Origin of the sequence: Pseudomonas sp. GV047 (assembly GCF_003058245.1) — a bacterium.
GTDB classification, from domain to species: Bacteria; Pseudomonadota; Gammaproteobacteria; order Pseudomonadales; family Pseudomonadaceae; genus Aquipseudomonas; species Aquipseudomonas marginalis.
Map to the genome: position 1 here is coordinate 167,620 of NZ_QCWA01000001.1, position 55,429 is coordinate 223,048.

The 55,429-nt window shown below is 62.8% G+C and carries 55 protein-coding genes (2 of these 55 running past the window's edge); 34 read left to right on the plus strand and 21 right to left on the minus strand.

Going from position 1 to position 55,429, the window contains the following annotated elements:
* From C8K58_RS00815 to C8K58_RS00895, 14 genes are all read left to right on the plus strand, one after another.
* Positions 1-407: the 3' portion of a carbohydrate ABC transporter permease gene (locus C8K58_RS00815; RefSeq protein WP_003174634.1), read on the plus strand. 394 nt of this gene lie to the left of the window's left edge; 407 of the gene's 801 nt are visible here — the last part of the coding sequence; its start codon lies off the left edge, out of view; its stop codon occupies positions 405-407.
* A 10-nt stretch (positions 408-417) separates the two neighbouring features.
* Positions 418-690 carry a DUF2160 domain-containing protein gene (locus C8K58_RS00820; RefSeq protein WP_027607297.1) on the plus strand — a complete coding sequence of 91 codons (273 nt, stop codon included), beginning with the start codon at positions 418-420 and terminating at the stop codon, positions 688-690.
* Positions 691-722: 32 nt separating this feature from the next.
* Complete coding sequence (locus C8K58_RS00825; RefSeq protein ID WP_108572715.1) at positions 723-2,465, plus strand: ABC transporter substrate-binding protein; 1,743 nt, start codon at positions 723-725, stop codon at positions 2,463-2,465.
* Between the two features lie 1,574 nt (positions 2,466-4,039).
* The gene (locus C8K58_RS00845) at positions 4,040-4,951 is read left to right on the plus strand and encodes a methyl-accepting chemotaxis protein (protein ID WP_371918180.1); all 912 of its coding nucleotides are present in this window, start codon (positions 4,040-4,042) and stop codon (positions 4,949-4,951) included.
* 9 nt (positions 4,952-4,960) lie between these two features.
* On the plus strand, positions 4,961-5,329 hold the full coding sequence (locus C8K58_RS00850) for a response regulator (protein ID WP_027607294.1): 369 nt from the start codon (positions 4,961-4,963) through the stop codon (positions 5,327-5,329).
* Between the two features lie 22 nt (positions 5,330-5,351).
* Positions 5,352-5,639 (plus strand): lipid asymmetry maintenance protein MlaB, encoded by a 288-nt coding sequence (locus C8K58_RS00855; RefSeq protein WP_027607293.1) that lies wholly within the window; start codon positions 5,352-5,354, stop codon positions 5,637-5,639.
* 40 nt (positions 5,640-5,679) lie between these two features.
* Positions 5,680-7,716 carry a chemotaxis protein CheA gene (locus C8K58_RS00860; RefSeq protein ID WP_098479188.1) on the plus strand — a complete coding sequence of 679 codons (2,037 nt, stop codon included), beginning with the start codon at positions 5,680-5,682 and terminating at the stop codon, positions 7,714-7,716.
* Positions 7,717-7,745: 29 nt separating this feature from the next.
* Positions 7,746-9,404, plus strand: a complete 1,659-nt coding sequence (locus tag C8K58_RS00865; RefSeq protein ID WP_065948070.1) for a methyl-accepting chemotaxis protein — start codon at positions 7,746-7,748, stop codon at positions 9,402-9,404.
* A gap of 36 nt (positions 9,405-9,440) precedes the next feature.
* Positions 9,441-9,980 (plus strand): chemotaxis protein CheW, encoded by a 540-nt coding sequence (locus C8K58_RS00870; protein ID WP_027607290.1) that lies wholly within the window; start codon positions 9,441-9,443, stop codon positions 9,978-9,980.
* A 9-nt stretch (positions 9,981-9,989) separates the two neighbouring features.
* Complete coding sequence (locus C8K58_RS00875; protein WP_092488757.1) at positions 9,990-10,799, plus strand: protein-glutamate O-methyltransferase CheR; 810 nt, start codon at positions 9,990-9,992, stop codon at positions 10,797-10,799.
* Positions 10,796-11,326, plus strand: coding sequence for a chemoreceptor glutamine deamidase CheD (gene cheD / locus C8K58_RS00880; protein WP_027607288.1), 531 nt, complete (start codon positions 10,796-10,798; stop codon positions 11,324-11,326). Before C8K58_RS00875 ends, cheD begins: the two co-directional genes overlap by 4 nt.
* A complete protein-coding gene (locus C8K58_RS00885) occupies positions 11,289-12,371 on the plus strand; it encodes a chemotaxis response regulator protein-glutamate methylesterase (RefSeq protein WP_027607287.1) in 1,083 nt (360 codons plus the stop codon). Before cheD ends, C8K58_RS00885 begins: the two co-directional genes overlap by 38 nt.
* A 200-nt stretch (positions 12,372-12,571) precedes the next feature.
* The gene (locus tag C8K58_RS00890) at positions 12,572-13,945 is read left to right on the plus strand and encodes an iron-containing redox enzyme family protein (RefSeq protein WP_108572719.1); all 1,374 of its coding nucleotides are present in this window, start codon (positions 12,572-12,574) and stop codon (positions 13,943-13,945) included.
* Between the two features lie 11 nt (positions 13,946-13,956).
* Positions 13,957-14,901: a class I SAM-dependent methyltransferase gene (locus C8K58_RS00895; protein WP_108572721.1), complete on the plus strand. Its 945-nt coding sequence runs from the start codon at positions 13,957-13,959 to the stop codon at positions 14,899-14,901.
* Positions 14,902-14,910: 9 nt separating this feature from the next.
* Here C8K58_RS00895 and C8K58_RS00900 read toward each other — a convergent pair whose 3' ends face one another.
* Entirely contained in the window at positions 14,911-15,342 is a 432-nt protein-coding gene (locus C8K58_RS00900; RefSeq protein WP_108572723.1) for a hypothetical protein, read from the minus strand.
* A 165-nt stretch (positions 15,343-15,507) separates the two neighbouring features.
* Here C8K58_RS00900 and C8K58_RS00905 point away from each other — a divergent pair, with 165 nt between their 5' ends.
* Positions 15,508-16,521, plus strand: a complete 1,014-nt coding sequence (locus C8K58_RS00905; protein ID WP_108572725.1) for an ABC transporter substrate-binding protein — start codon at positions 15,508-15,510, stop codon at positions 16,519-16,521.
* A gap of 40 nt (positions 16,522-16,561) precedes the next feature.
* On the opposite strand, the gene C8K58_RS00910 is transcribed toward C8K58_RS00905, so the two are convergent.
* Positions 16,562-17,458: a LysR substrate-binding domain-containing protein gene (locus tag C8K58_RS00910; protein ID WP_098479194.1), complete on the minus strand. Its 897-nt coding sequence runs from the start codon at positions 17,456-17,458 to the stop codon at positions 16,562-16,564.
* A 172-nt stretch (positions 17,459-17,630) separates the two neighbouring features.
* On the opposite strand from C8K58_RS00910, the gene C8K58_RS00915 reads away from it, so the two are divergent.
* The 7 genes from C8K58_RS00915 to C8K58_RS00945 all read left to right on the plus strand — a co-directional run bounded on the left by C8K58_RS00915 (position 17,631) and on the right by C8K58_RS00945 (position 24,130).
* On the plus strand, positions 17,631-18,578 hold the full coding sequence (locus tag C8K58_RS00915; RefSeq protein ID WP_027607281.1) for a branched-chain amino acid ABC transporter permease: 948 nt from the start codon (positions 17,631-17,633) through the stop codon (positions 18,576-18,578).
* Positions 18,575-19,660 carry a branched-chain amino acid ABC transporter permease gene (locus C8K58_RS00920; RefSeq protein ID WP_027607280.1) on the plus strand — a complete coding sequence of 362 codons (1,086 nt, stop codon included), beginning with the start codon at positions 18,575-18,577 and terminating at the stop codon, positions 19,658-19,660. The genes C8K58_RS00915 and C8K58_RS00920 overlap by 4 nt, the downstream gene beginning before the upstream one ends.
* Complete coding sequence (locus C8K58_RS00925; protein WP_027607279.1) at positions 19,657-20,430, plus strand: ABC transporter ATP-binding protein; 774 nt, start codon at positions 19,657-19,659, stop codon at positions 20,428-20,430. Before C8K58_RS00920 ends, C8K58_RS00925 begins: the two co-directional genes overlap by 4 nt.
* The gene (locus tag C8K58_RS00930) at positions 20,423-21,139 is read left to right on the plus strand and encodes an ABC transporter ATP-binding protein (RefSeq protein ID WP_027607278.1); all 717 of its coding nucleotides are present in this window, start codon (positions 20,423-20,425) and stop codon (positions 21,137-21,139) included. Before C8K58_RS00925 ends, C8K58_RS00930 begins: the two co-directional genes overlap by 8 nt.
* A gap of 80 nt (positions 21,140-21,219) precedes the next feature.
* Entirely contained in the window at positions 21,220-22,359 is a 1,140-nt protein-coding gene (locus tag C8K58_RS00935) for a branched-chain amino acid ABC transporter substrate-binding protein (RefSeq protein ID WP_108572727.1), read from the plus strand.
* A gap of 60 nt (positions 22,360-22,419) precedes the next feature.
* Entirely contained in the window at positions 22,420-22,902 is a 483-nt protein-coding gene (locus C8K58_RS00940; protein ID WP_098479196.1) for an L-2-amino-thiazoline-4-carboxylic acid hydrolase, read from the plus strand.
* On the plus strand, positions 22,895-24,130 hold the full coding sequence (locus C8K58_RS00945) for a Zn-dependent hydrolase (RefSeq protein ID WP_027607275.1): 1,236 nt from the start codon (positions 22,895-22,897) through the stop codon (positions 24,128-24,130). The genes C8K58_RS00940 and C8K58_RS00945 overlap by 8 nt, the downstream gene beginning before the upstream one ends.
* Before the next feature lie 102 nt (positions 24,131-24,232).
* On the opposite strand, the gene C8K58_RS00950 is transcribed toward C8K58_RS00945, so the two are convergent.
* Complete coding sequence (locus C8K58_RS00950) at positions 24,233-25,021, minus strand: helix-turn-helix domain-containing protein (RefSeq protein WP_098479197.1); 789 nt, start codon at positions 25,019-25,021, stop codon at positions 24,233-24,235.
* 85 nt (positions 25,022-25,106) lie between these two features.
* Here C8K58_RS00950 and C8K58_RS00955 point away from each other — a divergent pair, with 85 nt between their 5' ends.
* The 3 genes from C8K58_RS00955 to C8K58_RS00965 all read left to right on the plus strand — a co-directional run bounded on the left by C8K58_RS00955 (position 25,107) and on the right by C8K58_RS00965 (position 27,861).
* Complete coding sequence (locus C8K58_RS00955; protein WP_027607273.1) at positions 25,107-26,105, plus strand: bile acid:sodium symporter family protein; 999 nt, start codon at positions 25,107-25,109, stop codon at positions 26,103-26,105.
* Between the two features lie 85 nt (positions 26,106-26,190).
* On the plus strand, positions 26,191-26,553 hold the full coding sequence (locus tag C8K58_RS00960; protein ID WP_092357403.1) for a hypothetical protein: 363 nt from the start codon (positions 26,191-26,193) through the stop codon (positions 26,551-26,553).
* 123 nt (positions 26,554-26,676) lie between these two features.
* Positions 26,677-27,861, plus strand: a complete 1,185-nt coding sequence (locus C8K58_RS00965) for a sugar transporter (protein ID WP_108572729.1) — start codon at positions 26,677-26,679, stop codon at positions 27,859-27,861.
* A 78-nt stretch (positions 27,862-27,939) separates the two neighbouring features.
* Here C8K58_RS00965 and C8K58_RS00970 read toward each other — a convergent pair whose 3' ends face one another.
* The 9 genes from C8K58_RS00970 to C8K58_RS01010 form a co-directional block, all read right to left on the minus strand.
* Positions 27,940-29,139 (minus strand): NAD(P)/FAD-dependent oxidoreductase, encoded by a 1,200-nt coding sequence (locus C8K58_RS00970; protein ID WP_108572731.1) that lies wholly within the window; start codon positions 29,137-29,139, stop codon positions 27,940-27,942.
* A 126-nt stretch (positions 29,140-29,265) separates the two neighbouring features.
* Entirely contained in the window at positions 29,266-30,261 is a 996-nt protein-coding gene (locus C8K58_RS00975) for a GlxA family transcriptional regulator (RefSeq protein ID WP_074847094.1), read from the minus strand.
* A complete protein-coding gene (gene tal, locus C8K58_RS00980) occupies positions 30,258-31,181 on the minus strand; it encodes a transaldolase (RefSeq protein ID WP_108572733.1) in 924 nt (307 codons plus the stop codon). Before tal ends, C8K58_RS00975 begins: the two co-directional genes overlap by 4 nt.
* A gap of 22 nt (positions 31,182-31,203) precedes the next feature.
* A complete protein-coding gene (locus C8K58_RS00985; protein WP_027607267.1) occupies positions 31,204-32,157 on the minus strand; it encodes a sugar-binding transcriptional regulator in 954 nt (317 codons plus the stop codon).
* A 45-nt stretch (positions 32,158-32,202) separates the two neighbouring features.
* Positions 32,203-33,003 carry an SDR family oxidoreductase gene (locus tag C8K58_RS00990; RefSeq protein WP_027607266.1) on the minus strand — a complete coding sequence of 267 codons (801 nt, stop codon included), beginning with the start codon at positions 33,001-33,003 and terminating at the stop codon, positions 32,203-32,205.
* 11 nt (positions 33,004-33,014) lie between these two features.
* Positions 33,015-33,779 carry an SDR family oxidoreductase gene (locus C8K58_RS00995; RefSeq protein WP_092357399.1) on the minus strand — a complete coding sequence of 255 codons (765 nt, stop codon included), beginning with the start codon at positions 33,777-33,779 and terminating at the stop codon, positions 33,015-33,017.
* A gap of 635 nt (positions 33,780-34,414) precedes the next feature.
* The gene (locus C8K58_RS01000; protein WP_108572735.1) at positions 34,415-35,926 is read right to left on the minus strand and encodes a sugar ABC transporter ATP-binding protein; all 1,512 of its coding nucleotides are present in this window, start codon (positions 35,924-35,926) and stop codon (positions 34,415-34,417) included.
* A gap of 15 nt (positions 35,927-35,941) precedes the next feature.
* On the minus strand, positions 35,942-36,874 hold the full coding sequence (locus tag C8K58_RS01005) for a sugar ABC transporter substrate-binding protein (protein ID WP_027607263.1): 933 nt from the start codon (positions 36,872-36,874) through the stop codon (positions 35,942-35,944).
* A 50-nt stretch (positions 36,875-36,924) separates the two neighbouring features.
* Positions 36,925-37,932, minus strand: a complete 1,008-nt coding sequence (locus tag C8K58_RS01010; protein ID WP_092357397.1) for an ABC transporter permease — start codon at positions 37,930-37,932, stop codon at positions 36,925-36,927.
* 362 nt (positions 37,933-38,294) lie between these two features.
* Between C8K58_RS01010 and C8K58_RS01015 the strand changes: the two genes are divergently transcribed.
* Genes C8K58_RS01015 through C8K58_RS01025 form a run of 3 tightly spaced genes read left to right on the plus strand, consistent with a single transcriptional unit; the run spans position 38,295 to position 41,534 of the window.
* Positions 38,295-39,131 carry a transketolase gene (locus C8K58_RS01015; RefSeq protein WP_098479200.1) on the plus strand — a complete coding sequence of 279 codons (837 nt, stop codon included), beginning with the start codon at positions 38,295-38,297 and terminating at the stop codon, positions 39,129-39,131.
* Positions 39,121-40,053: a transketolase family protein gene (locus C8K58_RS01020; protein WP_027607260.1), complete on the plus strand. Its 933-nt coding sequence runs from the start codon at positions 39,121-39,123 to the stop codon at positions 40,051-40,053. Before C8K58_RS01015 ends, C8K58_RS01020 begins: the two co-directional genes overlap by 11 nt.
* Before the next feature lie 5 nt (positions 40,054-40,058).
* Positions 40,059-41,534 carry a glycerol kinase GlpK gene (locus C8K58_RS01025; RefSeq protein ID WP_108572737.1) on the plus strand — a complete coding sequence of 492 codons (1,476 nt, stop codon included), beginning with the start codon at positions 40,059-40,061 and terminating at the stop codon, positions 41,532-41,534.
* A 160-nt stretch (positions 41,535-41,694) separates the two neighbouring features.
* On the opposite strand, the gene C8K58_RS01030 is transcribed toward C8K58_RS01025, so the two are convergent.
* The gene (locus tag C8K58_RS01030) at positions 41,695-42,639 is read right to left on the minus strand and encodes an aliphatic sulfonate ABC transporter substrate-binding protein (RefSeq protein ID WP_108572739.1); all 945 of its coding nucleotides are present in this window, start codon (positions 42,637-42,639) and stop codon (positions 41,695-41,697) included.
* 235 nt (positions 42,640-42,874) lie between these two features.
* On the opposite strand from C8K58_RS01030, the gene C8K58_RS01035 reads away from it, so the two are divergent.
* Genes C8K58_RS01035 through C8K58_RS01045 form a run of 3 tightly spaced genes read left to right on the plus strand, consistent with a single transcriptional unit; the run spans position 42,875 to position 45,691 of the window.
* Positions 42,875-43,933: an ABC transporter substrate-binding protein gene (locus tag C8K58_RS01035; RefSeq protein ID WP_092357389.1), complete on the plus strand. Its 1,059-nt coding sequence runs from the start codon at positions 42,875-42,877 to the stop codon at positions 43,931-43,933.
* The gene (locus tag C8K58_RS01040; protein ID WP_108572741.1) at positions 43,920-44,909 is read left to right on the plus strand and encodes an ABC transporter permease; all 990 of its coding nucleotides are present in this window, start codon (positions 43,920-43,922) and stop codon (positions 44,907-44,909) included. Before C8K58_RS01035 ends, C8K58_RS01040 begins: the two co-directional genes overlap by 14 nt.
* Complete coding sequence (locus C8K58_RS01045) at positions 44,903-45,691, plus strand: ABC transporter ATP-binding protein (protein WP_092357384.1); 789 nt, start codon at positions 44,903-44,905, stop codon at positions 45,689-45,691. Before C8K58_RS01040 ends, C8K58_RS01045 begins: the two co-directional genes overlap by 7 nt.
* On the opposite strand, the gene C8K58_RS01050 is transcribed toward C8K58_RS01045, so the two are convergent.
* A complete protein-coding gene (locus C8K58_RS01050) occupies positions 45,692-46,540 on the minus strand; it encodes a helix-turn-helix domain-containing protein (RefSeq protein ID WP_108572743.1) in 849 nt (282 codons plus the stop codon).
* 110 nt (positions 46,541-46,650) lie between these two features.
* Here C8K58_RS01050 and C8K58_RS01055 point away from each other — a divergent pair, with 110 nt between their 5' ends.
* Both C8K58_RS01055 and glsB read left to right on the plus strand, forming a co-directional pair.
* On the plus strand, positions 46,651-47,061 hold the full coding sequence (locus tag C8K58_RS01055) for a hypothetical protein (RefSeq protein WP_108572745.1): 411 nt from the start codon (positions 46,651-46,653) through the stop codon (positions 47,059-47,061).
* A 346-nt stretch (positions 47,062-47,407) separates the two neighbouring features.
* Positions 47,408-48,316, plus strand: a complete 909-nt coding sequence (gene glsB, locus C8K58_RS01060) for a glutaminase B (protein ID WP_027607252.1) — start codon at positions 47,408-47,410, stop codon at positions 48,314-48,316.
* Positions 48,317-48,351: 35 nt separating this feature from the next.
* Here glsB and C8K58_RS01065 read toward each other — a convergent pair whose 3' ends face one another.
* The 6 genes from C8K58_RS01065 to C8K58_RS01090 form a co-directional block, all read right to left on the minus strand.
* Positions 48,352-48,591, minus strand: coding sequence for a DUF6124 family protein (locus tag C8K58_RS01065; protein WP_027607251.1), 240 nt, complete (start codon positions 48,589-48,591; stop codon positions 48,352-48,354).
* Between the two features lie 331 nt (positions 48,592-48,922).
* Positions 48,923-49,687 (minus strand): methanethiol S-methyltransferase, encoded by a 765-nt coding sequence (gene mddA, locus C8K58_RS01070; protein ID WP_371921644.1) that lies wholly within the window; start codon positions 49,685-49,687, stop codon positions 48,923-48,925.
* 132 nt (positions 49,688-49,819) lie between these two features.
* Positions 49,820-51,088: an FAD-binding oxidoreductase gene (locus C8K58_RS01075; RefSeq protein ID WP_108572747.1), complete on the minus strand. Its 1,269-nt coding sequence runs from the start codon at positions 51,086-51,088 to the stop codon at positions 49,820-49,822.
* Positions 51,085-51,837: an amino acid ABC transporter ATP-binding protein gene (locus tag C8K58_RS01080; protein WP_027607248.1), complete on the minus strand. Its 753-nt coding sequence runs from the start codon at positions 51,835-51,837 to the stop codon at positions 51,085-51,087. Before C8K58_RS01080 ends, C8K58_RS01075 begins: the two co-directional genes overlap by 4 nt.
* Entirely contained in the window at positions 51,834-52,502 is a 669-nt protein-coding gene (gene ehuD, locus C8K58_RS01085; RefSeq protein ID WP_027607247.1) for an ectoine/hydroxyectoine ABC transporter permease subunit EhuD, read from the minus strand. Before ehuD ends, C8K58_RS01080 begins: the two co-directional genes overlap by 4 nt.
* Positions 52,499-53,281 (minus strand): ABC transporter substrate-binding protein, encoded by a 783-nt coding sequence (locus C8K58_RS01090; protein ID WP_092488726.1) that lies wholly within the window; start codon positions 53,279-53,281, stop codon positions 52,499-52,501. Before C8K58_RS01090 ends, ehuD begins: the two co-directional genes overlap by 4 nt.
* Positions 53,282-53,496: 215 nt before the next feature.
* Between C8K58_RS01090 and C8K58_RS01095 the strand changes: the two genes are divergently transcribed.
* Positions 53,497-54,276 (plus strand): IclR family transcriptional regulator, encoded by a 780-nt coding sequence (locus C8K58_RS01095; protein WP_027607245.1) that lies wholly within the window; start codon positions 53,497-53,499, stop codon positions 54,274-54,276.
* Between the two features lie 149 nt (positions 54,277-54,425).
* Here the strand turns inward: C8K58_RS01095 and C8K58_RS01100 are convergent, their stop codons facing one another.
* Positions 54,426-55,429, minus strand: partial view of a saccharopine dehydrogenase family protein gene (locus C8K58_RS01100; protein ID WP_027607244.1) — the 3' portion only. 241 nt of this gene lie beyond the right edge of the window; 1,004 of the gene's 1,245 nt are visible here — the last part of the coding sequence; its start codon lies beyond the right edge, outside the window; its stop codon occupies positions 54,426-54,428.

The following is a 55,429-nucleotide window of genomic DNA, read 5'->3' on the forward strand; positions in this document are numbered from 1 at the left end:
TCGCCGTGGCCTTGGCCCACTGCCTGTTCAACGTACCGCTGGCGGTGTGGATCCTGGAGGGCTTCATGTCCGGGGTGCCCAAGGAAATCGACGAAACCGCCTACATCGACGGCTATAGTTTTCCCAAGTTCTTCGTGAAGATTTTTATCCCGTTGATCGGCTCCGGCATCGGTGTGACCGCGTTTTTCTGCTTCATGTTTTCCTGGGTCGAGCTGCTGCTGGCGCGCACCCTGACCTCGGTCAACGCCAAGCCCATCGCGGCGGTGATGACCCGCACGGTGTCGGCCTCGGGTATCGATTGGGGCGTGCTGGCAGCGGCGGGGGTGTTGACCATCCTGCCCGGCATGCTGGTGATCTGGTTTGTTCGCAACCACGTGGCCAAGGGCTTTGCCCTGGGCCGGGTCTGAGGAGTCGATGATGGAATGGATGGCCTGGACCACCCCTACTGCACTGTTCTTTGGCGGCATTGCCCTGATTCTGGCGGGCATGACCACCTGGGAGCTGCGCTCGCCGAGCATCCCGCGGCGCGGCGTCCTGCCGATCAGCACCACCCGTGGTGATCGCTTGTTTATCGGTCTTCTCGGCAGCGCCTACCTGCATTTGCTGGTGATCGGCGTTACCGACTGGAGCATCTGGGTAGCGTCCGCGCTCTCCCTGGTATGGCTGTTGAGTGTGATGCGTTGGGGCTAGTGCCCTTATGAATAAACAACCAGGAGGTCTCTATGTTGAATAAGAACAATAAGCTGCGACATAGCATTTCATTGGCCGCCGTACTGGCCCTCAGCGGTTTGAGCGCTTCGGCCTGGGCTGATGCGTATGAAGATGCGGCGAAGAAATGGATCGGCAGCGAGTTCAAGCCGTCGACCCTCACGGCCGACCAGCAGCTTGAGGAGTTGAAGTGGTTTATCAAGGCCGCCGAACCGTTCCGTGGGATGAAGATCAACGTGGTGTCGGAAACCCTCACCACCCACGAGTACGAATCCAAGGTGCTGGCCAAGGCCTTCAGCGAAATCACCGGCATCAAGCTGACCCACGACCTGCTGCAGGAAGGCGACGTGGTGGAGAAACTGCAAACCCAGATGCAGTCCGACAAGAATATCTATGACGGCTGGGTCAACGATTCCGACTTGATCGGTACGCACTTTCGCTATGGCAAGACCGAATCCATCACCGACCTGATGGCCAACGAAGGCAAGGCCTTCACCTCGCCCACCCTGGATATCAAGGACTTTATCGGCATCTCCTTCACCACCGCGCCGGACGGCAAGATCTACCAGTTGCCCGACCAGCAATTCGCCAACCTCTACTGGTTCCGCGCCGACTGGTTCGAGCGTCCGGAGCTGAAAGCCAAGTTCAAGGAAAAATACGGCTATGACCTCGGCGTGCCGGTGAACTGGTCGGCCTATGAAGACATCGCCAAATTCTTCAGCGAAGACGTCAAGGAAATCGACGGCAAGCGCATCTATGGGCACATGGACTACGGCAAGAAAGACCCGTCCCTGGGCTGGCGCTTCACCGATGCCTGGTTCTCCATGGCCGGCGGCGGCGACAAGGGCCTGCCCAACGGTTTGCCGGTGGACGAGTGGGGCATCCGCGTGGAGGACTGCCACCCGGTAGGCTCCAGCGTCACCCGTGGCGGCGACACCAACGGCCCGGCGGCGGTGTTCGCCACGCAGAAATACGTGGACTGGATGAAAGCCTATGCGCCACCGGAAGCGGCGGGCATGACCTTCTCCGAATCCGGCCCGGTGCCGTCCCAGGGCAACATCGCCCAGCAGATCTTCTGGTACACCGCGTTTACCGCCGACATGACCAAGCCGGGCCTGCCGGTGGTGAATGCCGACGGCACGCCGAAATGGCGCATGGCGCCGTCGCCGGTCGGGCCGTATTGGGAAAAAGGCATGAAGAAGGGGTACCAGGACGTGGGTTCCTGGACCTTCCTCAAGTCCACCCCGGAGAAACAGAAACTCGCGGCCTGGCTCTACGCGCAGTTCGTCACCTCGAAAACCGTGTCCCTGAAGAAAACCATCGTTGGCCTGACGCCGATTCGTGAGTCCGACATCAACTCCCAGGCCATGACCGACATGGCGCCGAAACTCGGTGGCCTGGTGGAGTTCTACCGCAGCCCGGCGCGGGTCGAGTGGACCCCGACCGGTACCAACGTGCCGGACTACCCACGTCTGGCGCAACTGTGGTGGAGCAATATCGCCGCCGCCGCCAGCGGCGAGAAAACCCCGCAACAGGCCCTCGACAACCTGGCCAAGGAGCAGGACGCGATCATGACGCGCCTGGAGCGCTCCAAGGTGCAACCGGTGTGCGGCCCGAAAATGAACCCCGAGCGTGACGCGGAATACTGGTTCGACCAGCCGGGCGCGCCGAAACCGAAACTGGCCAACGAGAAACCGAAAGGCGAGACCGTGGCCTATGGCGATCTGCTCAAGCAGTGGGAGGCAGCGCGTAAGTAAACGTGCCGGGGCGTGGAACACAAAACGGCACCCAGGTGCCGTTTTGTTTTGGTGCAAACATAAAGGCGCAGCTCTGTGACCGATGGCGCGCGGTGGTCAGGTAATCCTGAGTATGGGTGTCTACACAATTTTCATTGGTCTGTGGCGAGGAAGCTTGCTTCCGTGGCGGCCTTCGGGCCGACCATGTATTTGGAGTTGACCGAGTACATATCCGTTGCTGCGGTCACGGCTGCCTACGGTTCCGCTCTTACAGCGGGTCACTTTTGGAAAGACCCAAAAGTAACCAAAAGGTCTTCGCCCCAACACTCGGCACCTCGCCTAGGCTCGGTGTGCCCTCACTCCGGCTTTGGAGCGTGGGCCGCCGCGATGGGCCATCCCTGGCCCAGCGCGGCTAACCCGGCGTCCTGCCGGGTTACCCACGCTCCAAAGCCTGCGTTCGGCCAGCGTGTTTGACGGGGCGATTTGAGATCAAAAGCCGAAGCGCGGCGGCCTTAGAGCCGACCGGAGTTGGGTCTGGTGTACTCGGTTAAAAATGTGGGAGGGGCGGTGCGACGATTCGACTTGCCCCCGATAGCGCCGGGTCAGTTAAAAAATAAGTGACTGACACTCCCTCATCGGGGGCAAGTCGAATCGTCGCACCGCCCCTCCCACATTTGGATCTCCACATATCAGCTAGAACTCGGTCTGCTTTTGCTCTGCTTTTGCTCTGGCTTTTGATCTTGATCCTAGGCGCCCCGTTAACCACGCTGGCCGAACGCAGGCTTGAATCCGTGGGTAACCCGGCAGGACGCCGGGTTAGCCGTCCTGGGCCAGGGATGGCCCATGACGGCGGCCCACGGATTCAAGCCTGCGTTCGGGCATACCGAGCCTAGGCGAGGTACCGAGTGGTGGGGCAAGAGCCCTTTGGTTACTTTGGGGCTTTTCCAAAGTGACCCGCCGTAAGGGCGGAACCGTAGGCAGCCGTGACCGCAGCAACGGATATGTACTCGGTCAAACCCAACGACATGGTCGGCCCGAAGGCCGCCACGGAACCAACCGCCCTCACCACAAAGAGATTTTTCAGCCTGAAAGACAGACTCGCTAGCCAGCGCTTGCGACAACCCCCTGTTCGGTAAACCACCGCTGATCCTTCAGGAACAAGGACCCAGAATTGCCCGGCCTGTCACCCTGCGGTCATAAACCAGACGGAAGGCACTCAAGTCGCCTCAAGTTGCAAGTTACAGCGCAGATAACAACTATGTCACTTACATCCGCAACAACGTTCAAGGATCGAACTCATGCCCCAGCGCCAATCCAGCCGCCTGCCTCTTCCCGTTTATCCGCGTTTTCGCTGGTTCGCTTTGATCCCGGTCGTGCCCGCCGTGTTGTGGATACTTGTGCAATCAACCTCGCCGGCCAATCTGCTGGCTTGCACGGTACTGGTGCTGATCGGCCTCGGTGCCTGTGCCTGGAGTGCGAGTTCGCAGCGCAACGCAATGCAGCAAGCGCTTGCACAGGCGGATCAGTCAGATGCGCACGCGGCGCACGACGGCATGGCCTCCCGTGCCCAGCTCGATGAGGTATTGCTGGGCGCCATGCCCATCTGGGCCAAGCAGGTGGAAAGCTCGCGCCATCAGACCGAAGAAGCGATCGTGAGCCTGGCCAACCGTTTCACCGGGATCGCCGCACGCTTGCAGGAAACGGTACAAGCCTCGCAGCACGCGGCCGGCGAACTGGACGGGCAGGCCGCCGACGGTGCGCTTGAGGTGCTGGCACGCAGTGACAGCGAGCTGAGCCAGGTGATCAATTCGCTCAAGGCCACCCAAACCAGCCGTGACCAGACCCTGGCCCAGGTCCGCAGCCTGACCGCCTACACCGGCGAACTGCGGACCATGGCCGCCGATGTGGCGGCGATCGCCGCGCAAACCAACCTGCTGGCCCTCAACGCCGCCATCGAGGCGGCGCGTGCCGGTGAGGCCGGGCGCGGTTTTGCGGTGGTGGCCGACGCGGTGCGCAGCCTGTCGAGCAAATCCAGTGAAACCGGCCAGCAGATGTCGGCCAAGGTCGACATCATCAACAACGCCATTACGCAATTGGTCCAGGCCGCGTCCAGCAGTGCCGACCAGGACAGCCATTCGGTGGCCGAGTCCGAAAACAGTATTCAAGTGGTGCTCGAACGCTTCCAGAACATCACCGGGCGCCTGGCCGAGTCCGCCGACCTGCTCAAGCAGGAAAGCTACGGCATCCGGGATGAGATGACCGAAGTGCTGGTCAACCTGCAATTCCAGGACCGGGTCAGCCAGATCCTCAGCCACGTGCGCGACAACATGCAGGCCCTGCATGAGCACCTCCTGCAGGCCAGCCAGGCCCCGGACCAGCCGGTGGCCGTCGACGCCCGCCAATGGCTGGCGCGCATGGAAGCCACCTATGCCACCGACGAGCAACGGCGCCTCCATCATGGAGAGGCGGCCGTGCAGCAGAATTCTCAAGACATCACCTTCTTTTAGGAGTACATCATGGCGAAGAGTGTATTAGTGGTCGACGACTCCAGCAGCGTGCGGCAAGTGGTCGGCATAGCCTTGAAAAGCGCCGGTTACGACGTCATCGAGGCCAGCGACGGCAAGGATGCCCTGGGCAAGCTGACCGGGCAGAAAGTGCACCTGATCATCAGCGACGTGAACATGCCCAACATGGACGGCATCACCTTCGTCAAGGAGGTCAAGAAGCTGGCCAACTACAAGTTCACCCCGATCATCATGCTCACCACCGAGTCCCAGGAATCGAAGAAGGCCGAGGGCCAGGCCGCCGGCGCCAAGGCCTGGGTGGTCAAGCCGTTCCAGCCTGCGCAGATGTTGGCAGCTGTGTCTAAACTGATCCTGCCTTGACCCCGGCGCCAGGGAGGCTCCCATGCCGATTACCACTGAAACACTCGACGACACGGCCCACGTGCGCATTGACGGCGAGCTTACGATCTACACCGTAGCGGAACTGGCGGCGGCGCTGCTGCCGCAGATGGGCGCGGCACCCCGCCTGGAGCTGGACCTGTCTGAGGTCACGGAAATGGATGGCGCCGGCTTGCAGTTGCTCGCGGTCATCCGGCGTGAGGCCGGTAATGCCGGCATAGCCTTGAGCGTGACCGGCCAGAGCCAGGCGGTCACGCAGGCGCTCCAACTGTGTCGCAGCGCGGCCTCATAGCCGCGCTTCCCAGGTTTTTTGATCGACAAGGAAAGTCACGGTGAGCATCAATCTCGATCAGGCACAACAGACATTCATCGTTGAGGCGCGCGAGCTGTTGCAGGCCATGGAGCAATCCCTGCTGCAATTGGAAAGCGAGCCCGGCGACCAGGATGCCATCGGCGCGATTTTCCGCGCCGCGCACACCATCAAGGGTTCGGCGGGCCTTTTCGGCCTGGCGTCGATCGTCGGGTTCACCCATATCGTCGAAGACGTGCTTGACCGCCTGCGCGAAGGCAGTGTGGCGGTGGACGCCGCCTTGATCGCGCTGCTGCTCAAGTGCGGCGACCACATACTCGAACTGGTCGAAGTGGTCGCTGACCGCGGTGAAACGCCGACCCCTGCCGCTCTGGAGCGCGGCGAGGCATTGCGCGAGGCGCTGAGTGCCTACCAGCCGATGCGAACCGCCGTTGCCAGCGTCGAAACCGCCGAGGTGACCGACGACGTGGCGGTCGAAGTGCTTTGGCATATTTCCCTGCGCTTCGGCACGGATGTGTTCCGTAATGGCATGGACCCGCTGTCATTTCTGCGCTACCTCGAGACCTTGGGGCAGTTGATACAGGTCGCCACCCTGACCGACAGCATCCCGCCCATGGACAGCTGGGACCCGGAAAGCTGCTACCTGGGTTTCGAGATCGACCTGCGCTCGACCGCCAGCCATGCCAGCCTCAACGAGGTGTTCGATTTCGTGCGTGACGACTGTGACGTGCACATCAGTGCCGTCGATGAAGCGCCCGACAGCACCCAGGCCCCGGCGGGCGAACCGGGCACGCAGGCCGAGCCAGCCCTTGTGACGGCTGCACCGCAGCGCCTGGCGACCGGCGAAGCGAAAAGCCGCGACGGCAATTACGTGCGCGTCAACGCCGACAAACTCGACGAATTGATTAATCTGGTCGGCGAGCTGGTCATCGCCAGCGCCGGCGCGAACCTGCTGGCCCGGTCCTGTAACAACGACCCGTTGCACGAGGCCTCCTCGACAGTCTCGGGGCTGGTGGAAGAGATCCTCGATGGCGCCCTGCATTTGCGCATGATCCCCATCGGCGACACGTTCAACCGCTTTCGCCGCGTGGTGCGCGATATCAGCCAGGAGCTGGGCAAGGACATCGAACTGAGCATCAGCGGCGCGGAAACCGAACTGGACAAGACCGTGGTCGAGAAGATCGGCGACCCGCTGATGCACCTGTTGCGCAACGCCATGGACCACGGTATCGAAAGCGCCGATGCGCGGCGTGCGGCCGGCAAGTCGGCCAAGGGCCATCTGAGCCTCAATGCCTACCACGACTCGGGGAGCATCGTCATCGAGATCGCTGACGACGGCGCCGGCCTCAACCGCGATCGCATCCTGCAAAAGGCCCAGGAGCGCGGGCTGGTGGCCAGCGGTGCGGTGCTCACCGACCAGGAGATCTACAACCTGATCTTCGAAGCCGGGTTCTCCACCGCCGAGGCGGTGACCAACCTGTCCGGGCGCGGTGTCGGCATGGACGTGGTCAAGCGCAATATCACCTTGCTGCGCGGCACCGTCGACCTCGACAGCCGCCCCGGCCAGGGCACCGTGGTGCGTATTCGCTTGCCGCTGACCCTGGCGATCATCAATGGGTTCCTGGTCGGCATCGACCAATCCACCTACGTGATTCCCCTGGACATGGTCCAGGAGTGTATCGAGCTGGATGAACAGCAGCGCCAGTCCAGCCGCGACACGGGCTACCTGGACCTGCGTGGCCAGGTGTTGCCGTTGGTGCACCTGCGCGACCACTTCAGCCACGAAGGCCCCGCGACCCGACGCCAGAATGTGGTGGTGGTGCGTTACGCCGAGCATAAGGCCGGGCTGGTGGTGGATGACCTGCTCGGCGAGTTCCAGACCGTGATCAAACCCCTGGGCAAGTTGTTCGGTGCACTGCGTGGCATCAGCGGCTCGACCATATTGGGCAGCGGCGCGGTGGCCCTGATCCTGGATGTACCGGTACTGCTCAACCAAATCGTACAACTGGAAGCCCGCACGGCCCAGGCGCCTCAGTCGCCACCGGCCGTCGCTCGCTGACGCATTTGCAATTCCATGGAGGTTCCCCGATGAAATGGTTCTACGATCTTAAGATTTCCACCAAGTTGATCTGTTCATTCCTGGTGGTCCTGGCGCTCACTGGGGCCATGGGCGGCTTCGCCATCCTCCAGCTCGGTGCCGTCAACCAGGCCGCCCAGGACATCAAGGGCAACTGGATGCCCTCCATGCGTGCCGCGGCAGGCATGCGTTTTTTTGCCGCCAACTATCGCTTGAAAGAGAACCGCCACATCGGCACCGAGATTGCCGAGGAAAAGGCCCAGGCCGAACGCGAGGCCGCTGATGCGCGTCAACAGTTCGAAACCCGCATGGTCAACTACGAGCAGTTGCTGTCGAACGATGAAGATAGGCAACTCCTGGCCAGTGTGAAAAGCGCTTGGGACGCCTACCTGGCATCCAGCAAGCTGTTGCTTGAGTTTTCCCGCCAGAACCAGGAAGCCCAGGCGCGCGGTTTGCTCAGGGGAGAATCCAAGGGGCATTTCGATGAGGTGACGGCCCGTCTGCAGAAAATGGTCGAGCTCAATGATGCCGGCGCAACGGCCGCAGGTGACAAGGGCTCAGCGCTGTATGAAAGCGCGCGGGTGTCGATCATCGCGGTACTGGTCGCGGCCCTGTTGATCGGCCTGGGCCTGGCGATGTTCATCGCGCGGATCATTTCCCGCCCATTGCGCCAGGCCGCGAGCGCCGCCGAGCAATTGGCCGAAGGCAACCTCAACGCGCACATCGAGCCGGGCGGGAAGGATGAAACCGGCATGGTGCTCAACGCCATGCGCAACATGGTCGGCAAGCTCGCCCATATTATCGGCGAAGTGCGTAACGCCGCCGACAACCTGGCCAGCGCCTCCGAGGAAGTCAGCGCCACCGCGCAATCGATGAGCCAGGCCACCAGTGAACAGGCCGCCAGCGTCGAGGAAACCAGTGCGTCGGTCGAGCAGATGAGTGCCAGCATCAACCAGAACACCGAAAACGCCAAGGTCACCGATGGCATGGCCAGCAAGGCCGCCAAGGAAGCCACCGAGGGCGGCGAATCGGTGCAGCAGACCGTGGTGGCGATGAAGAAAATCGCCCAGCGCATCAGCATCATCGATGACATCGCCTACCAGACCAATCTGCTCGCGCTCAACGCCGCCATCGAGGCCGCTCGGGCCGGCGAGCACGGCAAGGGATTCGCCGTGGTGGCCGCCGAAGTGCGCAAGTTGGCCGAACGCAGCCAGGTTGCCGCCCAGGAAATCGGTGAACTGTCCTCCAGCAGCGTGGACATGGCCGAGAAAGCCGGCAAGTTGCTCGACGAAATGGTGCCCTCCATCAACAAAACGTCCGACCTTGTGCAGGAAATCAGCGCCGCGTCCGAGGAACAGGCCGCCGGTGTCGCGCAGATCAACACCGCGATGACCCAGCTCAACCAGGTGACCCAGCAAAATGCCTCGAGCAGCGAGGAACTGGCGGCCACGGCGGAAGAAATGAGCAGCCAGGCCGAGCAACTGCAACAGGCCATGAGCTTTTTCGTGCTGGATTCAGCGCCCAAGGCCGCAGTTCAAAGCAACAGCGTGGACAGCCCGGGCAGCAAGCCCAACCGTCAGGCGCCACAGCCAAAACCACCGGCGCAGCGCAAGGCGTTCGCCTACACCATGGCCAGTGCCCCGGACGAAGCGGATTTCACCCGCTTCTGATCCCACGATCAATACGGGCCTACTAGGGAGAGTGACATGGGTGCAGCAATGACGACTCGGCAGACCGCAGCAGCGGTCGACGAGGATGCGCAGTATCTGACCTTCATGCTCGGCGGCGAAATGTTCGCCATCGGCATTCTGGGGATCAAGGAAATTATCGAATACGGCAGCCTGACCGTGGTGCCGATGATGCCCGCGTTCGTACGCGGGGTGATCAACCTGCGCGGCGCGGTGGTGCCGGTGGTCGACCTGTCGGCGCGCTTTGGCCGGGCCAACTCGGCGATCACCCGGCGCTCCTGCGTGATTATCATCGAGGCGAGTACCGAAGATGGCCAGGCCCAGGACATCGGGCTGCTGGTCGATACGGTGTCTGCGGTGCGGGAGATCCCGGCGACGCAGATCGAGCCGCCACCCAACTTCGGCGCACGAATTCGCGCCGATTTCATCAGCGGCATGGCCAAGGTCGACGGCAAGTTCGTGATCGTGCTGGAGGTGGACAAGGTGCTGTCCATCGATGAGATGTCCAGCCTCGCCGAGGCCGGCCAGGCGCCGGCCCTCGACCTCGACCCGCGTTGAGACCCGACCATGCCAGACACCGTGTCCATCGATGACCATGAATTCGGTCAGTTCCAGACCTGGCTGTACCGCGCGGCCGGCATCAACCTGTCGCCGACCAAGAAAGCCCTGGTGGCCGGGCGCCTGTTCAAGCGCCTCAAACACTATGAGCTGCACAGCTATGGTGAGTATTTCAAGCTGATCATGAATGACCAGCGCAAGGGCGAACTGCAGGTTGCGCTGGATTTGCTGACCACCAACGAAACCTATTTTTTTCGCGAGCCCAAGCACTTCGACTTCCTGCGTCAGCACGTGCTGCCCCGGGCCGCGCCGGGCAAGGTGTTTCGCGTGTGGAGCGCGGCCAGCTCCTCCGGTGAAGAACCCTACAGCCTGGCGATGACCCTGGCCGAAAGCCTCGGCAGCACGCCCTGGGAAGTGGTCGGCTCGGACATCAGCTCCCAAGTGCTGGCCAAGGCGCGCACCGGCCATTACTCCCTGGAACGCACCGAGACATTGCCCCAACCGCTGCTGGCCAAGTACTGCCTCAAGGGCATTGGTCGCCAGGAGGGCACCTTGCTGATCGACAAGGCCTTGCGTAGCCGCGTCAATTTTGTCCAGGTCAACCTTAACGAAGCGCTGCCGGCCCTGGGTGAGTTCGAGGTGATCTTCCTGCGCAACGTGATGATTTATTTCGACCAGCAGACCAAGAGCCAGGTGGTCGCGCGTCTGTTGCCGCTGCTCAAGCCGGGCGGTTACCTGATCATCAGTCACTCGGAAAGCCTCCACGGTGTCAATGACACCTTGAAGCTGGTGGCGCCGTCGATTTACCGCAAGCCATGAAAAAGCCCGTCGGTACGGCCGAAGTGGTATTGGCGCCTGGCCAGGTCAGCTTTGCGACGCGGCCGACGCGCCTGCGCACCTTGCTCGGCTCCTGCGTGGCGATCACCTTTTGGCACCCGCAACGGCTGATCGGCGGCATGTGTCACTTCATGCTGCCGGGGCGCGTGCGCGACCATCAGCCCCTGGACGGCCGATATGCCGACGAAGCCCTGGAACTGCTGCTGCGCCACGCCGAGATCAATGGCACCCATGCACAGGATTACCAGGTCAAGTTGTTCGGCGGCGGCAAGATGTTTCCCCAGCTGCGCCGCCTGCCGACGCAGGACGTGGCCAGCCTGAATATTCGCGCGGCGCTGGCCCTGGCCGAGCGCTATCACCTGCACCTGACGGCCCAGGACATGGGCAGTACCGGTTACCGCACGATCATGTTCGACCTGTGGAACGGCAACGTCTGGGTCCGGCACCAACCAATGGGAACAATTCAACAAGATGCCTACCAAAAAAATCAGTGTGCTGCTCGTCGATGATTCGGCCGTGGTGCGCCAGGTACTGCTGGCGATTCTCAGCGATACGCCGGATATCCACGTCATGGGCGCCGCCTCCGACCCGATTTTCGCCATGGATAAACTCGCCCGGGAATGGCCGGATGTGATCGTGCTGGACGTGGAAATGCCGCGCATGGACGGCATCACCTTTCTCAAGAAAATCATGAGCGAACGGCCGACGCCGGTGGTGATCTGTTCCTCGTTGACCCAGAAAGGCGCGGAAACCTCCCTGCAGGCGCTGTCGGCGGGCGCGGTGGAAATCATCACCAAGCCCACTACCGGGTTGAAGAGTTTCCTGATCGAGTCGGCGGCCGAGCTGGTGGCCGCGATCCGCGCCGCAGCGAACTCCAACGTCAGGAACCTGGGCAAGCGCAGCGCCAGCCCGGCGCCGGCACTGGCCCCGGCCAGCAAGCTCACCGCGGATGCGATCCTGCCTGCCGCCAATGGCCATGCCATGGCACAGACCACCGAGCGTATCGTCGCCATCGGCACGTCCACCGGCGGTACCCAAGCGTTGGAGGCGGTTCTGACGGCACTGCCGAGGGTGTGTCCCGGCATGGTGATCGTGCAGCACATGCCGGAAAAGTTCACCGCCTCGTTTGCCGAGCGCCTCAACAGCGTATGCGAGATCGAGGTGCGCGAAGCGCGCAACAACGACCGCATCCTGCCGGGCCTGGCCCTGATCGCGCCGGGTGGCAAGCACCTGATGGTGACCCGCAGCGGCGCCTATTATCACGCCCAGGTCATTGATGGGCCCTTGGTCAACCGGCACCGGCCATCCGTGGATGTGCTGTTTCGCTCGGTGGCCAAGTTCGCCGGCAGGAACGCCACCGGCATCATCATGACCGGCATGGGCGACGACGGCGCGCGCGGGCTCAAGGAGATGCTCGAGGCCGGAGCCGCGACGGTGGCCCAGGACGAGGCCAGTTGCGTGGTGTTCGGCATGCCCAAGGAGGCCATCAAGCTGAATGCCGCCCAGCGCATCATGGCGCTGGAGGATATCCATCAGGCGATCTTGTATAAGTGACGTCGCGCGCCGGCTTTTGCGCTGCGCCAGAATCCGCGGCGTGGGCTACTGACGACCACTGATCCACAGCCGCACAACCCCGATTGAATTTTCCCCATGCCCGCAGGTTCTGCATTTTAGACGCGTGTGCTGTTGAGCGCGCTTGCGGGGCCTCCTTGTCGGGAGGCCTGGTTGGATCAGACTTTGCGGAAACTGCCATCATGACGCTTCTCACAGCGCTGTCGGGCCAGCCGGCCTCCATCACCCAACCGGGTCAGTACCAGTGGTTGTACCAACACCTGTATGGCGAAGCCCCTGGCGCTGAAGAGGTTGCGCGGGCGTTTCTACACACGCACTTGGCGCAGGTGCGCGACGCGCCCAGTGAGTTGCCGCAGATGCCTGAACAACTGCCGGCCTGGATCGAACAGCGCTGTGCCGACGTGGCCCAGGCCTATGCCGATTACCTGGAACAACGCCAGCAAGGCCGGCCACGTCGTTATTTCCAGAACAAGGCCCATGCGCTGTATTTCCTGCAGCGCGTGGCGCCGACCAAACAGGTCGACGGGGCCTGGCTCAATGGCCTGCTGCGCTATTGGCACGACCCGCGTTTCGACGGCCTGCTCACCACCTACCTGGAAGAGCTGGGTGACGGCGAAGCGGCGCAGAACCATGTGGTGATCTACCGCAAATTACTCAGCGAGCATGATGCCGACAGCGACGCCGGCCTTGAGGACAACCATTACCTGCAAGGCGCCCTGCAACTGGCGCTGGGCCTGTGCGCCGACGACTTCCTGCCGGAGATCATCGGTTTCAACCTCGGTTATGAGCAGTTGCCGTTGCACCTGCTGATCACCTCGTATGAGTTGAGCGAACTGGGCATCGACCCGTATTACTTCACCCTCCACGTCACCATCGACAATGCCAGCAGCGGCCACGCCTGCAAGGCCGCGCAGTCGGTGTTGAACCTGCTGCCGCTGGGGGAGGGCAGGGAGGACTTCTATCGCCGGGTGGCCGAGGGGTATCGCCTGAATGACCTCGGCCCGGGGACCAGCGCGGTTATCCACGACTTCAACCTGAATGACGAAGTGGTTGCCATGCTTGAACGCAAGCGCACGTTCGGCCAGCACATGCATTCGGATTACTGCCGCTTCGACGGCAAGACCGTCAACCAATGGCTGGCGCGGCCGGGGCAGATCGGCGCCTTTCTCCAGGCCCTGGAAGACAAGGGCTGGATCAAGCGCAACCAGGATCCGGCCGAGAGTCGCTTCTGGCAATTGATCGAAGGCGCGGGCGCGGCGATGTTCGGCGTGTTCAGCGGCTATGAGAAACAGCTGCTGCGCGACTGGATCGCGGGTGACTGGATCAGCGCTCAACGTGTGGCGCCCGTGCGGCCCGGACGCGGCAGCCGCTTCTCCCGCGAGCAGCATCGCCCGTCCGACCCGGACACCCAGGCGCTGGTGGATTCGCTGTGGAACCTGCCTGATGAGCAGCAGCTCAATGCGCTGATCCCGTGGCTGTCGGCGCAGCGTCACTGCACGCCCGCCGGGTTGTATGCCACTCGCCGCTTTATCCAACTGCGTGCGCGCCTGCGCTAAGGAAATCACCCATGTCTGCACAACAACTCGCCGACCGCGCCCTGCTGAACCTGGGCCGGGGGTTGAAGGAAAATGGCTACCGCTTCATCACGCCAACGCCCTTGACCCATGAGCGGTTTTTCCAGCGCCAGGGGAGGCCGCTGGCGAAGGACCTGCGGGACGTCTTCGGCTGGTCGCTGCCGTTTGACCGCGAGCTGTTGCCGGAGGCGTTTCGAGAGGAGCTGCAGCAGGCCGAGGTGGTCGAAAAACATGAGGCGCTGTGGCGCAGTGCGGTGCGTTGGTCGAGCCTGGACGACCTGCTGTTTGCCCACTCGGCGTACCCCACCACGCAAGCGGACGCGGTGTTTTTCGGGCCTGACAGCTATCGGTTTGCCCAACTGATCGAAGCCCATATGCAACAGCGCTTCGAGCCGATCAAGCGCGCCGTGGACATCGGCTGCGGCGCCGGTGTAGGCGCATTGGTGGTTGCCCGGGCGCGGCCTGACGCCGAGGTGCTGGCGGTGGACATCAACCCGCGCGCCCTGCGCCTGACGGCGGTGAATGCCGAGCTGGCCGGGCTGGCGAATGTCACGGCGTACCACAGCGATGTGCTGGGCGGCGTCGAAGGGACATTCGACCTGATCGTCGCCAACCCGCCCTACATGAATGACGACCGCCAGCGGGCCTACCGGCATGGCGGCGGGGCACTGGGCGAGCAACTGTCGGTGCGCATCGCCGGCGAGGCCGTTGGGCGCCTGGCCCTGGGCGGCAGCCTGGTGCTCTACACCGGCGTGGCGATTGTCGCCGGGGAGGATCCGTTCCTGGCCGCCGTCACGCCGTTGCTGGACAGCGATGCCTTTGGGTGGACCTACCGCGAACTTGACCCCGATGTGTTCGGCGAAGAGCTGGAAAAGCCCGGCTATGAGCGTGTGGAGCGGATCGCCGTGGTGGCGCTCACCGTCACCCGTTTGCGCTGACGATTAGGTTCAGGCCGCAGCTTGTGGCTGCAGGTGCAACTCGCCGTCCACCTCCTTGACCAGCCCACTGGCGAGGAACAGCGGCGCCAGGCGCTTGTGCAACTGCGGTTCGACAAATTCCTTCACCGTCTCAAGCGCCAGCGGGCCACTCGAAGGCAGCTCAGCCTTGGTGAAGGACAACCAGGCCTTTTTCAGCGCCATCAACACATCACTGCCCGCCGTGGAGGCAAAGCGGCGCTGGGTCGGTTTGCTGTCGAAGCTGAAGGTGTGCTGGAACGCGTAACCGGTTTCGTCACCGCCGCTGGCGGTGCAACGAATGCAGGTGCACGGACCGTCGCCGAAAGCGCTGCGCACGTAGCTGTTGAAGTCCACCACGGGTTTGAGTGACAGGCGCTTATCCACCTCGAACAGGTCCCCGGTCATTTTTTCGTCAGTGTTCAACGTGCAGTTCCTCGCAGTGTGCGGCAGTTTTTTCAAAGCGCGGCACGATACCAGCCGCGCGCCGTTTTAGGGGTATTTGCATAACAATAGACCCAGATATTCTTTTGCTGTCTAAAAAACCGCGGCTACGCTCCATCACCTTCTCGAAAACGCGGCAGATTCCCCATGACGTTCAAGCGTTCCTCCCTGACCCTCCTGGCCGCGTCCCTCGCCGCCGCCAGCGTCTTGCTCAGCCCCGGTGCCCAGGCCGAAGGCAAGATCAGCATCGCCCAGCAATTCGGCATCGGCTACCTGATCCTCGATGTGGTGCGCGACCAGCACCTGATCGAAAAACACGGCAAGGCCCAGGGCCTGGACATCCAGGTGGAATGGAACAGCATTTCCGGCGCCACCGCCATGAACGAATCGCTGCTGGCCGGCGCCCTGGATGTGGTGTCCGCCGGTGTGCCGCCGATGCTCACCCTGTGGGACCGTACCAGGGGCAAGCAGAACGTCAAGGCCATCGCCTCTTTGGGCTCGATGCCCAACTACCTGCTGACCAACAACCCCAAGGTCAAGACCCTCAAGGACTTCAGCGAGAAGGACCGCATCGCCGTGCCTGCCGCCGGGGTGGGTTTCCAGTCGCGGACCTTGCAGATCGAAACCGCCAGGCAGTTCGGCGATGCCCACTACAAGAAATTCGATGACATCTCCATCAGCCTGGCCCACCCCGACGCCACCGCCGCGTTGATTGCCGGTGGTTCGGAGATCAACGCGCACTTCTCCAGTCCGCCGTTCCAGTACCAGGAGCTGCTGAGCCCCAACGTGCACAAGGTGCTCAGTTCCTACGACATCCTCGGCGGTCCGGCGACGTTCAACGTGCTCTACACCACGCAGAAATTCCACGACGAAAACCCCAAGACCTACCAGGCGTTCTACGCCGCGCTGGCCGAAGCCGAGCAGATCATCAAGGCCGACAAACCGGCAGCGGCCAAGGCGTACATCCGCGTAGAACAGTCCAAGCTGCCGTTGGACCTGGTGGAAAAAATCGTCCAGGACCCGGAAATCGATTTCACTATCGTGCCGCAGCGTACCTATATCTACGCCGAGAAATTGCAGGAACTGGGCGTACTGAAAAACAAGGCGGCGAGCTGGAAGGACTACTTCTTCGAAGAGGCCCATGGCGGTAACGGCAGCTGACCTGTAAACCGCCCCTCCCACATTTGGATCTCCACAATGCCTATACCGCATTCAAGCTGCGCTTGATCCAGTCATACAAGTCATTCCCCTCGCTCGACAACTCACTGTTGGCTCGCCGGCACAGGTAGTACTGGCGGCCATCATTGACCTCCAGATCAAACAGCTTCACCAGCTCGCCATTGGCCACATGGGGCGCTACCAGCGGCGCGCGCAGCAACGCGCAGCCCAGGCCGGTGAGGGTGGCGGTGAGTGCCAGTTGGCCGTCTTCGAGCAGCAAGCCATTCAGCGCCGTGGTGTCGACCTCGGCTGCCTCGAACCATTGGCCCCAGGTGCCGCGTTCTTCATCGTGCAGCAACGGCAGTTCGCTCAAGGCCTGGGGCGTGTCGATGGGGCCGTGTTGGGCGAGAAAGCTGCGGCTGCAATAGGGGGTCACCGCGCCGGAGATCAGGGGTTCGCTGTGATAGCCCGGCCAGTGCCCGGTGCCGAAGCGAATCGACAGGTCGGCGGCATCGCTGGGGTAGCTGCGGTGGTTGGCGTAGGTCACGTTGATGTCCAGCGCCGGGTGGTCTTTGAGGAAGTTCTCCAGGCGCGGGATAAACAGGTTGATGCCAAACAGCGGGATCAGGCTGATGGTCACCTGGCGGGTGGCGCTTTTCTCGCGCACATGTTCGGTGGCGCTGCGCAGCACGGCAAAGGCCGAGCGGATGGCACGGTAATACTCGCGCCCTTCATCGGTCAGCACCAGGTTGCGGCCCTGGCGCAGGGTCAGCGGCTGCCGCAGGAAGTCTTCCAGCAGGTGCAGTTGATGGCTGATGGCAGAGGCGGACACGTCCAGCTCGCGTGCGGCAGCATTCACCCCGCCATGGCGCGCAAACGCTTCGAACGTCCGCACGGCACGCAGGGGAGGGTCATTGGCTAACTGTTCTGATTTATTCATGTATTGAATTAAACACCAAGTTTTAGCCCAAATAAAGAGCCATAAGTGCCGTATTTGCGGCACAAATACCCTGTCATTGCTTTGGCATAACCCTATAACTTTCTGATATTTGATAAAAACAGAATAGATGCTTAGTGTGCCGCCCTTGTACGCACTGAGGTCGACGGTCTTCATGGATGGGTTTATCCAACAACTGCTCAACGGCTTGATGACGGGCAGTCTCTACGCGCTGGTGGCCCTGGGGTACACCATGGTCTACGGCATCCTGCGCATCATCAACTTCGCCCACGGCGATGTGCTGATGATCGGTGCGCTCGTGGGCTTGTCGATGATTCGCCTGTTGCAGGCGACTTGGCCGGCGTTGCCACCGCTGCTGGTGTTGCTGACGGCCACCCTGGTCGCCATGGCATTTTGTGCGGCGCTGGCGGTGGTGATCGAGCGCGTCGCTTATCGCCGGTTGCGTCACGCGCCGCGCCTGGCGCCGTTGATCAGCGGCATCGGGGTGTCGCTGCTTTTGCAAACCATCGCGATGCTGGTCTGGACCCGTAACCCGCAAATGTTCCCGCAACTGCTGCCGCTGGAACCCATCGAAGTACTGCCCGGGGTCTCCGCGCACCCGGCTGTCACCAACGCCACGGCCCTCACCACCATCGCCATTGCGCTGTCAGTGATGGTCGCGCTGCTGGTGCTGGTCGAGCGCACGCGCTTTGGCCGGGCCATGCGTGCCGTGGCGGAAAACCCCCAGGTCGCGAGCCTGATGGGCATCAACCCGAATCGGGTCATCGTGCTCACCTTCGCCATCGGCGGCGCCCTGGCGGCATTGGCCGGGGTAATGATGGCCAGCAACTACGGCAGCGCGCATTTCTACATGGGCTTCCTGCCGGGGATCAAAGCCTTCACCGCCGCGGTGCTGGGCGGTATCGGCAACCTCAAGGGCGCCATGCTCGGCGGCCTGTTGCTGGGGCTGATCGAAGCCCTGGGCACCGGCTACCTGGGCGCCGCCACCAACGGGGTGTTCGGCAGCAATTATCAGGATGTGTTTGCCTTTATCGTGCTGATCGCGGTGCTGGTGTTCCGTCCTTCCGGGCTGTTGGGCGAACGTCTGGCGATCCGCGCATGATCAACCCACTCACTGCCAATCAACGCGCCAGCCTGGGCCTGCTGCTGTTTGCCGTGGCCCTGGTGCTGGCACCGTGGATCGTCGGCCACGCCGGTGGCAACACCTGGGTGCGGACCCTGGATTTTGCCCTGCTGTACATCATGCTCGCCCTTGGCCTGAACATCGTGGTCGGTTATGCGGGGCTGCTGGACATGGGTTTCATCGCGTTCTACGCGGTGGGCGCCTACCTGGCCGCGTTGCTGTCGTCGCCCCATCTGCTGCAACAGTTTCCAGCCCTGGCGGCGTTGCTGCCGGCGGGCATGCACACCTCGATCTGGTTGATCCTGCCCCTGGGCGCCTTGCTCGCGGCGGGATGCGGCGTGGTGTTGGGTGCGCCGACCTTGCGCCTGCGCGGCGACTACCTGGCCATCGTCACCCTGGGCTTTGGCGAGATCATCCGTATCCTGCTGCGCAACCTCGACCGCCCGGTGAATATCACCAATGGCCCCAAAGGCATCGCCCAGGTCGATCCGGTGAACCTGCTCGGCGTGAACCTGGGCCGTACCCAGGAACTGTTCGGCCTGCGCCTGCCGTCGGTGTACCTCTATTACTACCTGTTCGCCGCGCTGGTGGTGCTGATTCTGTTTGCCTGCATTCGCCTGGAGCACTCGCGCATCGGCCGTGCCTGGGTGGCGATCCGCGAGGACGAAGAAGCGGCCCAGGCCATGGGCGTGAACACCGTGCGCCTCAAGTTGCTGGCGTTTGCAATAGGCGCCGCGTTCGGCGGGGTGAGCGGCGCGCTGTTCGCCTCGTTCCAGGGCTTTGTCTCGCCGGAATCGTTCACCCTCAACGAGTCCATTGCGGTGCTGGCGATGGTGGTGCTCGGCGGCATGGGCCATATCCCGGGGGTGATCCTTGGCTGCGTACTGCTGGCGGCATTGCCTGAAGCGTTGCGCGCGAGCATGGGCCCGTTGCAGCAGGCGTTGTTCGGCCAAGTGCTGGTGGACCCGGAAATCATCCGCCAGCTGTTCTACGGCCTCGCGTTGATCCTGGCGATGCTCTATCGACCCGCCGGGCTGTGGCCCAAAGGAGTGGCACGATGAACGCACCTCTGCTGCAGATTGACCGGGTCAACAAACACTTCGGGGGCGTGGCGGCGTTGACCGATGTGAGCCTGAGTATCCAGGCCGGCGAAATCTACGGGCTGATCGGCCCCAACGGCGCGGGCAAGACCACCTTCTTCAATGTCATGACCGGCCTCTATACCCCGGATTCCGGGCGCTTCCAGCTCGATGGCCGGGAGTACCGGCCGACCAGCGTGCATCAGGTGGCCGAAGCCGGCATTGCCCGCACGTTTCAGAATATCCGCTTGTTCAATGCCATGAGCGCCCTGGAAAACGTCATGGTCGGGCGCCATGTGCGCACCCGCAATGGCCTGTGGGCCGCCTTGAGCCGGCATCGTCGTGCTCGCGATGAGGAAGCCCAAACCCGTGCCCACGCCCATCGCCTGCTGGCGTATGTCGGGCTGGCGGGGTTCGCCCATTATCGCGCCGACAGCTTGAGCTACGGCCATCAGCGCCGCCTGGAAATCGCCCGCGCATTGGCCACCGAACCGCGCCTGCTGGCCCTGGATGAGCCGGCGGCGGGTATGAATGCCAGTGAAAAAGTGCAGTTGCGCGGCCTGCTGGAAAAGATCCGCGACGACGGCCATACCCTGCTGTTGATCGAGCACGACGTGAAGCTGGTGATGGGCGTATGCGACCGCATCAGCGTGCTCGATTACGGCCAAGTCATCGCCGTAGGGCCACCCGTCGAAGTGCGCCAGCACCCGGCAGTGATCCAGGCCTACCTGGGAGCCAGTGCCCATGTCTGAAGCCTTGTTGAACGTCGAGGGTTTGCAGGTGCGCTACGGCGCCATCGAGGCGGTCAAATCCCTGGATTTGCACATTGCCGAGGGTGAGCGCGTCACGCTGATCGGTGCCAACGGTGCGGGCAAGACCTCCAGCCTCAAGGCGCTGACGGGTCTGCTGCCGGCCAGTCAGGGTGCAATCCGCTTTGCCGGGCGCTCGATCCTCGGCCAGGCGCCGGACCAGTTGCTGCGCCAGGGCATCGCCATGGTCCCGGAAGGGCGCGGGATTTTTGCGCGCATGAGCGTGCTGGAGAACCTTCAGTCCGGTGCGTTTTTGCGCCGTGACAACGAGCAGGTGCAGCGCGAAATGCGCCAGCTGTTCGAACACTTCCCGCGCCTGGAAGAGCGCCTGCAGCAGTCCGCCGGCCTGCTCTCGGGCGGTGAGCAACAGATGCTCGCCCTGGCCCGTGCGCTGCTGTCACGCCCGCGTTTGCTGATCCTCGATGAGCCGTCCATGGGCCTGGCGCCGATCATGGTGGAAAAAATCTTCCAGGTGATCGACGACGTGTGTCGCCAGGGCATGACCCTGCTGTTGGTGGAACAGAACGCACGGCTGGCCCTGCAAGTGACCGACCGCGCCTATGTGATGGACACCGGCCGCATCAGCCTCAGCGGGCCCTCCGCAGATTTGCTTGAACACCCCGAGGTGCGCAGCGCCTACCTCGGTGAATAACGGCTCGATGAAAAAACACCCATGACGCTACCGGACGCCCGGCGTGTTCCGACCCGCCCGAAAAGAAACAGGAACGACTGATGAAGACTTTCAACAAAACCGCACTGATTGGCCTGGCCCTGAGCAGCCTGGCGAGCGCCATGGCCCAGGCCGACCAGACCGTGCTGATCGGCCTGGCCGGTCCCTTGACCGGGCCCTCGGCCCGGATTGGTAAAGACCTGGAAAATGGCGCGCAACTGGCCATCGACCAGGCTAACGCCAAGCACCCGACAATCAATGGTGAGGCGGTGACCTTCAAGCTGGTGTCCGAAGACGACCAGTCCGACCCGCGCACCGCCGTGACCGTTGCCCAACGTCTGGTGGATGAGGGCGTGGTCGGCGTGGTCGGCCACTGGAACACCGGCACCAGCATCCCGGCGGCGCGGGTCTACCACGACGCCGGTATCGCCCAGGTGGCGCCAGTCGCTACCGGGCATGCCTACACCCAGCAGGGCTTCGACACCAGCTTTCGCATCATGGGCCACGACGACGATGGCGGCCAGGTGGCCGGCCGCTATGCGTTGAACACCTTGAAAGCCCAGCGTATTGCCGTGATCGACGACCGCACCGCATTCGGCCAGGGCCTTGCGGACCAGTTCGTCAAATCCATCGAGGCCGGGGGTGCCAAGGTGGTTGCCCGCGAATACGTGGACGACAAGACCATCGACTTCAGTGCCGTGCTGACCAATATCCGTAGCCAGAACCCTGACATGATCTTCTTCGGCGGCGTCGACGCCCAGGCTGCACCGCTGGCCCGGCGTATCAAGCAGTTGGGGATCAAGGCACCGCTGATGGGCGCCGGTGGGTTTGTCAGCCAGACTTTCCTGCAGCTGGCGCAGAACGAAGGCGAGGGCGTGATTGCCTTGGAGCCGGGCCTGGCGATTGCGCAGATGCCGGGTGGCAAGGCGTTCGAACAGGCCTATAAGGAACGCTACAAAACCGCGATCGAACTGCATGCACCGTTTGCCTATGACGGCGTTGGTGTGTTGGTGGCGGCCATCGAGAAGGCCGGATCCACCGACCCACAGAAGTACCTGCCGGTGCTGCGCGCCATCAGCTATCCGGGCGTGACTGGCACGATTGCGTTCGATGCCGAGGGCAACTTGAAGCAACCGTCGTTCACCGTTTACCAGGTCAAGGCCAATCAATGGCAGCCGGTGAGTGTGGCGGGCGGCCAATAAACCCACCCCCTCTGCAGGTGCGAGCTGGCTCGCTCCTGCAAGGGTCAATGGAGAGATGCAATGAGCAAACTGGAAGGTGAACTGGGCATCCTTGCCCGGCGCCGGATCGAGGCGGAAATCATCAAGCCCATCTACGAGATCCTCAAGCGCGAGCAGGGCAAGGACTTTGCCGCCGCCGTGATCGGCGAAGCCGTGGGCAATGCGGCGATCCAGGCCGGCAAGCATTTTGCCGCACTGGAAGAGCAGGGCGCCGACCTCAAGAGCTTTGTGGAGTTGCAAGTGCTGTGGGAGAAGGATGACGCGCTCAATGTCGAGATCATCGCCAGCGATGCCGAGCACTATGACTACGACGTCAAGCGCTGCCGCTACGCCGAGATGTACCACGAGATGGGCCTGGGCGAGATCGGCCACTTGCTGTCGTGCAACCGCGACGAGCTGTTTATCGTCGGCTACAACCCGAACATCGAACTGACCCGCACCCAGACCATCATGGGCGGCGCGCACCACTGCGACTTCCGTTATCGGGCCAAACCCCATGAGTAACCTGGCACGGGTCAACGGCGAACGCCTGTGGGCTTCGTTGATGGAGATGGCGCAGATCGGTGCCACCGAAAAGGGCGGTGTGTCGCGCCTGGCATTGACCGACGAGGACCGGCGTGGCCGCGATCTGTTCGTGCACTGGTGCACTGCGGCCGGTTGCACGGTACGGGTGGACGCCATGGGCAATATATTTGCGCGTCGCGCCGGGCGCCATGACCACCTGGCACCGGTGATGACCGGCTCCCACGGCGATTCCCAACCCTTCGGCGGCAAGTACGACGGCATCTATGGCGTACTCGCCGGAGTGGAAGTGCTGCGCACCCTGAACGACCTGGGGATTGAAACCGACCGGCCCATCGAAGTGGTCAACTGGACCAACGAAGAGGGCTCGCGCTTTGCCCCGGCGATGATTTCCTCCGGCGTCTACGCTGGCGTGTTTGACCTGGAATACGGGTTGTCCCGTGTGGACAAGGCCGGCGTGACCATCGGCCAGGCCTTGCAGCAGATCGGCTATGCCGGCCCCCACCCGGTGGGTGGCCAGGCGGTGCATGCCGCCTTTGAACTGCATATCGAACAAGGCCCGATCCTTGAAGCCCAGGGCATCACCATTGGCGTGGTCACCGGTGCCCAGGGCCAGCGTTGGTACGAAGTCGAATTGAGCGGGCGCAGCGCCCATGCCGGCACCACCCCGATGGACCATCGCCTGGATGCGCTGCTCGGTTTTGCCCGTGTGGTCGAGGCCGTGAATGGGCTGGGCCTGGAGCAGGGCGCGGAAGGACGGGCCACGGTGGGCATGGCGAATATCTTTCCCAACTCGCGCAACGTGGTGCCGGGACGGGTGTTTTTCAGCGTGGAATTCCGGCACCCGGACGAGGCCGTGCTGGCACGCCAGGACCAGCAATTGCGCGACGCCGTGGCGCACATCGCCGAAGGCATCGGCTTGCAGCACAGCGTTAAGCAGATCTTCCAGTACGCACCGATTGCCTTCGACAGCGATTGTGTAGAGGTGGTACGCGCGTCCGCCGAGGCGTTGGGCTACAGCCATCGGCCGATGATCTCCGGCGCCGGGCACGACGCCTGCTACCTGAACCAGGTGGCGCCGACCGCGATGATCTTCGTACCGTGCGTGGACGGGCTGAGCCATAACGAAGCGGAGGAGATCTCCCCCGAGTGGTCGACGGCAGGGGCGGATGTGTTGCTCCAGGCCATCCTGGCCAAGGCTGGGATCTGAAGGTACATACAAGTCTGATGTGGGGGGAGCAAACTCCCTCTAGACGCGCTACGTCGAAGAGGTAGGGGGCCCTCCCACAGTGATTCTTCATCGTCGGTGAGGTCAGCGGAAGAACTCACCGGGCGTGGCATCGAACTGCTGTCGAAACGCGTTGATAAACGCCGACGTGGACTCATAGCCACAGTTCAACGCCACATCCGTCACCCGCTCGCCTTGCTCCAGGGCGGGCAGGGCGCTCAATAACCTTAAACGCTGGCGCCAGGCTCGAAATGTCAGGCCGGTGTCCTTCAAAAACAGGCGGCTCAGCGTCTTTTCGCTGACCCCCAGTTTCTCGCTCCAGTGTCCCAGGGTAGTTTGCTGTTCCGGGCGCAGGCTCAAGCTGCGGTAGATCTGTCGCAACCTTGGGTCATGGGGCAATGGCAGCATCAAGTCGACCTTGGGCGCTGCGGCGAGTTGATCGAGCACTACCTGGACCAGGCGCCCATCCGGGCCATCCTCGGCATATTCCACCGGCAGCTCGCTGAAGCTGCGGATCAACTCGCGCAGCAGGCTGCTCACCTCCAGCACCTGGCAGCGTTCGGCGGCCCAGGCGGTGACGCTGCAATCGAGGTACAGGCTGCGCATCTCGGTGTGGGGCGAGCTGTACACCCGATGCGGCACGCCCGCGGGGATCCACACCGCCCGCTGGGGCGGCGCGACGAAGCGGCCGGCGCTGGTCTGGATCTCCAGCACCCCGGAAATGGCGTAGGACAATTGCACCCACGGGTGGCTGTGCCGGCGGGTCAGGGCGCGGTTGGGCAGCGATTCGGTGCGCCCATACACCGGCCGTGGCAGGCTGGAAAGCCCAGGCACACTGCGGCGTACGGTATTGGCATGTCCTTTAGGCGGCATTTAATGGCTCATTGGCGTTAGTCGGTAACAAGGCGTTACGTTAGAGTCGCCATGACGCTCTTGGCAACCCCCGGAAGATTCGCTTATGACTCGCCCCCGTTTTCTGCCCGACAACTTCACCCTGACCTTGATCGCCACGGTGATCCTCGCCTCCCTGCTGCCCGCCAGCGGCCAGACCGCCGTGGCCTTCGGCTGGGTCACCAACCTGGCCATCGCGCTGTTGTTCTTTTTGCACGGCGCCAAGCTGTCGCGCCAGGCCATCGTCGCCGGCGCGGGCCATTGGCGTCTGCACCTGCTGGTGTTCAGCCTGACTTTTGTACTGTTCCCGCTGCTGGGCCTTGCGCTCAAGCCGGTGTTGTCGCCGCTGATCGGCAAGGACCTGTACATGGGCATGCTCTACCTCTGCGCCTTGCCGGCCACGGTGCAGTCGGCGATTGCCTTTACTTCGCTGGCACGGGGCAATATCCCGGCGGCGATCTGCAGCGCGGCGGCCTCCAGCCTGTTCGGCATCTTCCTCACGCCGTTGCTGGTGACGCTGTTGCTCAATGTGCACGGCGAGGGCAGCTCCACCGTCGATGCGATCCTGAAAATCAGCGTGCAACTGCTGCTGCCGTTTATCGCCGGGCAGATCGCCCGCCGCTGGATCGGCGCATGGGTGGGGCGCAATAAAGCCTGGCTGAAGTTCGTCGACCAGGGTTCGATCCTGCTGGTGGTGTACGGCGCGTTCAGCGAAGCGGTCAACGAAGGCATCTGGCACCAGATCCCGCTGTGGGAGCTGGGCGGCCTGGTGGTGGCCTGCTGCGTGTTGCTGGCCTTGGTGCTGGTGGCGTCCACCCTGTTGGGCAAGGCTTTTGGCTTTAATCAGGAAGATCGCATCACCATCCTGTTCTGCGGCTCGAAGAAGAGCCTGGCCACGGGTGTGCCGATGGCCCAGGTGCTGTTCGCCGGGGCGAGCATGGGCGTGCTGATTTTGCCCTTGATGCTGTTTCACCAGATCCAGTTGATGGTCTGTGCGGCGTTGGCGCAGCGTTATGCCAAGCGGCCGGAGAGCATTCCGGAGTTGATGGCGCAGGTGGATCCTTAACCGTTTGTTGCGCTAAGGCGAATAACCTCAAGTTAGTGCCTTTGCTGACGACTTACTTCCTAATAGCCCAGGAAGGAGTATCAGCATGCGTATCAACGGTTTTTCGGCAGCTACCTGTCTCCTTTGCCTTTGGGCAAGCACCTGCGGCGCGGCCCAGCCGGCGGGTCAAGGCACCATCAGTTTCACGGGCAGCATTGTCGAACCCTTGTGTGCGACAAATGCGCACAGCGGTGCCCGGATGGACGTGACAGGTTGCCCGAGCGCCAGCCGTGGCAATCGGTTCGATGTCCGCAGTATGGCGCCGGTCGCCAGCGTCAACGGGGCCAGTCTGCGGCTGGTGGCGGACAGCGGCAGCGGGCGTTATTACGACCAGACGTACCTGTTGGTGGACAGCCTCGGCAAGCCGATCCAGTCAGGCAACTACGTGGTCACCATGACGGCACCGTGACAAAACTGAGGGTATTTTGAGGGGGATGAACGTCAACAGACGGCCGATAAACCTATAGAATGCCAGGCGGCGGCGCTTGTCCTGGGTGGCCGCTTGATCATCGCCAGAGTACCTCGCCCTTCAATGAGCATTTCAGCCGCAACCCCCCAAGCCAACTGGCAACCGGTCATCGCCCTGGCGCTGGCCGCGTTTGTGTTCAATACCACTGAATTCGTCCCCGTCGGGCTGCTCAGCGCTATTGGCGCCAGCTTCGATATGCCCGTGTCCAGCGTCGGCCTGATGCTCACCATCTATGCCTGGATCGTGTCCCTGACCTCGCTGCCGGTGATGCTGCTGACGCGTAACGTCGAGCGACGCAAGCTGCTGATCGTGCTGTTCTGCCTGTTTATCGCCAGCCATATCCTTTCCAGCGTGGCCACCAGTTTCGGCCTGTTGATGGTCAGTCGCGTCGGCATTGCCTTGTCCCATGCGCTGTTCTGGTCGATCACCGCGTCCCTGGCGGTACGCCTGGCGCCGGAAGGCAAGCAGGTGCAAGCCCTCGGCCTGCTCGCCACCGGTACGTCCCTGGCGATGGTGCTGGGTATTCCCCTGGGGCGTCTGCTCGGCGAAGCCATGGGTTGGCGCACCACGTTCCTGGTGATCGGCGCGTTCGCCGCCGCCCTGGTGTTCTGGCTGGCGCGCACCTTGCCGTTGCTGCCGAGCCAGAACTCCGGCTCCCTGCGCAGCCTGCCACTGCTGTTCAAGCGTCCGGCGCTGGTGGCGTTGTATGTGCTCACGGCGATGACCGTGACCGCGCAATTCACCGCCTACAGCTACATCGAACCTTTCGTCGAAGGCGTGGCCGGCATGAGCGGCAGCGCGGTGACCCTGATCCTGCTGGTGTTCGGCGGCGCGGGCATCATCGGCTCGCTGCTGTTCAGCCTGGTGCACCGCTTCAACCCCCACCTGTTCGTGGTCGGCGCGGTGTTTATCCTGGCCGCGTGCCTGGCGCTGATGCTGCCGTTGAGCGGCGCCGAGTCGTACCTGGTGATCCTCAGCGTGTTCTGGGGCATGGCGATCATGGGCTTCGGCCTCGCCATGCAGTCCAAGGTACTGGTGCTGGCCCCGGACGCCACCGACGTGGCCATGGCGATGTTCTCCGGTATCTACAACATCGGCATCGGCGGTGGCGCCCTGATGGGCAGTTGGGTCGGCAGCCACTTCGGCTTCGCCTGGGTCGGCGTGGCGGGCGGGTTGCTGGCGGCGCTGGCATTGATCGGGTATTGCCTGGCGATTCGCAAGTTTGGGACGGGTGTCGCGCAAAGCTGAGGCAGGAGCGAGCCTGATCGCTCCTGGCATTTATGCTCGCCAGCAAACAGTGGGCTGGCGGGCACCGGGTGTGGGGCGTCAGGCCACCGGAATCAGCGGGTCAGCCGCCGCCAGGGCGGTGGCCCGTTCGGCGGCTGGCGGGTAGATCCACACCGTGTTGATCTGCTGCTTGAGCTCCTTGGCTTCCTGGCCCACCAGCTTGAGTTGACGATCCCAGCCCTCGGTGTACACCGCGCCCCAGGCCCCGAGGTCGAGGCAGGTGACGTATTTGGGCTGGCTGTAGGTCATCGGGGCCACGCCGATCAGGTCGGCGGCGACGTTGTTGCCGGCGTAGCGGCCCAGGGCGATGGCGTGCTGGCAGGACATGCCGGCGAAGTGACCGAGGTCGTCGGTGGCGGCGTAGGCCACATCACCGGCGGCAAAGACATCGGCCTGGCCCTTCACCTTGAGGTTGCCGTCCACATGCAGGCGGCCCTGGGGGTCAAGGGTGCCGCTGACCTGTTCGGTCAGCGGGTTGGCGCGAAAGCCGATGGTCCAGATCACGGTGCTGGACTCGATGCGCTGCCCATCGGCCAGGGTCACGCCGCCGGCATCCACCGCGGCCACGGAGGTGTTCAATCGCCATTCGAGGCCCAGGTGTTGGCTGGCTTCGACGATGGACGGGCGAATGCCATCGCCCATGGATGCCCCGATCTGCGGGCCACGGTCCACCACGATCACACGGATAGTGGCGTCGTCACCCAGTGCTGCGCGCAGGCGTGCTGGCATTTCGGTGGCGGTCTCGATCCCGGTAAACCCTCCTCCGGCCACCACCACGGTGTTGCGTGCCGGGCTGTCGGGCAGGTTTTTCAAACCCTTGATATGGGCTTCGAGGCGCGTGGCGTCTTCGATCTGGTCCACATCGAACACGTGCTGGAGGCCTTCCATCTGCGGGCGACTGAGACGACTGCCGGCGGCCAGCACCAGGCGATCGTACTTGAGGGTAGTGGGGATGCCCGCCGTGTTGCGGTAGGTCACCTGCTTGCCGTGTTCATCGATGCGGTCGGCGGCGCCCTCGATGAAGTCCACGCCGACTGCCGCAAACAATGGGCCCAGCGGTGCCTGCATGGCATGCACTTCGGCCTCGTAGAAACGTGGGCGAATACGTAGCGCCGGCTGTGGGGCCAGGACGCTGATCTGCACGTCATGGCGATCATGTTTATCCAGCAGGCGCGCGGCGCTCAAGGCGCTCCAGACACCGCCGAACCCGGCGCCGATGATGAGGATGTGCTGCTTCATGGGGATGCTCCAGGGACCAGGTCGATACGATTGCTCAAGGCGCAATGCGTTACCGGCCTACTCTAAGAGCGCCGCGGTTTGGCGGGTAGGACAGAAAACCCTGAATAACTGCCAAGCGGCCTGCCGTCAGCGGGAAAAGCGCGCGCGGTAGTCGCGAGGGGAAATCGCAAGGTGGCGATGGAAGGTGTAGCGCATGCGTTCTTCATCGCCAAAGCCACACAGGTGCGCCACCTGGTCGATGTTGCGCTGGGAGTCTTCCAGCAGGCGCCGCGCCGCCTCCACGCGAAACAACTCGATGGCCTTGGCCGGGGTGCGCCCGGTTTTTTGCTTGTAGACCCGGGCGAAGTTGCGCGGGCTCATGCGGCTTTGTTCCGCCAGGCGCTCCACCGTAAGCTCGCGGTCGCTGAGGTTGTCGGCGATCCACAGGTGCAAGGCATCGAAACCGGCAGTGTCGTCGGTCTGGGCTTGCAGCAGTTGGCTGAACTGGGCCTGGCCGCCGGGCCTTTTGAGAAACACCACCAGTTCCCGCGCCACTTGCAGGGCGACGTGACGCCCGCAATCGGCCTCTACCAACGCCAGTGCAAGGTCGATGCCGGCACTCACGCCTGCCGACGTCCACACATTGCCTTGCTGGACAAAGATCGCGTCCATGTCCACATCGATGCTGGGGAACCCGCGCTTGAGCATGTCGCACATCGCCCAGTGCGTGGCAGCACGCCGGCCCTGGAGCAAGCCGGCCTGGGCCAGCAGGAAGGTGCCGCTGCACACCGAGGCCGTGCGCCGGGCCCGAGTGGAGGCGTGACGCAGCCAGTCCACCAGGTCGGTGTTGGCGGCCAGCGCCTGTTGAATGGCGGGGGCGCCGGGTACGATCAAGGTGTCCAGGGCGGCGGGGTCAAATTGCGCCAATGGCAGGGTGTCGACGCTCAATCCTTCGGCCGTTGGCATCAAGCCGCCCGCCAGGCTGGCGGTGTGCACCACATAGCCCGGCAGGCCACGCTCGACCATGGCCTTGGTGGCAGCCCAGAACACGGTCTGGGCACCGGTCAGGTCGAGCAGGCCCATTTGCGGGTAGGCCAGGAACACCAAGGTGCGCGACTGGCCGAGCGGCTGGACGGGGGTCATAGCGCCGACAACACCGCCTCGAGTTTTTCCTGATCCCGCGCAAACTGTCGAATCCCTTCCGCCAGCTTCTCCGTGGCCATCGCATCTTCATTCGACGCCCAGCGGAACTGCGCTTCGTTCATTGGCTGGCGCGCTTCGCCTTCGGTCACCGGTACCAATTTGCGTGCCAGCGTGCCCTGGTCTTCGTCGAGCTTCTGCAGCAGCTCCGGGCTGATGGTCAGGCGATCGCACCCCGCCAGCTGTTCGATCTGGCTGAGGGTGCGGAAGCTTGCGCCCATCACCACGGTGTTGATCTGGTTGGCCTTGTAGTAGTTGTAGATGCGCGTCACCGATTGCACGCCCGGGTCATCAGCGCCGGTGTAGTCCAGGCCGGTGTTCTTGCGGTACCAGTCGTAGATGCGGCCCACGAACGGTGAGATCAGGAACACCCCGGCGTCGGCGCAGGCCTGGGCCTGGGCGAACGAGAACAGGAGGGTGAGGTTGGTCTGGATGCCGGCTTTTTCCAGGCGTTCGGCCGTACGGATGCCTTCCCAGGTGGAGGCGAGTTTGATCAGCACGCGGTCGCGGCGGATACCGGCCTGGTCGTACAGGGCGATCAACTGGTTGGCCTTGGCCCACAGCGCGTCTTCATCGAAGGACAGGCGCGCGTCGACTTCGGTGGAAATACGCCCGGGAATGACCTTCAAAATGCCGGCACCCACTGACACCGCGAAGTGGTCGCAGGCCAGGTCGACGTCGCCCTTGGCCAGGTTGACGGCATTGCGCAGCAGCTCGGAGTATTCCGGGATCGCGGCGGCCTTGAGCAGCAGCGACGGGTTGGTGGTGGCGTCCACCGGGCGCAGGCGGCTGATGGCTTCCAGGTCGCCGGTGTCGCAGACCACGGTGGTGAATTGCTTGAGTTGTTCGAGTTTGGACGTCATGAGCGGCAATCTCCAAAAAAGGTTATTGGTTGAGGGCCTGTGCGGTGTCCAGGTCGGTGATCAGGATGTCCAGGTAGCCGCCCTTGAGCGCGCCACGAATGGCCTGGACCTTGTTCAGCCCGCCGGCCAGGCCGAGCACGCGGTGGATACTGCGCAGCTTGGGCAGCGCCACCGAGACCACGAATTCTTCATCCTCCTCCAGCACCGGCTTGCCCTGGGCATCGAAGTAACGCAGGCAGATATCGCCGACGGCACCGCGCTCGGCCAGCAGGCGCAGCATGTCCTCGGTGTAGTAGTTGCCACTGTTGCGCAGCAACTGCGAGGGTTCCAGGTCGCCGATGCCGACGATCGCCAGGGTGATGCTGTCAAAGCGTTGCAGCACTTCCTTGACCTCTTCCATCTGCACGATGCGCTGCTTACTCTCCACCGATTGCTCGATGCTTTGCGACGGCAGCAGGAACGCCGGGCAGTTGAGCAGGGTGGCCAGGCGTTGGGTGAGCAGGGTGGCTTCAAACGCGCCTTTGTTGCCGACGCCGCCCAACAGTTGTACCACTTCCTGGGCGCCTTGTTTGCCCGGCTGGGCATGCAGGTGGCCGACCATGGCGCGAATGGTGCTGCTCCACGACGAAATGCCGATATGGTCCTGGGGCGACAGGCTGGTCTCCAGGTAGTGGGCAGCCGCCGAGCCGATGGCTTGCTTGATGCTTTCATCGTTGCCGGGCTCGGTGGCTTCCACCACGATCACCTGGCGCACGTCGTAGCGGCGTTGCAATTGGTTTTCCAGCTCCAGGTGCAGGCCTTGCAGGCGCATCACGCTGATCTTCACCACGCCTTCCTGCAGCGCCCGGCGCAGGGCGCGGCTGATAAAGGATTGGGACAGGTCCAGCTGTGCGGAAATCTCGGACTGCTTGAGCCCGTCTTCGTAATAGAGGCTCGCGATCTTGGTGATCAGGCGCTGTTCTTCGATCTGGCTCATGAAGGCCTCAGTGATGACATCAATGCGGGTGAGGATACCAAACCCTTACGACATGATCAGGCCGCCGTCGATATTGATCGCCTGGCCGGTCAGGTAGGCCGCGTCATCCGAGGCCAGGAACGCCACCAGGCCGGCGACATCCGAGGGTTTTCCGGCCCGGCGCAGGGGGATGTTCCTGACCCATTCGGCCATCAGTTCCCCCTTGCCGTAGCGTTTTTCGTCGGTGCTGAGGATCTCGCCCCACACGCGGTCGTTGTAGTCCCACATCTCGCTTTCGATGATGCCGGGGCAGAACGCGTTGACCGTGATGTTATGCCGCGCCAGTTCCAGCGCCAGGCTCTGGGTAATGCCGATCACGCCCATTTTGCTCGCAGCATAGTGCGGGGTGTAGATAAACCCCTGGCGGCCCTGGCCGGACGAGGTGTTGATCAGGCGCCCGCTGCCTTGCTTGACCATGTATTTGGCCGCTTCCCGGCAACCCAGCCACACGCCGGTGGTGTTGACCTGCAGCACCTTGTCGAAGTCGGCGCGGGGCATCTTGTCGTAGTGGTCGATGGTGATGATGCCGGCGTTCTGTACCGACACGTCGATGCTGCCGAAGCGTGCGTGACCTTCGCGGTAGAGGGTTTCGATGTCTTCTTCGCGGGTCACGTCGATGCCCAGGGCCAGGGTGTCGACCTTGTATTCCCGGGCCAGTTGGTCGGCGGTGAACGTCACGCGCTCCAGGTCGTTGGAGGCCAGCACCAGGTTGGCACCTTCCTGGGCGAAGCGCTCGGCAATGCCGGCACCGATGCCACGGCAGGCGCCGGTGATCACGATGGTTTTACCGCTGAAACGTTGCGACATGACAAAACTCCTTACCAGCAGACAAAACCACCATCGACCAGCAGGTCGACACCGGTGCAGAAAGACGAGGCCTGGCTGACCAGGAAAATCGCCGGGCCGACCATTTCGTCCACGCTGGCCATGCGGCCCATGGGCGTGGTCTGTTCAAAGATCTTCACCTGGTCGGCGACTTCCGGGCGTGAGTTCATCGGCGTGGCGGTGTAGCCGGGGCTGATGCAGTTGACGCGCAGGCCTTTGTCGGCCCATTCCATCGCCAGGCTTTTGCTCAGGTGGATTACCCCGGCCTTGGAGGTGTTGTAGTGCGCCTGCAACAGGCCGCGGTTGACGATGCTGCCGGACATGGAGGCGATATTGACGATGGCGCCTTTGCCACGCGGCAACATCACCGCGGCCTGGGCCTGGCAGCTGAGGAAAATGCCGGTGAGGTTGATGTCCAGGGTGGTTTGCCAGCGTTGCAGCTCCAGGTCTTCGGCGGCCTGGGCATTGGCGATGCCGGCGCAGTTGACGGCGACGCTGAGTGGGCCGAGTTCTTGTTCGGTTTGCGCGACGGCTGCATCCAGGGCGGCTCGCTCGGTGACGGTGCCGCTCAACGCCAAGGCGCTCCGGCCCAGGGCCTGGATGCGTTCTACGGTGCTGGCGATGCCGGGGCTGCCCGGAAGATCAAAGCAGGCTACATCGGCACCGGCTTCGGCGAGCCCGACGGCGATAGCCTGGCCAATGCCGCTGCCGGCGCCGGTAACAAAGGCCACTTGGCCTTGAAGACTAAAAAGCTGCATGACTAACTCCAATTTTTGAAATCACAGTAGACCCCTCGTGGGAGGGGAGGTGCGACGATTCGACTTGTTCCCGATGGCGGTGATTCAGTGACAGATGCATCCACTGACACTCCCTCATCGGGGGCAAGCCCCCTCCCACAGTTGGATCTGTGTAGGTCTTTGGTTATGCGGTAGCCATTTCCATCACCGAAACCGGGACGGCCTCGCCGCGCTCCAGAATCCCCGTCTAACAAGTTGCCTGGATAACTCCAATCTTGAAATCACAGTAGATCCCCTGTGGGAGGGGGCTTGCCCTCGATAGCAGTGGTTCAGTTACAGATGCATCCACTGAAACTCCCTCATCGGGGGCAAGCCCCCTCCCACAGTTGGATCTGTGTAGGTATTTGGCTATGCGGTGACCATTTCCATCACCGAAACCGTGACGGCCTCGCCGCGCTCCAGAATCCCCGTCTAACAAGTTGCCTGGATAACTCCAATCTTGAAATCACAGTAGATCCCTTGTGGGAGGGGCGGTGCGACGATTCGACTTGCTCCCGATGGCGGTGATTCAGTGACAGATGCATCTGCTGACACTCCCTCATCGGGGGCAAGCCCCCTCCCACAGTTGATCGCCATTGTCTGTGAGGACCGGGTTCCTAGGCGGTGGCCATTTCCATCACCGCCACCGGCGTGGCCTCACCGCGCTGCAGAATCCCCATCTGCCGTCCCCGGCTCATCACCATCACCCGGTGGGACAAGCCCAGCACTTCATCCAGGTCGGAACTGACCACAATCACTGCCATGCCCTTGGCCGCCAGGTCCGCGATCACTTCATAAATCGCCGCCCGCGCGCCCACGTCGATGCCGCGTGTGGGCTCATCGAGGATGAACACCTTGGGGTTGCGCGCCAGCCACTTGGCGATGATCACTTTCTGCTGGTTACCGCCGGACAGGCTGGAAATCCGCGACTGCGGCGCACCTTTCACCCCCAGTCGCGCCACCGCCGTGAGCGCGAATTCGCGCAGCGGGGCAGGGAACACCCAACCGCGTTTATCCAGCAGGTCGGTGTTGCCATAAATCAGGTTGTCTTCGATGCGATGTTCCACCACCACGCCTTGCTGCTTGCGGTCTTCCGGCACCAGCACCACGCCGGCCTGGATCGCCTCGAAGGGCGAGCGCAACTGGCGGACCTCGCCATCCAACACCATATGGCCCCGAATATCCTGGGCCGCGCCGGCAATGGTACGCACCAGCTCGGTTCGCCCGGCGCCGACCACCCCGGCAATGCCGAATACCTCGCCGGCCCGCACGCTGAAGTCGATGCCGTGCAAGGCAAACTCACGGCAGCTCAACGCCTTGACCTGCAACATCACCTGCTCCTGGGGTGCCTGCAACGCAGGGAAGATCCGCTCCAGGCTGCGCCCGACCATCTGCTCCACCAACTCCCGCACCGGCACCTGGGCCGTGGCATGCAGGGCGATCTGGCGACCGTCGCGCAGCACCAGCACGCGGTCGGCGATGCGTGCGATTTCTTCCAGGCGGTGGCTGATATAGATAAACGACACACCCTCTGCCTTCAGCCGTTCCACCTGCTTGAACAGCAGCTCGGTTTCCTCGCCACCCAATGCGGCGGTGGGTTCATCGAGGATCAACAGGCTGGCCTTCAGCGTCAGCGCCTTGGCGATTTCCACCAGTTGCTGGGCCGCCACGCTCAGGCCTTCGACCTTGCGCGAGGCCGGCACCTTGAGGCCCAGGCGTTCGAGTTGGATCTGCGCCTGGGCCTCCATGTACTCGCGATCCACCCGCCCACGGCGCATGGGCAGGCGGCCGACGAAGATGTTCTCGGCGATCGACAGTTGCGGCAGCAGGCGGATTTCCTGGTGGATCAGGCCGATCCCGGCGCCCAGCGCAGCCCCCGGTGAAGCGGGGGCGTAGGGCGCGCCGAGCCAGGTCATGCTGCCCCCGGCTTCCGGTTGCACCAGCCCGGCGATGATCGACGACAAGGTCGACTTGCCCGCGCCGTTCTCACCGAGCAGGGCCAATACCTCGCCGGGGCGAATGTCCACGTTGACCTGCGACAACACCTGCACCGGCCCGTAGGCCTTGCTGATATTGCGCAGGCACAGCACCGCGTCGGATCGAGCGGTGTCAACGGCTGCTGCTTGCATGACGACCTCCAAGGCTTACGGGTGCTGTTGCAGGAACGGCGCGACGTTTTCTTTAGTGGTCAGCACGGTGGGCAACAACTGCTCCTTGGGCAAGGTCTTGCCGGCTTTGAGGTCGATGGCCGAGGCCACGGCCAGGCGCCCCATTTTCTGCGTCTGCTGGGTCATGGTCGCGTTCAGCACACCGCTTTGCACGGCCTTGAGCCCGGCCACGTCACCGTCGAAACCGACCACGACCACCTTGTGATCGAGGTTGCCGACTTTCACCGCCTGGGCAGCGCCCAAGGCCATGGCGTCCGCACGACCGAAGAACACGGTGATGTTCGGGTCACGCTGGAGCAGGTCCTGGGCCACGGCGAAGCCTTTGTCCTGGGCCCATTCGGCCGGTTGCTGGGCGACGACCTTGAGGTCCGGGAAGGCTTTCAGGCCCTCCTCAAAACCCTTGGCGCGATCATTCTCGGGGGTGGTACCGATCTGGCCTTGCAGGATCGCGATGCGGCCCTTGCCGTCGGTGATCTTGCCCACGTACTCGGCCAGGGTCTTGGCGCCGGCCACGCTGTCGCTGGCGATAAAGGTGTCGCCCGGTGCGTCGGGGGCGTTGCGGTCCACGGCGATCACCGGGATGCCCGCAGCCTTGGCGGCTTTCACTGGCACACCGGCAGCAGTGGCGCCGGCCGGGATGTAGATCAGCACGTCGATCTGGCGGGTGATCAGGTCTTCGATCTGGCTGACCTGGGTGGAGGAGTTGCCCTGGGCGTCCACGGTGATCACCTTGACCCCCTTGGCTTTGCCTTCGGCTTCCACCGATTGCTTGATCTGGTTGAAGAAGTCGGCCTGCAGGTTGGCCACGGCCAGGCCGATGGTCAAATCCTTGGCCCAGGTGGTGCCGGCAGCGGTGAGGGTGGCGGCGGCGAGAGCGGTGGCCAACAGCAATTTCTTGGGGCTGAACATGTCGGTGACTCCTGGTTTTATTGTTGGAGGGTGTCAACTGTCGAACAGGTTTAACGGGCAGTGCTGGAGCGGCGTCGCAGGGTGTCGATGGTGACGGCGAGGGCGATGACCACGCCGATCACCACTTGTTGAATAAAGGGCGAGACGCCGAGCAGGTTGAGGCCATTGCGCAATACGCCAATGATCAGTACGCCCACCAGGGTGCCGCCGATGCTGCCGACGCCGCCACTGAGGCTGGCGCCGCCAATCACCACGGCGGCGATGGCGTCCAGCTCCAGACTCAGCCCGGCACTCGGTTGCGAAGAGTCCAGGCGCGCGGCCAGGGTCACCGCGGCGATGCCGGCCAGCGCACCGCTGATGGCGTACACCCACAGGGTAATCGCCCGCACCTTGATGCCCGACAACCGCGCCACTTCCGGGCTGCCGCCCATGGCGTAGAGGTTGCGGCCACCGGCACGAAAGCGCAGGAACACCCAGGCCACCACCAGCATCACCAGGAACAGGCCCACGGTGGCCGAGAGGAAACCAAAGTGGCGCACCGTCGCGAGGCTGGTGAACCAGTCCGGGTAGCCGACGATCTGCCGGCCTTCGGTAAGGATATTCGCCAGGCCACGGGCCACCGACATCATGGTCAGCGTGGCAATAAAGGGTGGCAGCTTGGCGTAGGTGATCAACCCGCCGGAGACCAGCCCGGCGAGCATGCCGCTGGCAATCGAGATCGGAATCGCAAAGCCCAGGGGCACCGCCTGATCCTGATACAGCCAGCCGAGCATCATCATCGAGAAGGCCAGCACCGAGCCGACCGACAGGTCGATGCCGCCGATCACGATCACCGCTGTCATGCCGATCGCCAGGATGCCCAGCACCGTGACCTGATCGAGGATGTTCAGGCCATTGCGCAACGAAAAGAAGAATTCGGAACTGAAGGAGAAGACCAGCACCAGCAGCACCAGCCCGATCAACGGGCCGCCGATGTTACTGGGCAGCAGTTTGACAATACGTGGGCGGGGTGGCGGCTTGAGTTCGGCCGGGTGCTGGACAATAGCTTTGGCGTCCACAGTGTTCTCCTGAGTTATTTTTTTTGGAGTGCTTTCAGGCGTCTTGAATATTTATGCGTGCCTGACTGTTAATTCAGATTCCAGTGACACCGTGTCAAAGTCAAGCGCTTAATTTTTCTTGCATGCCTCTGATCCGGTGTTTTTGCCCGGCGCAAAGCCACGGGCTAGATGAGCCGGCGTGGGATTTTGGCCGTTTGTCCGAGGGATATTTCCGGGTTTTATTTGGTTTTTCAGCGGTTCGCTCACTTGACCTGCTGGAGGATCGGCGTCTAAATAGAAATATATTGTCACTGCTGAATAAATATTCAAAGACAGCCTTGGACACTTTCACCCCGCGTGGTCAGCCTCAAAGGAGCCGCTGCATGAATGCCTTCCAGTACGACGCCCACCAGATCAAGGAACAGGCCCGCCTGATCCGTCGCCATGTGATCCGCTTGAATGCCGACTCCCCGGCGGGCGGGCACACCGGGGCGGATCTTTCCGAGACCGACATCCTCGCCACCCTGTATTTCCGCATCCTCAACACCGGCCCGGAACGCACCGAAGACCCCGAGCGCGATATTTATATCCAGAGCAAGGGCCACGGCGTCGGCGGTTTGTACTGCTGCCTGGCGCAGGCGGGCTACATCCCCACCGAGTGGCTGCCCACCTACCAGCACTTCAACTCGCACCTGCCCGGCCACCCGGTACGCCAGAAAACCCCCGGCATCGAACTGAACACCGGCGCCCTCGGCCACGGTTTGCCGGTGGCGGTCGGGCTGGCCCTGGCGGCGAAGATGTCCGGCAGCAACAAGCGCATCTACGTGCTCACCGGCGACGGCGAACTGGCCGAAGGCTCCAACTGGGAAGCGGCGATGGCGGCGGCCAAGTACGGCCTGGATAACCTGTTTGTGATCGTCGACAAAAACAAGCTGCAGCTCGCCGGTTTGACCGCCGAGATCATGCCGCTGGACCCCCTGGACGTGAAATGGGCGGCCTTCGGCTTCCGCGTCAGCGAGTGCGACGGTAACGACGTCGGCCAATTGATCGAAGCCCTGGAAAGCATGCAGACCAAGACCGGCGTGCCCCAGGTGCTGATCGCCCACACCATCAAAGGCAAGGGCGTGTCGTTTATCGAAGCCCGCCCCGAATGGCACCACCGCGTGCCCAAGGGTGATGAAATCAACGCAGCACTGGAGGAGTTGAACCATGGCGAGTGAACATTTGGCGAGCGTCATGGTGGAAGCGTTTATCGCTGCTGTCGAGGCCGGGCTGGACGTAGTGCCGGTGGTCAGCGACTCCACCTCCACGGCCAAGATCGGCCCGTTTGCCCAGCGCTTTCCCGAGCGGCTGATCAATGTGGGCATTGCCGAGCAATCCCTGGTCAGCGTCGCGGCGGGCCTGGCCCTGGGCGGCAAGATCGCCGCCACCTGCAATGCGGCGCCGTTCCTGATCTCGCGGGCCAATGAGCAGATCAAGGTGGACGTCTGCTACAACCAGGCCAATGTGAAGATGTTCGGCCTGAATGCCGGCACCAGTTATGGCCCGCTCGCCAGCACCCACCACAGCCTCGACGATATTTCGGTGATGCGCGGGTTTGGCAATGTGCAGATCTTCGCCCCGGCCGATGCCGTCGAGTGCCGGCAGATCATCGATTACGCGCTGCGCTACCACGGCCCGGTGTATATCCGTCTCGACGGCAAAGCCTTGCCCGACGTGCATGGCGCCGACTATCAGTTTGCACCCGGTCAGGTGGATATCCTGCGCCAGGGCGCCGATGTGAGCATCGTGGCCCTGGGCTCGGTGGTGCATGAAGCGGTGGAGGCGGCGGCATTGCTGGCGGAGCAGGGCATCCAGGCCCAGGTGATCAACCTGTCGTCGATCCGGCCCTTGCAGCGTGATGTATTGCTCAGCGCCTTGAGCGGCACGCGCGCCGTCATCAGTGTGGAAGAACACAATATCAATGGCGGCGTCGGCAGCCTGGTCGCCGAAGTGCTGGCCGAAGCCGGGTTGGGCATTGCCCTGGTCCGCCTGGGTATCGGCGATGGCGAGTACGCCGCCGCCGGTGCCCGCGAACCGACCCGCGCCTTGCATAACATCGACGCGGCTGGGATCGTGGCGGCTGCCACTCGGTTGCGGTGAACCCAATGAATAACAACACCCCGCTGATCCTGGCGATAGATGAAGGCACCAGCAACGCCAAGGCGGTGCTGGTCAACGAACTTGGCCAGGTGATTGCGCGCGGTTCGCGGCCCTTGAGCATCCGCCATCCCCAGGCCGGGTTTTCCGAGCAGGACCCGCTGCTGATCTGGCAAAACACGTTGGCTGCGATTGAAGAATGCCTGGCCCAGGTGGATCGTCCGATCACTGCGCTCGCGATCAGCAACCAGCGTGAATCGGTGGTGGCTTGGGATAGGCATACCGGTGAACCATTGTCGCCGTGCATCAGTTGGCAGTGCCGACGCTCTACGGCGTTGTGCACTCAACTGCATGAGCAGGGCCATGAAGCGCTGATCCTGGAAAAGACCGGGCTGGCGTTGGACCCGATGTTCTCGGCGGGCAAATTCCGCTGGATTCTCGATCACCTTGAGGATGGCCATGCCCGCGCTGCTGCCGGGGAAATCTGCCTGGGCACGGTCGATAGCTGGCTGTTGTGGCAACTCAGCGGCGGCCAGGTGTTCGCCACCGACTATTCCAATGCCGCGCGCACCCAACTGTTCAACCTGCACACCTGCGCCTGGGATCCTGAGTTGTTGGCGTTGTTCGGCATTCCGGCTGCGGCCTTGGCGCCGATCCAGCCGAGCGCCGGGTTCTTCGCCGAAACCGTCGCGTTGGGCGGCTTGCCTGCCGGCATCCCGGTGATGTCGATGATCGGCGACTCCCATGCGGCGCTGTACGGGCAGGGCGGTTTTGCGCCGGGGCTGGTCAAGGCCACCCTCGGCACCGGTTCGTCCTTGATGACGCCCATGGGCGGGCCGATTGCCTCCACCCATGGCCTGTCGACCACCCTGGCCTGGCATGACGGTAGCCAACCCACTTTCGGCATGGAAGGCAATATCGTCCATACCGGCGCTGCCGTGCAGTGGGCGTCGAAGCTGGTGGCGGGAGAATCCCTGGATGCGCTGACCGAACAGGCCGCGCAATTGCCGGATAACGGCGGCGTGTATTTTGTCCCGGCGCTGTCCGGCCTCGGCGCACCGCACTGGAAGGCCGACGCCCGTGGACTCATCTGCGGGCTTAGCGAAGCCACGTCCGGCGCGCATATCCTGCGTGCGGCGCTGGAATCCATCGGCTATCAGATTCGCGATGTGTTCGAGGCCATGCAGCAGGACATCGGCAGCCCGCTCAAGGAACTGTGGGTGGATGGCGGTGCCACGCGCAACCGCTGGCTGATGCAGTTCCTCGCCAACCTGCTGCAACGCCCGGTGGTGCGCAGCCTGTCACCGGAAGTCTCGGCATTGGGCGCAGCGCACCTGGCGGGTCGGGCGTTGGGGGTGTGGGCGAGTGATGCGGCGCTGGGGCAGTTGGAACGCCAGCGCGAGCGCTTTGAGCCGCAGGAGGATCCGGCGATGGCGGAGCGTTACTCAGAGTGGAAAAAGGCTCTAGCCCGCACACTCCTCTAACCGCATATGCAAACCAAATGTGGGAGGGCTTGCCGCCGATGAGCATAGGGATCTACATAACGTTGACTCAACACTGAACGTCCGGCAGATAGGGCTGTTGTGGTGAGCGGGCAAGTCGAATCGTCGCACCGCCTCTCCCACATTGAGATCACACCCGCCTTCAAGGCCGCCAGGTCTGCACGTCCTTGGCATCCACCGCCTTGGGCAACAACCCCGCCTTGAAGAACGCATCGGCAATCTTCTGCTGCTCACCCAACTGCTCAATCGTCACCGGCTGCACCTGATAACTGCGGTGCGCATTCGCCGCTTCCACCGTGGCTGCATCCAGGTTGCCCCACAGCGGGCCGAGCACTTTGGCCGCGTCCTGCGGGTTGGTTTTTACCCAGTGGCCGGCGTTTTCAAGCTGCGCATACACCACCTTCAATACCTCCGGGTGCGCCTTGGCGTAGGGCGTGCCGGTCAGGTAGTAACGCTTGTAGCTGGCCAGCCCGGCACCGTCCGCCAGGGTGCGTGTCGGCAGTTGGCGCTGCACGCTGGTGAGGAAGGGCTCCCAGGTGACCCAGGCGTCCACCTTGTTGTTCTCGAACGCCGCGCGGCCATCGGCCGGCGACAGGTAAGCCGGCTCGATATCCGAGAACGCCAGGCCGGCCTTGGCCAGCGCGGCAATCAACAGATAGTGGGTGCCGGCGGCCTTGGTTACCGCGATCTTCTTGCCCTTCAAATCCGCTAACTGTTGGATCGGCGAGTCCTTGCGTACCACGATGGCCTGGGCCGAAGGCGAGGGCGCTTCCTGGGCGAAGTAGGTGAGTTTGGCCTGGGCGGCCTGGGCGAAGATCGGCACGGTGTCGGCCACGTCGGCGCTGATGTCCACATTGCCGACGTTCAGCGCTTCCAGCAGCGGCAGGCCGCTGGGGAACTCATGCCAGCTCACCTCGATGTTGTCGGCCTTGAGGGCTTTCTCAAGGGCGCCCTGGGTTTTCAGCAGGGTGATCAGCGTGGAGGATTTCTGGTAACCGATGCGCACGGTTTCCTGGGCGTGCGCACTGACGGCAACGGAAAGGGCCAGCAATCCTAATACAGCGGCGAGGGGACGACGGAGGGACATGGTGGGCTCGATCTTCAGCGAAATAGATCCAAGCTTAATGATCTGAAAACCATTCGATAAATACTCTTTCGATCTGAGCTTAGGGCGGTTTCAGCCGCTTCCTGCCCAGCGGGCATAACCATAGAATTATATGGTTCTTTCATAAAACTCAGTCGTTAATATAATCAAAATGGATTTTTTGACGCTGTCGGCCTTTCTCTTGAGCGGGCTGACCCATTCAATAGGGATACTTCGCATGGCTGCTTTTGATCACCTGACCCGTCGCCGCCTCCTGGGCCTGGCCGGCCTGACCCTGGCGAGCCTGTCGCTGCCGCGCCTGGGCTTTGCCGCTGACGCACATGCCGGCCACAATACCGCCCAGGAGCCTGCCGGCACCGGTGAGTTCATCCGCCTCGACGCGCCGCGCAAACTCAAGCTGGCGGTGAACCTCAACGCGGTGTGCCTGGCGCCGGTGGTGATCGCCCATGGGCAAGGCTTCTTCAGCAAGCACAACCTGGACGTGGAGTTGGTCAACTTCGGCAACTCCACCGAGGTCTTGCTGGAAGCCATCGCCACCGGCAAGGCCGACGCAGGCGTGGGCATGGCGTTGCGCTGGCTCAAGGCCCTGGAGCAGGGCTTTGACGTGAAGCTCACCGCCGGCACCCATGGCGGTTGCCTGCGGTTGCTCAGTGCCGCCAACGGCGGCGTGAGCAAGCTGGAAGACCTCAAGGGCAAGGCCATCGGCGTGACCGACATGGCCAGCCCGGACCGCAATTTCTTTTCGATCCTGCTGAAAAAACACGGCGTCGACCCGGTGCGCGATGTGGAGTGGCGCCTGTACCCGGCCGACCTGCTCGGCACGGCGCTGGAGCGTGGCGAAGTGCAGGCGGTGAGCGGCAGTGACCCGTTCATGTACCGCCTGATCAAGTCCGGCGTGGCGCGGGAGTTGTCCACCAACCTGGTGGAGGAATACGCCAACCTCAGTTGCTGCGTGGTCGGCGTCACCGGCAAATTGGTGCGTGAAGACAAGCGCGTGGTCGCGGCGCTGACCCAGGCGATCCTTGAGGCCCATGACTATTCCGTGCAGCACCCGGAGGACGTCGCCAAAGGCTTCCAGGCCTACGCACTGAACACCTCCACCGAAGAAGTCCAGGCCATCCTCCACGACCACACCCACGGCCACCACGCGGTCGGCGCAGCGCTGACCCAGGAGATCACCACCTACGTCACCGACCTGAAAACCGTGGAAGTGATCAGCAAAGGCACCGACCCGATCGCGTTTGCCAGGGAGATCACCGCCGATGTCTTCAACTGACGCAACCATCCTCAACCCGCCTGTGGCGCTCAAGCTCGGGTGGCAAGGCGCGGCGGTGGTGACGGCCTGGGTGGCCGTCGCGCTGCTGATCAGTTACTGGCCCAACGCGGTGCGCAATTGGCCGATGACCCAGGGCCTGGCCAACCTCTGTGTGGGCGTGGCGGCGTTGTTTATTGTGCTGAGCCTGCTGGGGCGCAGGCTGTCGACACTCGCGCTGCGCTTGCGCACGGCCGCGCCCTGGCTGATCGCCTTCCCGGTGCTTTTGGGCCTCTGGGAGTTGCTCACCGCCAAGCTTGCGCTGTTGCCGGTGCCGTTCTTCGCGCCGCCCCAAGCCTTGCTCGCGGTGTACATCGAAGACTACCCACGCCTGGCCGACAGCCTGCTGCATTCGGCGCTGCTGCTGGGCTCGGGGGTGGCGCTGGGCGCGGCCACCGGGTTTGTCGCCGGTGTTGCCATTGGCTGGTCCACGCGGATCGGCTACTGGCTGCACCCGGTGCTGCGCATCCTCGGCCCGGTGCCGTCGACGGCGTTGTTGCCGCTGTGTTTTTTCCTGTTTCCGAGCAGTTGGAGTGCGAGTGTGTTTTTGATCGCCCTGGCCACCTGGTTTCCGGTCACGGTGCTTACCTGGTCCGGCGTGGCCAGCGTCGATAAAGCCTATTACGACGTGGCGCGCACCCTCGGCGCCCGGCCGGGTTTTCTGATTTTCAAGGTGGCGATTCCCGCCGCGTTGCCTCACGTCTTCGTCGGCCTGTTCATGGGCCTGGGCGCCTCATTCTCAACCTTGGTGGTGGCGGAAATGATGGGGGTCAAATCCGGCATCGGCTGGTACCTGCAATGGGCCCAGGGCTGGGCAGCCTACGCGAACATGTACGCCGCACTGCTGATCATGGCGCTGGCCTGTTCGGGGTTGATCACCGGGTTGTTCCTGGTGCGTGATCGGTTGCTGGCCTGGCAGAAAGGAGCGATGAAATGGTAGCCCTGGCACACGCGGTATCGGCTTCGGAAGGATTGGCGCTGCGCATAGAAAACCTCAGCCATGGTTTTGCGCTGGACGGCCGGCATTTGCCGGTGTTGGAGCGGGTGTCCCTGGACGTGGCGCCGGGAGAATTTGTGGCATTGCTCGGGCCGTCGGGTTGCGGCAAGTCCACCTTGCTGCGCCTGGTGGCGGGGCTGGAACCGGCGGACTCCGGCCGACTGCTGGCCGATGGCGAACCCATCGCCGGCCCGGACCCGAGCCGTGTGGTGGTGTTCCAGGACCCGACCCTGTACCCGTGGCGCCGCGTGTGGGACAACGTCGCCCTCGGCCTCGAAGCCCAGGGCCTGCTCAAGACCCATTCGGCCAAGGTCGATGAGGCCCTGCACAAGGTCGGCCTTGGCCCGTTCGCCCGTGCCTATCCCCGGCAGTTGTCCGGCGGCATGGCCCAGCGGGTGGCGTTGGCCCGTGCCCTGGTCAACCAGCCGCGTTTGCTGATCCTCGACGAACCCCTGGGCAAACTCGACTCCCTGACCCGCATCACCATGCAAAAAGAGCTGATCGACCTGTGGCAGCGCCAGGGCTACACGGCGTTGCTGGTGACCCACGATGTGGAAGAAGCCTTGCTGCTGGCCAACCGGGTGATTGTGTTCAGCGACCGCCCGGCGAAGATCCAGGCACAGTTGAGCATCGATAGGCCGTATCCACGGCACCGGGACGATCCTTACCTGGTGGACCTGCGGCGGCAGATACTGGGCCTGCTGGGGTTGGGCGAAAACTGGTAGTCAGTGGGCGTCTTTCAGCGCAATGGCCTGGGTGGTCGCACTTGAGACACCGGCACGGTCTGCCAGGTAACGCGCGGGCGGCTGGCCCACCGCCTTGCGGAACATGGTGATGAAGCCGCTGGCGTTTTCATAACCGAGGTCCAGGGCCACCCGTTGCACACTTTCACCCTTGGCCAGCCGTTGCAGGGACAGGATCACATGCAACTGCCGGCGCCAGCGCCCGAAACTCAAGCCCAGTTCCTCCAGCAACAGGCGCGTCATGCTGCGCTCGCTCATGCCGATGCGCACCGCCCACTGGCCGAGGGTGGCTTTGTCGGTCGGGTCGGCCAGCAGGCTGTTGGCCAGGCGGCGCAAGCGTGCGTCCTGGGGCATGGGCAGATGCAGGGCTTCGACCGGGGCGGCGGCCAGTTCATCCAGCAAGGTGTTGATCAAGCGGCCTTGGGCGCCGCCCTCGTCATAGAATTGCGGGAAACTGACGGCCTTGCTGATCAGCTCATGCAGCAACCCGGACACGGCCAGGGTGCAGCATTGCGGCTGCAGGGCGTGGGCGGCGTCGGGGTCGATCAGCAGGCAATACACCTCGGCCTCGCCAGAGCCACGCGCCGCATGGGGCGTACCGCCGGGAATCCACAGTGCACACTGGGGCGGCACGATCCAGATTCCCGCTTCGATTTCACAGTGGATGACCCCGCGCAGGGTGTACATCAACTGGCCCTTGCGGTGGGCGTGCTGGGCATGTTCCCAGGTGTCCGACGTGCTGGTGGCGCCCACGGCCACCACGGCGCGGGGGAACAGGTCGGCGTCCTTGGCCATCAACGGGTCGAGCAGATCAAGACGGTGGTGCTTCATGGCGGAGATCGCAGATTGGCCGGATTGCGAAACAGTCTGGCTATTCTGTGCAATGCCGTCCAGGGGTTCGAGCTTTATATTGAGATCCACTCTCATTAAGGAGCTTTGCCATGCGACTCGACAGCACAACATTCCCCGTGGTGAAAATCGTCTTCGATGCGCCGAACCAAGGCGGGCCGGAAGACGCCTTCCGGGTCTTTGAAGACCTGTTGGCACGCCAGCAATCCTTCCTGCTGCTGCACGAAAAAGCCGTGGACGAAACCCATCACGAACATTCCCATGAACAGCGCAAGCAAGCCTCGATCTGGATGAAGAAGCACCGACAAGCGCTGCGCACGTTCGTCAAGGGCATGATCCAGGTCGAGCCCAGCGCGGCCAAGCGCCTGGCACTCAAGCCGTTTGCGCAGATGTTCGGCAAGGCCTGGGGTTACCCGTTGCTGGTGGTGGAATCCAAGGACCAGGCCTGGGCACTGGCGCGGGATGTGCTGGATGAGCGGGTGTCGGATGTGGCGCATTTTTGAACGGATGCGACCCGACTCTCTCTGTGGTGAGCGGGCTTGCCCGCGCTGGGCTGCGCAGCGGCCCCAAAACCAGGCGCTTAGGCGTGCCTGATACACCGCATTCGTCTTCATCAGGGGCGCTTCGCACCCCAACGCGGGCAAGCCCGCTCGCCACAGGGGCAGGCCTTTCTCGCCGGTCGGGGGCTGGCCAAGCTGCGTTATCACCTGGCATTGCAGCTGTTGCTGATCCTGGTTTATCTGGTGGTGGCCGAGCGGGTGGTAGAGATTGTGTGGGGCTTGCGCGCCCATTGAAGTATCCTCCGCACCCCGCTTTCCACCGATTCAAAGACAGATGACAGGACAAGACATGCAGGCGCTGCTGGAGTCGATCCTCGACGAAGTGCGCCCCCTGATCGGCCTCGGCAAAGTCGCCGACTACATTCCCGCGCTGGCCGATGTACCGGCAAACCAACTGGGTATTGCGGTATACGGCAATGACGGCTCGGCCTACCGCGCCGGTGACGCCGATACGCTGTTCTCGGTGCAGAGCATTTCCAAGGTGTTCAGCCTGGTGCAGGCCATTGACCATGGCGGTGAAACCATCTGGGAACGCCTGGGCCACGAGCCTTCGGGGCAGCCGTTCAACTCGTTGGTGCAACTGGAATTCGAACGCGGCCGCCCGCGTAACCCCTTCATCAATGCTGGCGCGCTGGTGATCTGCGACATCAACCAATCACGCTTTGCCGTGCCGATCCTGTCGATGCGCGACTTCGTGCGGCGCCTGTCGGGCAACCCGCAGATCCTGGTCAACAGCGTGGTCGCCGACTCCGAAGCCCAGCACGGCGCACGCAACGCGGCCATGGCCTACCTGATGAAATCCTTCGGTAACTTCCACAACGATGTGGACGCGGTGCTGCACAGCTACTTCAACTACTGCGCCCTGCAGATGAGCTGCCTGGACCTGGCCAAGGCGTTCAGCTTCCTCGCCAACGAGGGCACCAGTGCCCACAGCGGCGAACAGATCCTTACCGCGCGGCAGACCAAGCAAGTCAACTCGATCATGGCCACCAGCGGGCTGTATGACGAGGCGGGCAACTTTGCCTACCGTGTGGGCTTGCCGGGCAAGAGCGGTGTGGGCGGCGGCATTGTCGCGGTGGTGCCGGGGCAGTTTACGGTGTGCGTGTGGTCGCCGGAATTGAACGCGGCGGGCAACTCGCTGGCGGGGATCAAGGCGTTGGAGTTGTTGAGTGAGCGGATTGGGTGGTCGGTGTTTTGAGATCGTTCCCACGCGCGTGGGAACGATCATCTGAATCATGCTGCTGGATGGGCGTCATCCAATGCTTTGTCCACCAACAATTGCACACCTTCCAGCATTCGGCAGATGCCCAACGCCACATTGCGTTGTGCGCCGTCGATTTCAAAGGCCAGGTGCGTGGCGATATCGGTGATGGAGGATAGATCCTGGGAGGCGTTGACCAGCAGGGTTTCCGTGCCTAGGTCGGGGCGCACGGTGAAGAGTTTTTCTGGGGGATTGGGGCTGTCTTTGATCATGGTGAAGCTCCTTTGTAAATGGGGCTGCCACGATTCGCGGTCAATCGAAGAGGGTGGCAGCTGTACGCGGGTTGACCGACCGGCCCAAAGAACAAAACCGGCATACCCTAAGGTATCCCGCGTACAGCTGCCGCGACACGATACATCAGACGTAAAAAAACGCCTAAGCTCGGGGTTGGCGCAGTTGCTCTTTGAAGTCGGACGGTCAAATCCGGTCGCTGAATGGGCAGCGACGGCACAGAGGTTAGTCAGCCAAGTTCCGAGCGACAACCTGAAACAGTCGTGGGATAAGTCCTAGGGAACTCATGGTCAGACGCCACAAACGCGCTATTCAGCGTCCTTTTTTGCGCGTCTTCGACCCCGGCAAAATCATGCCCACCTCTTGCTGGTAGCTCCGATACCGCTCACCAAACAACACCACCAGGTCCTTTTCTTCAAAGCTGGCGCCAATGAAGAGGTAAACCGTCATCCCTGTCGCAAACAACAGGTGCCCGGCCGTCATGTACGGCGTTGCCCAAAAAGCGATCAGGAAACCCAGGTACAGCGGGTGACGCACGATCCTGTAAAACAGCGGCGTCCTGAATAATGGCGCCTGTGGTGTGGTTTTGCGCCAACGGTCGATGGCCTGCTTGAGCCCGAACAGTTCGAAGTGGTCGATCAAAAAAGTTGCCAGTAAAGCGATGCCCCAGCCCAGCCAGAACAGGCCAATCAGCAGGGCCTTGGCCCACGTCGTTTCAACCTTCCAGACGGTGAGCGGCATCGGTTGCCACAGCCAGAACATCAGCATCAGCACCAGGCTGCTGAGCAGCACATACGTGGAGCGTTCAACGGAGGTCGGAATGACTGCCGCCAGCCACTGTTTGAAGCCTTTGCGCGCCATGGCCGTGTGCTGGACGCCGAACAGCAGGATCAATGCGCAGTTGATCAGCACGGCGGCTGGCCACGCGAGGAGGGGCCCATCGTTGATGTTCTTGGGCACCGCAACGCTGCCGACGAAGCCGATCAAATACAAACAGGTGAACAGGAACGCCAAATAGCAGCAGGTGCTGTACACCAGCCCGATGACACGGGCGGTGCGAGTGTTGTCGAGTTGCATGAGCATGCCTTTCCCACAGGATGAATAGACCGCAAACCCGCAGGTCAGCCAGTCCATGGCTAAGCCTAGCGGGTTTTGCGTACCAAAGGACCTGTGAGGGATAACGGTTTTCGGCGCCCCTGCAATTAGGACTCAGCTGATATTGAGCCGATCCAACAAGCTGTACCAAGCCACCCCCGCACCAATGTAAAACCGCTGCAATCCGTGCATCGGCAAGCGCTGCAGCGGCGTGACCGGGTAGGCAAATTCAGCCTGGCTGTCGCACAACCGCCCGGCCAGTTGCTGCCCCAGGCTGGTACACAATGCGATGCCGCGGCCATTGCAGCCCAGCGCCAAGGTCAGCCCCGGTGCCGGTTCGTGGACATGGGGCATGAAGTCCCGTGTGATTGCGATACGCCCGGCCCAGCGGTACTCAAATTCCAGCGGGCCCAATTGCGGAAAGAGCAGCGCCAGGGAGCGCTCCAGGTGGGCAAAATCGGCCGGTGACGTGGGGTCGTTGAACAGCCCGCGTCCGCCCATCAGTAAGCGCCCATGACTGTCTTTGCGAAAGTACAGCAGCAGCCGTTGTGCGGTGGACACGGTTTCCTGTCCCGGCAAGATGCTCTCTGCCGCACGCCCACGCAGCGGTTTGGTGGCGACGATAAAACTGTTCGCCGCGAGGATGCTCTGTGCCATGCCCGGCCATAGGTTGCCGCTGTAGCCATTGGTGGCCAGCACCACTTGATCGGCCATCACCTGCGCACCGCCAGCGGTCTGCAGTTGCCACCCCGGGCCCTGGCGCTGTAACCCTGTCACTGCACTGTGACCATGAATGCGAACACCCGCCGCCAACGCCGCGCCGACCAGCCCACGGGCATACGCCAGCGGCTGAATCGCCCCGGCGCGGCCATCCAGCCAGCCGCCGGCGAATGCCTCGCTGCCCATGCGCGATGCCACCGCCGCCGCATCCAGGCGCTGCACCGGCACGCCGCGCCGCGCCCATTGCTCGGCTCGCGCATGCAGGCCGGCCACGCCCTTTTGCGTGTACGACACCTGCATCCAGCCTTTGCGCACCGGCGCGCAATCAATGCCGTGCCTGTCGATCAACGTGAACACCAGGTCCGCCGAGTTCGACACTGTCGAGATCAACGGCTCGGCCTGCTCCGGCCCGTACATCTGCACCAGTTGCCCCGGGTCGTACTTGAGCGTCGGGTTGACCTGCCCGCCATTGCGTCCCGATGCGCCCCAGCCGGGCTCATGGGCTTCCAGCACGCACACGCTGACCCCGCGCTCGGCCAGATGCAGGGCTGTCGACAGGCCGGTATACCCCGCGCCGACAATCGCCACATCCACTTTCACCGACTCACCCAGCGCAGGCGTCGGCACCACGGAGGGCGCCGTCGCCGACCACAATGATTTCATGACAGGCTCCGCGTGTTGCCGGTGGGGTGCAGCACGCGCCGCAGGAAGTCCTGGGTACGTGCATGCTGTGGATCGCCCAGCACCTGCTCGGCCGGGCCGCTCTCGACGATGTAGCCGCCATGCAGGAAGCACACGCGGTCGGCCACTTCGCGGGCAAAGCCCATTTCGTGGGTGACCACGATCATGGTCATGCCTTCGTCGGCCAGGGTGCGCATTACCGCCAGGACATCGCCCACCAGTTCCGGGTCGAGGGCCGAGGTGGGTTCGTCGAACAGCATGGCTTCAGGTTTCATCGCCAGGGCGCGGGCGATGGCCACGCGTTGCTGCTGGCCGCCGGAGAGCTGTTCGGGGTAGGCGTCGGCCTTGGCGCTCAGGCCCACCTTGTCCAGCAACACCAGGGCCTCTTCGCGGGCCTGCTTGAGCGGTTCGCCTTTGACATACACCGGACCTTCCATCACGTTTTCCAGCACGGTGCGGTGGGGGAACAGGTTGAAGCGCTGAAACACCATGCCCATGCGGCTGCGCAACGCGTGCACGGTTTTGCTGCCGCGTTGCACGGTTTCGCCGAACACGTTGATGTGGCCGCCATCGTAGGCTTCCAGCGCGTTGATGCAGCGCAGCAGGGTGGATTTGCCCGAGCCCGAGGGGCCGATCAGGCACACCACTTCGCCCTTGGCCACGTCGAGGTCAACGCCGTGCAGTACGCGGTGGCTGCCGTAATGTTTTTGCAACTGACGAATCTCGATCATGCTTTTTTCCTCCGCCCCAGGTGCTGCTCCATACGACGCAGGCCATACACCAGCGGCAGGCTCATCAGCAGGTAGAGCAGGGCGACCAGGGTGTAGACGGTCATGTTCTGGAAGGTCGACGAGGCGATCAGTTGGCCTTGGCGGGTCATCTCGGCGACGGTGATGGTGGACACCAGGGACGAATCCTTGAGCATCATCACCAGGGTGTTGCCGTAGGGCGGCAGGGCGATGCGAAATGCCTGGGGCAGGATCACCCGGCGCATCATCAGCGCCGAGCGCATGCCCAGGGCTTCGGCGGCTTCACGCTGGCCCTGTTCCACGGCAATGATGCCGGTGCGGAAGTTCTCGGCCTGGTATGCCGAGTAGGCGATGCCCATGCCGATCACCCCGGCGTAGAACGCCGTGAGGTGCACGCCCATGTCCGGTAGCACGAAGTAGATGTAGAACAGCTGCACGATGATCGGCAGGCCACGGATCACGTTGATGATGGTGCTGGCCACCCACGACAGCGTGCGAATCGGCGACAGCTTGAGCAGCGCCAGCACCAGGCCGATTGCACTGCTGAGCAGGAACGACAGCACGGTGATCTGGATCGTCACCCAGGCGCCCTGCAGCAGAATCGGCAGGAAGTCCCGGGCGTTTTGCAGGAACTCGGCCGGGTTCATGGGCGCACCTGGGTATCAAGTCCCCACTTCTTGAGGATGCTGTCCAGGGTACCGTCGGCCTTGATGCCGGCGATGGCGGTGTTCAGGCGCCCGAGGGTTTGCGCATCGCCTTTGCGTACCACCAGGCAGACTTCGCCGACGTTGGTGGGCTGGTAGTCGGGGGCGAGCTTCACGCCTTTGAACAGCTTCTGGCGAATCTGGTAGGCCACCACCGGCTGGTCGCCGACCGCCGCCTTGATGCGCCCCAGGGACAGGTCGCGGACCATCTCGCCGATGGAGTCGTAGGTGCGAATCTCCTTGAAGATCCCCAGCTTGTTCAGTTGGTCGTAGAACACCGTGCCGGCCTGTACGCCGACCACCTGATCCTTGAGCGGCGTGAGGTCGGGGTAGGCGGCGCTGTCGTCGGCATTGATGATCAGGCCCTCACCGTAGGCGTACACCGGGGCGCTGAAGTCGACGACCTTGGTGCGCTCTTCGGTCTTGAGCATGCCGGCGGAAATGAAGTCGAGCTTGCCGGAGGTGAGGGAGGGGATCAGCGCAGCGAAGTTGGTCTGTTCGATCTGGCTGGTGAAGCCGCCGGCCTTGCCCACGGCCTCGGCGACGTCGACCATCACGCCCTGGATGCTGTTGGTCTTGATATCGAGGAAGGTGAACGGCGACCCACTGGCGGTTGCACCGACTTTGTACGTGGACGCACTTTCTGCGTGCGCGGCGCTGACGCAGAGTGTGGCGCACACACCGAAGGCAAGGCGGCGAAACAAGGGCGAAAGACTGTTCATCGGGCTACTCCAGAAGGAAAACGGAAAGTCAGTACCGCGAGCGGTTACCGATGAAATCGCAAGCTCTGTGCCATTTCGATTCAAATAAATCGAATTACGTTATATAAAATCGACAAAATGAACCATTCGTATCGATATGCGATATTTAATGGTCTATTTTTGTGATTTGGAGTAGTAATATCGCCACGCCTGACCCACTTGAACGCGAGTCCGCCATGTCCGAAGAACGCAACAGTCTGCACAACCAATCCCTGGAAAAAGGCCTGTCGGTGCTCAAGGCATTCAGCGCCCAGCGCCGCAGCATGAGCCTTGCAGAGGTGGCCGAGGCCGCTGGCATGACCAAAAGCTCGGCCCAGCGCATGGTGTTTACCCTTGAAAGCCTGGGTTACCTTCGGAAACACTCCCGCACACGGCATTACCAACTCACTCCCCGGGTGCTGGAGTTGGGGTTCAGCTACCTGGATGCGCATTCATTGATCGAGGTGGCCAACCCGTTTCTGTCGGAACTGACCCGGCTGACCGGCGAGACCTCGTGCCTGACCGAGCCGGCGGGCTACGACATGACCTATATCGCGCGCTTTGTCAGCGCGGGTTTTGTACCGGTGCATATGCCGATCGGCTCGCGGGTGCCGATGTACTGTACGGCGTCGGGGAGGGCGTATCTGAGTGCATTGCCGCAGGAGGAGGCGTTGGCGCTGATCGAGCACAGCCAGCGGGTGGCACACACCAGCCAGACGTTGACGGACGTGGCGGGCATTCTGGAATCGTTGCAGCAGGTGCGCGAGCAGGGCTATGCGGTGAATGCCCAGGAGCTGTTCCTCGGCGACATGACCATCGGCGCGCCGGTGCTGGGCGCCAATGGCCGGCCGGTGGCGGCGGTGCATGTGGTGGCGCCGACCAGTCGGTGGAGCAGGGCGGATGCGGAGAAGCAGCTGGCGCCGGCGTTGTTGCAGTGTTCAAGGGCGTTGAGCAATTCGGCGCGCAACCTGGAGTAACCCGCTCTCAAGAACACAGCAAATCCAATGTGGGAGCGAGCAAGCCCGCTCCCACATTTTGATCTTCATCATTCTTTGAGATTGGTGTGAGCCCCAACAAAAAATGCGCCCCTTCGGGCGCATTTTTTTGTTCGGTCAACTATCGCCTATCAGGCAATCGCATCCCAGGCCCGGTCACCGTTCTCGTCTTTGATGCGAGTCGGCAAACCCATCACGTCCAGCGCCTTGAGGAACGGCTCAGCCGGCAGTTCCTCGACGTTAGCCATGTGTTTCACATCCCACTCGCCACGGGCGACCAGCAACGCGGCGGCTACCGGTGGAACGCCTGCGGTGTAGGAGATGCCCTGGCTGTCGGTCTCGGCGAAGGCTTCTTCGTGATCCGCCACGTTGTAGATGAACATCTCACGCGGCTGGCCATCCTTGGTGCCTTTGACCAGGTCGCCGATGCAGGTCTTGCCGGTGTAGCCCGGGGCCAGGGAAGACGGGTCAGGCAGCACGGCCTTGACCACTTTCAACGGCACCACTTCCAGGCCTTCGGCGGTGGTGACCGGCTTCTCGGAGAGCAGGCCGAGGTTTTTCAGCACGGTGAACACGTTGATGTAGTGTTCGCCGAAGCTCATCCAGAAACGCACGTTGGGCACGTCGAGGTTTTTCGACAGCGAGTGCACTTCATCGTGGCCGGTGAGGTAGAGGTTCTGCGAACCCACGACCGGCAGGTCGTCGGTGCGTTTGACTTCGAACATGGTGTTGCTGGTCCACTGGCTGTTCTGCCAGCTCCACACCTGCCCGGTGAATTCGCGGAAGTTGATTTCCGGATCGAAATTGGTGGCGAAGTATTTGCCATGGGAGCCGGCATTGACGTCGAGGATGTCGATCGAATCAATGCGGTCGAAATGCTGTTGCTGCGCCAGCGCGGCATACGCGTTGACGACACCCGGGTCGAAGCCCACGCCAAGGATGGCGGTGATGTTCTTCTGTTTGCACTCTTCCAGGTGGTTCCATTCGTAGTTGCCGTACCACGGCGGGGTCTCGCAGACCTTGCCCGGCTCTTCGTGGATGGCGGTGTCGAGGTAGGCGACGCCGGTGTCGATGCAGGCACGCAGTACCGACATGTTGAGGAACGCGGAACCCACGTTGATGACGATCTGGGATT

What these genes read in the sequence shown, in the direction of transcription:
- C8K58_RS00820 (WP_027607297.1), top strand. Translation starts at nt 418, where the DNA reads ATGGAATGGATGGCCTGGACCACCCCTACTGCACTGTTCTTTGGCGGC.
- C8K58_RS00825 (WP_108572715.1), top strand. Translation starts at nt 723, where the DNA reads ATGTTGAATAAGAACAATAAGCTGCGACATAGCATTTCATTGGCCGCC.
- C8K58_RS00845 (WP_371918180.1), top strand. Translation starts at nt 4,040, where the DNA reads ATGCCCATCTGGGCCAAGCAGGTGGAAAGCTCGCGCCATCAGACCGAA.
- C8K58_RS00850 (WP_027607294.1), top strand. Translation starts at nt 4,961, where the DNA reads ATGGCGAAGAGTGTATTAGTGGTCGACGACTCCAGCAGCGTGCGGCAA.
- C8K58_RS00855 (WP_027607293.1), top strand. Translation starts at nt 5,352, where the DNA reads ATGCCGATTACCACTGAAACACTCGACGACACGGCCCACGTGCGCATT.
- C8K58_RS00865 (WP_065948070.1), top strand. Translation starts at nt 7,746, where the DNA reads ATGAAATGGTTCTACGATCTTAAGATTTCCACCAAGTTGATCTGTTCA.
- C8K58_RS00870 (WP_027607290.1), top strand. Translation starts at nt 9,441, where the DNA reads ATGGGTGCAGCAATGACGACTCGGCAGACCGCAGCAGCGGTCGACGAG.
- C8K58_RS00875 (WP_092488757.1), top strand. Translation starts at nt 9,990, where the DNA reads ATGCCAGACACCGTGTCCATCGATGACCATGAATTCGGTCAGTTCCAG.
- cheD (WP_027607288.1), top strand. Translation starts at nt 10,796, where the DNA reads ATGAAAAAGCCCGTCGGTACGGCCGAAGTGGTATTGGCGCCTGGCCAG.
- C8K58_RS00885 (WP_027607287.1), top strand. Translation starts at nt 11,289, where the DNA reads ATGCCTACCAAAAAAATCAGTGTGCTGCTCGTCGATGATTCGGCCGTG.
- C8K58_RS00890 (WP_108572719.1), top strand. Translation starts at nt 12,572, where the DNA reads ATGACGCTTCTCACAGCGCTGTCGGGCCAGCCGGCCTCCATCACCCAA.
- C8K58_RS00895 (WP_108572721.1), top strand. Translation starts at nt 13,957, where the DNA reads ATGTCTGCACAACAACTCGCCGACCGCGCCCTGCTGAACCTGGGCCGG.
- C8K58_RS00905 (WP_108572725.1), top strand. Translation starts at nt 15,508, where the DNA reads ATGACGTTCAAGCGTTCCTCCCTGACCCTCCTGGCCGCGTCCCTCGCC.
- C8K58_RS00910 (WP_098479194.1), bottom strand. Translation starts at nt 17,458, where the DNA reads ATGAATAAATCAGAACAGTTAGCCAATGACCCTCCCCTGCGTGCCGTG.
- C8K58_RS00915 (WP_027607281.1), top strand. Translation starts at nt 17,631, where the DNA reads ATGGATGGGTTTATCCAACAACTGCTCAACGGCTTGATGACGGGCAGT.
- C8K58_RS00920 (WP_027607280.1), top strand. Translation starts at nt 18,575, where the DNA reads ATGATCAACCCACTCACTGCCAATCAACGCGCCAGCCTGGGCCTGCTG.
- C8K58_RS00925 (WP_027607279.1), top strand. Translation starts at nt 19,657, where the DNA reads ATGAACGCACCTCTGCTGCAGATTGACCGGGTCAACAAACACTTCGGG.
- C8K58_RS00930 (WP_027607278.1), top strand. Translation starts at nt 20,423, where the DNA reads ATGTCTGAAGCCTTGTTGAACGTCGAGGGTTTGCAGGTGCGCTACGGC.
- C8K58_RS00935 (WP_108572727.1), top strand. Translation starts at nt 21,220, where the DNA reads ATGAAGACTTTCAACAAAACCGCACTGATTGGCCTGGCCCTGAGCAGC.
- C8K58_RS00940 (WP_098479196.1), top strand. Translation starts at nt 22,420, where the DNA reads ATGAGCAAACTGGAAGGTGAACTGGGCATCCTTGCCCGGCGCCGGATC.
- C8K58_RS00945 (WP_027607275.1), top strand. Translation starts at nt 22,895, where the DNA reads ATGAGTAACCTGGCACGGGTCAACGGCGAACGCCTGTGGGCTTCGTTG.
- C8K58_RS00950 (WP_098479197.1), bottom strand. Translation starts at nt 25,021, where the DNA reads ATGCCGCCTAAAGGACATGCCAATACCGTACGCCGCAGTGTGCCTGGG.
- C8K58_RS00955 (WP_027607273.1), top strand. Translation starts at nt 25,107, where the DNA reads ATGACTCGCCCCCGTTTTCTGCCCGACAACTTCACCCTGACCTTGATC.
- C8K58_RS00960 (WP_092357403.1), top strand. Translation starts at nt 26,191, where the DNA reads ATGCGTATCAACGGTTTTTCGGCAGCTACCTGTCTCCTTTGCCTTTGG.
- C8K58_RS00965 (WP_108572729.1), top strand. Translation starts at nt 26,677, where the DNA reads ATGAGCATTTCAGCCGCAACCCCCCAAGCCAACTGGCAACCGGTCATC.
- C8K58_RS00970 (WP_108572731.1), bottom strand. Translation starts at nt 29,139, where the DNA reads ATGAAGCAGCACATCCTCATCATCGGCGCCGGGTTCGGCGGTGTCTGG.
- C8K58_RS00975 (WP_074847094.1), bottom strand. Translation starts at nt 30,261, where the DNA reads ATGACCCCCGTCCAGCCGCTCGGCCAGTCGCGCACCTTGGTGTTCCTG.
- tal (WP_108572733.1), bottom strand. Translation starts at nt 31,181, where the DNA reads ATGACGTCCAAACTCGAACAACTCAAGCAATTCACCACCGTGGTCTGC.
- C8K58_RS00985 (WP_027607267.1), bottom strand. Translation starts at nt 32,157, where the DNA reads ATGAGCCAGATCGAAGAACAGCGCCTGATCACCAAGATCGCGAGCCTC.
- C8K58_RS00990 (WP_027607266.1), bottom strand. Translation starts at nt 33,003, where the DNA reads ATGTCGCAACGTTTCAGCGGTAAAACCATCGTGATCACCGGCGCCTGC.
- C8K58_RS00995 (WP_092357399.1), bottom strand. Translation starts at nt 33,779, where the DNA reads ATGCAGCTTTTTAGTCTTCAAGGCCAAGTGGCCTTTGTTACCGGCGCC.
- C8K58_RS01000 (WP_108572735.1), bottom strand. Translation starts at nt 35,926, where the DNA reads ATGCAAGCAGCAGCCGTTGACACCGCTCGATCCGACGCGGTGCTGTGC.
- C8K58_RS01005 (WP_027607263.1), bottom strand. Translation starts at nt 36,874, where the DNA reads ATGTTCAGCCCCAAGAAATTGCTGTTGGCCACCGCTCTCGCCGCCGCC.
- C8K58_RS01015 (WP_098479200.1), top strand. Translation starts at nt 38,295, where the DNA reads ATGAATGCCTTCCAGTACGACGCCCACCAGATCAAGGAACAGGCCCGC.
- C8K58_RS01020 (WP_027607260.1), top strand. Translation starts at nt 39,121, where the DNA reads ATGGCGAGTGAACATTTGGCGAGCGTCATGGTGGAAGCGTTTATCGCT.
- C8K58_RS01025 (WP_108572737.1), top strand. Translation starts at nt 40,059, where the DNA reads ATGAATAACAACACCCCGCTGATCCTGGCGATAGATGAAGGCACCAGC.
- C8K58_RS01030 (WP_108572739.1), bottom strand. Translation starts at nt 42,639, where the DNA reads ATGTCCCTCCGTCGTCCCCTCGCCGCTGTATTAGGATTGCTGGCCCTT.
- C8K58_RS01035 (WP_092357389.1), top strand. Translation starts at nt 42,875, where the DNA reads ATGGCTGCTTTTGATCACCTGACCCGTCGCCGCCTCCTGGGCCTGGCC.
- C8K58_RS01040 (WP_108572741.1), top strand. Translation starts at nt 43,920, where the DNA reads ATGTCTTCAACTGACGCAACCATCCTCAACCCGCCTGTGGCGCTCAAG.
- C8K58_RS01045 (WP_092357384.1), top strand. Translation starts at nt 44,903, where the DNA reads ATGGTAGCCCTGGCACACGCGGTATCGGCTTCGGAAGGATTGGCGCTG.
- C8K58_RS01050 (WP_108572743.1), bottom strand. Translation starts at nt 46,540, where the DNA reads ATGAAGCACCACCGTCTTGATCTGCTCGACCCGTTGATGGCCAAGGAC.
- C8K58_RS01055 (WP_108572745.1), top strand. Translation starts at nt 46,651, where the DNA reads ATGCGACTCGACAGCACAACATTCCCCGTGGTGAAAATCGTCTTCGAT.
- glsB (WP_027607252.1), top strand. Translation starts at nt 47,408, where the DNA reads ATGCAGGCGCTGCTGGAGTCGATCCTCGACGAAGTGCGCCCCCTGATC.
- C8K58_RS01065 (WP_027607251.1), bottom strand. Translation starts at nt 48,591, where the DNA reads ATGATCAAAGACAGCCCCAATCCCCCAGAAAAACTCTTCACCGTGCGC.
- mddA (WP_371921644.1), bottom strand. Translation starts at nt 49,687, where the DNA reads ATGCAACTCGACAACACTCGCACCGCCCGTGTCATCGGGCTGGTGTAC.
- C8K58_RS01075 (WP_108572747.1), bottom strand. Translation starts at nt 51,088, where the DNA reads ATGAAATCATTGTGGTCGGCGACGGCGCCCTCCGTGGTGCCGACGCCT.
- C8K58_RS01080 (WP_027607248.1), bottom strand. Translation starts at nt 51,837, where the DNA reads ATGATCGAGATTCGTCAGTTGCAAAAACATTACGGCAGCCACCGCGTA.
- ehuD (WP_027607247.1), bottom strand. Translation starts at nt 52,502, where the DNA reads ATGAACCCGGCCGAGTTCCTGCAAAACGCCCGGGACTTCCTGCCGATT.
- C8K58_RS01090 (WP_092488726.1), bottom strand. Translation starts at nt 53,281, where the DNA reads ATGAACAGTCTTTCGCCCTTGTTTCGCCGCCTTGCCTTCGGTGTGTGC.
- C8K58_RS01095 (WP_027607245.1), top strand. Translation starts at nt 53,497, where the DNA reads ATGTCCGAAGAACGCAACAGTCTGCACAACCAATCCCTGGAAAAAGGC.